Consider the following 57,671-nt stretch of genomic DNA (forward strand, 5'->3'; position numbering starts at 1 on the left):
TGTCTTCAGGCAGGAAGGCAATATGCACATCGAGTTTCCCGGCCATCGGGCTTGCCGGGAGATGAAGAGTTCTCGATTTTGCGCCGGGCTGACTTGAATCATGCGGCATGGGGATGCCTCTAAGGTTCGTTACTGATCAAGCTCGATTCACGGCTCCCTCCGGTCAGATATTGTAAGGAAACACTCTCGTCACAAGCCGGCTCCAGATTAAATAATGGTTAGGAAAGTGACGAGTGCGGTACGCCCGGTCGCGAGAAATACCCAGGATTCACAACGTGTTATCGGCGCACGGGATTGTTACACTTCACCTCACGGCCCTTGCACTTGTTGGTGAAACGAACGTGATCAGCTCCATTGATTGAGATCATATCGAACCCGCGCGAAACGGCTCATGACTTGAGCGTGCTCGATTTCTTCAAACCGACGCACCTTAGGAAACACGAACCCATGTCTGCTCAAGAGAGCCGGCAGCAGCTCCTAATGGAGATCGAGATGTTCAAGACGTTCAAACCAGCCATCATGTTCGCCCTTGTGGGAACGACCTTTGCCGCGCTTGCGGTCTCATCTGTTCCCGGCGTTGCTGCAACTACCTGCGCGACAGACCTTCGGCTCACCAGAACAGAATTGAGCGAAGCCCCCGATGGTCAGCAAAAGACCGAAGCCATAGGCCTTTATTCAGCGGCACTGAATGCGCGCCGCGATGGACAGGACGGACAATGTCTCGGAGATCTAAACAGGGCCTCCACGGTACTTGCCTACGCCTCCTTGTATCCCGTCGACGCCGGCAATGTCGGCGTCAATCCGGCCTCAACGCCCTCCACTCCGGAGCATGGTCATGGCAATGGTGACCATCACGGGCATGGCCATCACTAGACCTGCACAAGTTCGACCGGCGGAGTTTCGTCTGGAGATGTCCGTCGAGGCAGGTGGTGTGAACCAGCTTTTGAGCTAACAGGCTATGGGCTACGGCGCAGGAAGAAGAAGCCGGTACCATAAGATATTCCGGCCGCGGCGGTCACTTCGCTCCCGATCTCCCCTTGCCTGCGCCAGCCGATAAATGACACGAGATTACAGCCCATAGGGAACGCGCCATCTATCGATTGCCCTCGCCACAGGCCGAGGGCAATCCTTTGACGAAGGCACAGGCTTAGGCCTGATGAGCCTCTGTCCCCTGTATGGCGGAAAGCTTCCAGTCGGAACCCGGCTTGCGCACGAAAGTCCACAGCTCGACGGTTTCCGAGGGATTGCGATCGTCGCCATCGACGAGCTTTCCCGTCGTGCGATCGACCATGGCATCGATGCTGGAATAACGCATGGCAAGCGTCGCATATTCGGCATTGTCTTCGCGCCAGGCCTCGGCGATATCGCCCTGCAGCAGGTGGACATCGGAAACGCTGTTGCGCACGCCGTTCGTTGCGTGTTCTCCGAGCTCTTCGGCCAGATAGGACATCGCCTCGGGCGTGGTCAGCCCACGCAACATTGCATAGTCTTCCTTGCCATAGGCCGACTGGACCTCAGTCAGAAGCTGTTCGAAACGATCAAGGTCAGCTTGTTGAAGCCCGATCTCGTCATTGGCCTGCCGCGTCTTCTGCGTAGCGGCGGCTGCCGCTGCTCCGCCGATTGCCGGAATGGAGAAGGAAGAGCGCGGGGATGCGCTCGGATTGCTCATCGCGCTCGTATTATAGGACGTGGCTGCTCCGGGCGCGGCAAACTGCGTGCGCTGGCGGTTTGCAAAAAAGCGCATGGCAAGGCTGACCGCTGCAATGATCAGGCCGATCTGCAGCAACATGCCGAGGAAGCCGAAGCCGCCGCCGAAGCCCTGTCCGATCAGCATGCCGAGAAGGCCGCCGGCAATCAATCCGCCGATCATCGATCCGCCGAAACCGCCAAAGAAGCCGGGACGCTGTTGCGCGCCCAGCGGCGGCTGCGTTGCAGTTTGCTGCTGCGGCGGCCGGGTCGTCATCGTCCGATCGATCGGAGCGGCTTGCGTCGGCGCTGTCCGCGTTACGGCTGGCGCGTCAAAGGTCCGGGTTCCACGGCTGCCGAACCCGCTGGAGCCACCGCGACGTGCGTCAGCATCGGCGAAGGTAGCCAGAACGGATACGGTGGCGAGGGTGACGATAGCTGCGATCTTGGCAAAACGAGGAACTGCACTGAGCATTGGCTCTCCCTGTGACACGGCGGAAACTATTCCGCCCGTATGTGGGTACGCCAAGTTGCGATTGTAAGTTCGTGCGCTCCAAAATTTTAGACGACATCGCATCGTGCATCGCCTGCCCGAGGGATTCTGCTTCGATCGGCGATCTCCCGCGAAGGGCTAACCTTCCTCGGCACCATCGAGCAAGCCGTCATAAACCTCCATGAGCGCATTGGTGATCGCCTGCCCAAGCGCATTGCCGGCCTCACGTAGATCGTCATCCGTACCGTCGCGCGCCGCCTTGGCGAGATCGAAGCCCTCCCCGCTGACGATCTGTTTTGCCACCTCGATCGCCCAGAGACCAAAGTCGCCACGATTATCTATCTTGATCGCTTCTTCCATTACATGTCCCGTTCATTCGTGGTGGTCAGGCATCTATACGCTCATGCCGAGCAAGACCAGCAGCGATCGCACGGCAATCGAGACGACGGTTGCGAGCGCTTCGGTCTGCTTAGAATATGGCGCCCGACCGTATATTGTCCATTCGATCGGCCGGCTTTGCCGAGGTTTCCGTCTGCACTGAGAGTGCGTCCAATTTCTCGGAATCCTCTCGCAAGTGCGGTGCAAAAGCCATTTTGGCGTTAGAAATTGTGGAAATACACCCTTCTGGCACCTGAAAGAGCAACAGGCCGCGTGACAATGACGGGCGGCAATGGAAATGATTCCGCTGTAACCAATGCGGGGAAGCATCATGACCACCACAAATGAAATCGCAGACAAGATTGCCGCTGATCACAAGCTCACCAAGGCTCAGGGCAAGGCAATCGTCGAAGCTGTTTTTGCGTCCATCGCCGGAGCAGCATCTTCCGGCGCCGAGACCTCTATTCCAGGCTTCGGCAAGTTCAAGGTCAAGGCCACGCCGGAACGCGAAGCGCGCAACCCGGGAACGGGCGCGACCATCAAGGTTGCTGCAGCAAAGAAACTCACCTTCACGCCGGCCAAGGCGCTCAAGGATGCGCTCAACAAGTAATCCCGGGTTTTGAGCCGTTGGGGCTCAAGGCATCGAGCGGCCGGCCCCATGAAGTGAGGCCGGCCCGCTAGCGTGACGCGATATAGGTCTTCAACGCCGCGGGTTCATCAGTCTGGATGGCGGAGATACCTGCGTCGATCAACCGACCCCAGATCGCTTCCGGATCTCTCAGCGCGGCGGAATCGGTAAAGCCCGCAGAGGAAACCGAATCGAGCGTGTTGACCCACAGCGCGATGCCGGCCTTCTGGAAAAGCGCCTTCCGTTCGGCAACCTGTTCAAGCCTGTCGAAATAGATCTCGCACAGGAATGGGTTCAGCTGAAACAGTAGATCAAGTTGACTATCCGCATCCGAGGTTTCGAGGCGCGTCTTGGCCATGAAGAGAACGGCCTGCGACGACACGTTGGCACGAATCCAGGCGAGATCGTCAGCGGTTTTCAGATTGCCCCAAAAATCGACCTGCTGGTCGACGCCCATTGCACGCGCACAGGCAATGACATCCGGGATCAACTGCCTGTCTTTGACATCGAGATGGATGAAAATGCGATCGCGCGTCAGCTCAAAGACATCTTTCAGGCACGGCAGCTTTTCGCCCGTCATCGGGTTGGCCTCGCCGCCATCCCGGTCACGCAAATTGAGGCTGGACAATTGCTGCAAGGTCAGCGCCTCCGGCTCCTGATTGAGGCCAGCCATGCGTTCGAGCGTATCGTCATGCAGAAGGAAAAGCTCGCCGTCGCTGCTGCGCCGGACGTCGATCTCGACCACATCGTAGCCGGCAGACATCGCCCGTTCGATCGAAAGAAGGCTGTTTTCCGGTGCGGCGCGCCAGATCCCACGATGAACGACGATCGCGCAGTCGCGTGTGGGATCGGCGACGTAGTCGATATAATTCATGACGCGCCCTTCCAGCCCCAGGCGAATCATCCACCACTGGCTGCTCCGGGCAGGGTCTATCATGCGATCTTGTCAGCTTTGCAAAGCGCGGGGCCCATCGCAGGCAGCGCCGAAAACGACGATCGCAGCCAACAGGCCGCGATCGAGAGAGATTGATTGTTGTTAAATAGCAGTCGCTTAGCCTTAGAAGTTCCAGTCTTCATCCTCGGTGGCAACAGCCTTGCCGATGACATAGGAAGAGCCCGAGCCGGAGAAGAAGTCATGGTTTTCATCGGCGTTCGGCGACAGCGCCGAAAGGATCGCCGGATTGACCTTGCAGGCCTCCGCCGGAAAGAGCGCTTCATAGCCGAGGTTCATCAGCGCCTTGTTGGCGTTGTAGTGCAGGAACTTCTTCACGTCCTCGGTCAGGCCGACACCGTCATAGAGTGACTCGGTGTATTTGGCCTCATTGTCGTAAAGTTCGAGCAGCAGATCGAAGGCGAAATCCTTGATTTCCTGCTTGCGCTCTTCCGACTGCCGATCCAGCTCGCGCTGGAACTTGTAGCCGATATAATAGCCGTGCACCGCTTCGTCGCGGATGATCAGGCGAATCATGTCGGCGGTGTTGGTGAGCTTGGCACGGCTCGACCAGAACATCGGCAGATAGAAGCCCGAATAGAACAGGAAGCTCTCGAGGAAGACGCTTGCGACCTTCTTCTTCAGCGAGTCGCCGGACGCATATTGTTCCATGATCAGCGTTGACTTGCGCTGCAGGAACTCGTTCTCCTCCGACCAGCGATAGGCATCATCAACGTCAGGCGTGGAGCACAGCGTCGAGAAGATCGAGGAATAGGACCGCGCATGCACGGCCTCCATGAAGGAGATGTTCGACAGCACGGCCTCTTCATGCTGCGTGGCGGCATCGGCCATCAGCTTCACCGAACCCACACCATTCTGGATGGTGTCGAGCAGGGTCAGGCCAGTGAAGACGCGGATGGTGAGCTGCTGCTCCTCCGGCTTCAGGGTCGCCCAGGACGGGATGTCATTCGAGAGCGGCACCTTTTCCGGCAGCCAGAAATTTCCGGTCAGGCGGTTCCAGACTTCAAGATCCTTGTCGTCTTCAATGCGGTTCCAGTTGATGGCGCGGATACGGCTTACCGGCTTGAATTGCATGTTCACGGGAATGTCCTTTTTCAAACCGGAAATCAAAGGGCGCAGGAAACGCAGCCCTGCACCTCGGTGCCGGACAGCGCCATCTGGCGAAGGCGGATGTAGTAGATGGTCTTGATGCCCTTCTTCCAGGCGTAGATCTGCGCCTTGTTGATATCGCGCGTGGTCGCGGTATCGCGGAAGAACAGGGTCAGGGACAGACCCTGGTCGACATGCTGGGTTGCCGCAGCATAGGTGTCGATGATCTTTTCCGGTCCGATCTCGTAGGCATCCTGATAGTAGTCCAGGTTGTCGTTTGTCATGAAGGCGGCCGGGTAATAGACGCGGCCGATCTTGCCTTCCTTGCGGATCTCGATCTTGGAGACGATCGGATGGATGGAGGAGGTCGAGTGGTTGATGTAGGAGATCGAGCCAGTCGGCGGGACAGCCTGCAGGTTCTGATTATAGAGACCACCCTTCATCACGGCCTGCTTCAGCTCGGCCCAATCTTCCTGCGTCGGGATGGCGATGCCGGCCTTTTCGAAGATCTCGGCGACGCGCTCGGTCGCAGGCACCCATGCCTGATCGGTATATTTGTCGAAATAGTCGCCGGAGGCATATTTCGAGTTCTCGAAGCCCTTGAAGCTCTGTCCGCGTTCGACCGCGAGGAGGTTCGAGGCGCGGATGGCGTGATAGGTCACCGTGTAGAAATAGATATTGGTGAAATCGACACCCTCTTCCGAGCCGTAGAAGATGCGCTCGCGAGCGAGATAGCCGTGCAGGTTCATCTGGCCGAGGCCGATGGCGTGGCTGTCATCATTGCCCTTCTCGATCGAAGGCACCGACGAAATGTGGCTCATGTCGGAAACTGCGGTCAGCGCGCGGATCGACATCTCGATCGTCTTGCCGAAATCCGGGCTATCCATCGCGGCGGCGATATTGAGCGAGCCGAGGTTGCAGGAGATGTCCTTGCCCAGATGAGTATAGGAGAGGTCTTCGCTATATTCGCTGGCTTCGCTGACCTGCAGGATTTCCGAGCAGAGATTGCTCATTGTGATGCGGCCGGCAACGGGGTTGGCACGGTTCACCGTGTCTTCGAACATGATGTAGGGATAACCGCTCTCGAACTGGATTTCGGCGATCACCTGGAAGAAGTCGCGCGCCTTGATCTTCTTCTTGCGGATACGGCTGTCAGCCACCATCTCGCGGTACTTTTCGGTCACCGAAATTTCCGTGAACGGTACGCCATAGACCCGTTCCACATCATAAGGCGAGAACAGATACATATCGTCGTTGTTCTTCGCGAGCTCGAAGGTGATGTCGGGAATGACCACGCCGAGCGACAGCGTCTTGATGCGGATCTTCTCGTCGGCATTTTCGCGCTTGGTATCGAGGAAGCGCATGATATCGGGGTGATGGGCATTGAGGTAAACCGCACCCGCACCCTGACGCGCGCCAAGCTGGTTGGCGTAGGAGAAGGAGTCTTCAAGCAGCTTCATCACCGGAATGATGCCGGAGGACTGGTTCTCGATATGCTTGATCGGCGCACCGGCCTCGCGAATATTGGTCAGAGACAGCGCCACGCCGCCACCGCGCTTGGAAAGCTGCAGGGCGGAATTGATGGCGCGGCCGATCGACTCCATGTTGTCTTCGACACGCAGCAGGAAGCAGGAAACCAGCTCGCCGCGCTGCTTCTTGCCGGCATTGAGGAAGGTCGGCGTCGCAGGCTGGAAGCGGCCGGAGATGATTTCGTCCACCATATCGTGGGCAAGCTGCTCATTGCCGCGCGCCAGCGCCAGCGCCACCATGCAGACGCGGTCTTCATAGCGCTCCAGATAGCGCTTACCGTCGAAAGTCTTCAGCGTGTAGCTGGTGTAATATTTGAAAGCACCGAGGAACGTCGGAAAGCGGAACTTCTTGCCATAGGCATGATCGAAGAGATCGCGCACGAAGTTGAACGAATATTGGTCCAGCACTTCCTGCTCGTAGTAGCCCTCGGTCACCAGATAATCGAGCTTCTCCCGCAAGTTATGGAAGAAGACGGTGTTCTGGTTAACGTGTTGCAGGAAATATTGCTTGGCCGCCATGCGGTCCTTGTCGAGCTGGATCTGCCCCTGCTCGTCATAGAGGTTCAGCATGGCGTTGAGGGCGTGATAGTCCAGTGCCGTTTCCGTGGCCTTCGCTGGCCGGTCGAGCGTTAGTGTGTCCAAAATCGTTCCAATCCGTGTCTGACATTCACGACATCATCGTCCGTACCCAGCAGCTCGAACCGGTAGAGGTAAGGCACCTGGCATTTGGTGGAGATGATATCGCCGGCGATACCGAAGGTCGCCCCGAAGTTGCTGTTGCCCGCGGCAATGACCCCGCGGATGTTTGAACGGTTATCCGCATCATTGAGGAAGCGGATAACCTGCTTGGGCACGGCACCCTTGCCACCTTCACCACAATAGGTAGGGACAATGAGAACGTAAGGACGGGCCACTCGAAGCTCTTCTCCCGCATTGAGAGGAATGCGAGCGGCCGACAGGGCGAGCTTGGCAACGAAGCGATGGGTGTTCTCGGATCTGCTGGAGAAATAGACGATCTCGCCCACCGCCTGGCTCCTCAGGCGAGAGAGCTGATCATGTCAGGGCGGAAACCGGCCCAATGCTGCTCACCGGCGATGACAACCGGTACCTGACGATAGCCGAGACCCTGCACGAGCTCGTAGGCTTCACTATCGGTGGACACGTCAATGATGGTGTAATCGATACCCTGGCGGTCGAGAGCGCGGGTGGTCGCGGTGCACTGGACGCAGGCAGGCTTGCTGTAGACGGTAATGCTCATTGGATATCCTCGTATAGTGATAGGCGTGCAGATGCGTTCGGGCACTGGTCGATGCCCGTGTTGCAGGATGAAAATGGAGACGGATGCGGTCGAAGACTGGCCGGTTAGAGGGCCGTCACTCGCATAGCCGGTTATCGGTACTCAAAAACATGGACTTCACCCCGAAGTTATTCTTGCGGGATCTTCGCGGGAGCGAGGGTAACAGCAATCATGCCGCACAGATCCACGCTCGCCATCCGGACACCCCGCCCGTGGACGTTATGCTCGAGGCAGGTCTCCTGGCTCGCGGGTCGCAGCATTCAATCTCGCCTTCCCAAGACACAAGTGTCTCAGTGGCCATGTCGAACGAACGCTCGCCGCTCACAGTTGCGGGGGCAGCTCCGGCTTGGCAATCATCATGACCGCCGACCGAATTCCCGTCTTAGCCTCCAATCCTTGCGAATCGAAGGAACCTCGAACACTATATATAGTATATGAGGTTAAAATTGCGTCAACTGGTTCCGCGTGCCGCCACGGATTTCAATGTTGATAATATGTGGATAGCACCACCAAACCCTGCATCTGCGGGGCTGGACAACCGTGGCGTTACTTTATAACAATCACTATGTAATGTTATTACATAAAGGATCATTCATGTCCCGCTTCAATCCCGGTACTCTCCTTGCGGCCTCGTCGCTGGCCTGCGCAATGCTGTTTCCATTTCCGTCCGTCGCAGATGAAGAAAGCAAGACGGAAAGCTGGAGATTATTCATCGCCGATCACAGCCTGCCCGTCGTCCATGTCGTAGATCTCGAGAGCGGCAAGGAAATCAGCCGCTTCGATATCGACGGATATGCCGGACTTTCGCTGAGCCAATCCGGCAGGACAGTCTTTGCCGTGCAGGGCGAGAAGAATGTGGTGCACACGCTGGACACCGGCATATCGCTTTCCGACCATGGTGAGCATCGCGATATCGAACTCTCCGACCCGAAATTGCTCTCGACAGTCATCAAGGGCAATAAGCCTGGTCACGTCGTCACCCATGGCGACGATGTGGCTATCTTCTATGATCGTGGCGGCAAATTCGATCTCCTCTCGGAAACCGATCTCACCAACGGCAAGGCCGACATTCGCGCATTCGGCACAACTGCCGCTCATCACGGCGTTGCCGTCCCGATGGGCAACCATCTCCTGGTGTCCGTGCCGAATATGGCCGTCCCCGTCAAGGATGGCGAATTGCCACCGCGCCTGGGCCTGCGGGTGCTCGACCGCAAAGGCGAGCAGGTCGGACAGGTCGAAACCTGCACCGGCCTACATGGTGAGGCGACATCCGCCCGGCTGGTTGCCTTCGGTTGCGAGGAAGGCGTCCTCGTCGTTCGCCCCGGCGGTATTGACGGCCCGAAGATCGAGATGCTCGCCTATGGTTCCGAGATGCCGAAGGGCAAGGTCGCGACCTTGCTCGGCGGCACGTCCATGCAATTCTTCCTGGGCAATTATGGGGAACGGAACATCGTCCTCATCGACCCCGATAACAAGGCCGAGCCCTACAAGCTGATCGAGTTGCCGACACGGCGTATCGACTTCGTGCTCGATGCGGCCGATCCACGCCACGCCTACGTCCTCACGGAAGACGGAAACCTGCATCGCATCGATGTGGTGAAAGGCGGCATAACGAAATCTGGAAACGTGACTGAACCCTACAGCAAGGATGGTCACTGGCGCGATCCGCGACCACGCCTCGTCATGGCCGGCAATCTCATCGCCATTACCGATCCACGCCATAGCTTGGTGCGTTTGGTCGACGGCAAGACATTGAAGGAGATCCGCAGCATTCCCGTCGAAGGACAGCCCTTTGCAATCGTCGCGGCCGGCGGCTCCGGTGCAGTCCATTAAGCCCCGCACACAGGCGATATTCATTCTACGGAAGGGAGTCGGTCGCTCGGACCGGCTCGCCATCCCATTAGACAACGAGGAAATTCGAACCGATGATCGCTTCAGGCGGCCCGCATGGGAAACACCGCTTTCCAGGAGGCTTCCACGCGACGCTTCAGCTCGTATGACAAAGCACAGACTGCGAAGGTCGCAACCGCGATCGGTATGAAGGATGATGCTGACAGCAGCCCTACCCGATCCAGTTCATAGGCGATGAGCAACATGACCGTTTGGTGCAGCACATAATAGGTGAGAATTGCCTTGTTAAGATAACGGACAACGGCATTTTCAGACCGGCACCAAATTCTCGCATAGCCGAGTATCGCCACGATGGCACACCATTGGAAGATGCCGCTGAACACTCTCCCCGTGAGCACACGCCAGATTTCGGGCGTATCCGACGGCAGGGCGGGAAAGAGCGATACCAGGCCGATAGCGCATGTGACGGCCAGGATCATCGCCGGCTTTCGCATACGAACGATGGTATCCCAATAATCGTCGCGGCTTGTCATGATTGCACCTAGCAGGAAGGACAGCAGGTAAGCAGCGTGGCTATACCAATCGGTCACGATATCCAGCGTCGGCGGAAAGGCCGGTCTCAGCAAGAGCTTGAGCAGAACGAAAAGCAAGGCCGGCATTATCAGCATCCACCAACCCGATAGCCATGCTGCCAGGCGATTTCCAACCTTGGACAACAGGTCTGGCCATATGGATACGGCAAGCGTTATCAGCGCGGTATAGAGCCACAGATAGGCCAGATACCAAAGGTGCTGCATGCCAACCAGCACTGCCTGCCCGCCGCTTGGTAACGAGACCGGAGTGAAGGTCACATAGTGCCAGAGGAGATCCGCAAAGCTGATGTCGACACCCTGGCCGGCGCGCAGCCACACGTACATCTGCGGAGGAATTAGGAACAGAAGACCCAAGACAAAGGGCATCAGCAACTGCCGCGTGCGCGCACTCCGCAAAGCGTCAGGAGAATGCCGCTTCAACAGCATACCTGTCACAGCGCCTGAAATAAGGAATAGCAACGACATGCGCCAGGGATGTGTCCACAGATGGATCACGTCGAAGACCGGCGAACTGTCCGGCGCCTTTAGCAGGAAGGTCCTCGAATTATACATCAAGCTGACGTGATAGAGGATCAGCAGCATAAATGCTGCAACCCTGACGAAGTCCAGATCGTGCCTGCGTGACATCCCCAACATGATTTAGCATTCTAGATTGCAACCCTTAATGGATTGCGAAAAAGATCATTACGAAATCTGGCCGAGCAAAAGCCAAGGGAGCTGACCGTGCCGACCCACGCTTAGGCGGAGGCCGCAGTCATCATGACTTCAGGGCCTCGGCCGGCCTCTGCTCGCGCGCAACGATTATCCGATCACCACCATGCGGTGCTTGACAGCAAAATCCCAGCCACCTATTGATACGTATCACTAATACGTATAACTAACTGGATGACAATGAGCAGCCGAGCAACGCAAAAGGATGTCGCAAGAGCAGCGGGGGTCTCTCAGGCCACCGTCTCCATGGTGCTGAGCGGCGGCGGCGCGTCCATTCCGGCGGAGACGTGGGAGCGGATCACAAAGGCGGCGAAAGATCTCGGCTATGTCCCGAACCGCTTCGCGCAAGCGCTGAAAACCAGCCGTTCGATGACCATCGCCTGTATCGTGCCCGATATCACCAATCCGTTCTATCCGTCGCTGATCCGCGGCATACAATCGATCGCCGACGGGCTGAATTATGATGTGATAACGGTCAATACCGACGGCACGCCGGAACGCGAGCGGCACTTTCTCGACTGGGCGCGGCAGGGAAGAGTGGACGGCGTGATTGGCGTCTTCTTCACCTTGAAGGCGAAGGACTTCAGTCCCCTGCTCGAGGCCGGCGTCCCCGTGGTGCGCATTGAATCATCGAAAAAACGCGGCGGGGATATCCCCGTCGACGACATCTATGTCGACAGCCGCGCGGCCGCTCAGGCGGTGACGGAGTATCTGCTCGGTCTCGGGCATAAGCGCATCGCGCTTGTCGCCGGTCGCGGCGGTCCGCAGGCTCATCGGATCGAGGGGTATCGCACGGCGCTGGCCGGGTTCGGGCATCCCGATCATGTCGTCATCGACGACGAGTTTTCCGAAATGGGAGGCATTCGCGCGGCCGAGAGCATCCTTAAAGGCAAATTTCAGCCAACAGCGATCTTCGCCGCAAACGACCTGATGGCGATCGGCGTGATGCAATCCCTGCGCGAGCGCCGCATTCGAATCCCCGAGGATATCGCCGTCGTCGGCTTCGACGACATTTCCGCCGCCAAGCTCGTTACCCCGACGCTGACGACGGTCGCGCAGTTTCAATGGAAAATGGGAGAACGTGCCGCGCAGACCCTCATGGATCGCCTGCGCGGAGAGAAGACCGGCGCAGGAACCGCTGTCGAAATGCCCTTCGACCTCATCGTCAGGGGCTCGACGAACAACCAATAAAAGCAAATCGGGAGGAGAAAACCGATGCATAGACGTACAGTTCTGAAGGCCGGCCTCGGCCTTGCCGCCCTGCCACTCATGTCCCGCCTCGCATTTGCGGCGGATCAGAAACCCGTATCCTTCTGGTATGAGTCCGCGTCCCCGGAAAACCAGGATAACCTCAAGAATATCCTGGTCGATCCGTTCAACGCTGCTCATCCCGAGGACCTTTTGAGCATCGACTTCCGCGGCTCCGACCTCGACAAGCAGCTGCGCGTCGCCATGCTCGCCAGCACCGGCCCCGATGTCGTTTTCACGGCCGGTCCGAGCTACGTTGCATCCATGGCGCAGGCTGGCCAATTGTTGCCTTTGGACGATTACGCCAAGAAATACGGGTGGAACGAGCGCCTGCTGCCGCTCTTCCTCGACCTTGGTCGTTATAACGGTAAGCTCTACGCGCTTGCCAAGACCTATGAAACCCTCGGCCTCTTCTACAACAAGACATTGTTCAGCCAGAACAAATGGAACGTGCCGGTGACACTCACCGAATTCGAGGCGCTTGCCGAGGAGATGAAGGCCAAGGGTCTCGTTCCCTTCGGCGCCGGCAATGCGGATTGGCGGCCTGCCAACGAGCATTACGTCTCAATCGCTTTCAATTCGATCGCTGGCCCGGAGAATGTCTACAAGGCGCTGACGGGTGCCATCCCCTGGACCGATCCGGCCTTCGTGCATTCGATCGACAAGCTCGCCGAGTGGTGGGACAAGGGCTACTTCGGCGACAACTACTTTTCGCTGACGCTCGAGCAGGCTTTCGCCCAGGTCGCCACCGGCCAGGCCGGCATGGCTCCCACGGGCACATGGAACTTCACCAACGTCCAGACCTATTTCCCGCAGAACAATTCAGAGCCGGGCTTTGTCGGCTTCCCGAGCGAAAAGGGCGACCCCATTTTCGCACTCGGCATCGGCTCGACGCTGTCAATCAATGCCAAATCGAGCAACGCCGATGGAGCAGCCACCGTTCTCGACTACATTTACTCGGATGACTACTACAGCAAGATCAATTCCGTCTGGCAGGGCGAATGGAACCTGCCGCTGGCCGATCTTTCCAAAGTCAAATTGTCCGACAAAGTGCTGCCTCTCTACGAGGAGGCAATGAAGGAACTGTCTGCTGCCGTCGGCGACGGCAAGTACGGCTATACGACCTGGACCTTCCTTCCGCCGGCGACAGACACCTACCTGGTCAGCGGGATGGAGGAAGTCTGGCTCAAGAAGACGAAGTCTACCGACTTCCTCAAGAAGCTCGACGAGACCTTCAAGCAGGAACGCGATGCCGGCAAGGCGCCCGCGGTCCCGCCGCGCGTCTAACCAGACCGCAGCAGGGTGGCGCAAGGCGCGCCGCCCTTCCCCGGAGGATATTATGCATCGACTTTATCTCGTCCCGACGATGATCATCAACATTGCCATCGTGCTCGTTCCAGCTTTGCTGACGGTGGCGCTCGCATTCTGCAATTGGGACGGTATTTCGGCCCCCACCTTTGCGGGTCTCGACAATTTCCGCGCCCTGGCCGCCGATCGCGTCTTCTGGTCGGCGCTTGGCAACAACATTATCTGGATGCTGGTCTTCCTGACCGTGCCGATCTTCATGGGGCTGTTGGCGGCCTCGATGCTGCTGATTGTTCGGCGCGGCAGCAACTTCTTTCAGGTCGTCTATTTCCTGCCCGTCGTCATCGCGACGGCGATTACAGCCCGCATCTGGCAGGGCATGATCTATAGCCCAGTGACTGGCGTCTTCGGCCTTCTCAAGAAATACGGCCTGCCGATCCCCAATCCGCTGACCCAGCCGCCGCTCGCGCTTTTCGGTGTCGCCACCGTCGACCTCTGGCATTGGTGGGGCTTTCTCTGCGTGATCTTTTACGCGGCGCTCCGCCAGGTGCCGCAGGAGCAGATCGAGGCAGCCCGCATCGAAGGCGCCACCTATTTCCAGATGATGCGCTACGTGCTGCTTCCCGGCATCAAGCCGACCATCATGCTGCTGATGATCATGACCGTCATCTGGTCGCTGCTGGCCTTCGATTTCGTCTATATCCTCACGCAGGGCGGTCCTGCCTTTTCGAGCGAGCTGCTTTCAACGCTCGCCTACCGCAAGGCCTTCTACGATCTGAACGTCGGACAGGCGGCAGCCGCAGCGTTGGTCATCAGCCTGTTCGGACTGGTCGGCACGTTCTTCTATGTTCGCATCCAAACCAGGGAGGGCGAGCAATGAGACTTGTCGAAAGCCGCCTGACCCTCTGGGTCTGCTACATCCTTCTGGGCATCTTCGCCTTTATCGCGCTCTTCCCGATCGCCCTTCTGGTGCTCAATTCGCTGAAGCCGGCGGCGCAGATCGTCCAGAACCCGCTCGGCCTGCCGCAGCCAATCCGCTGGCAGAACTTCGCCAATGCCTGGAATCATGCGAAATTCTCGAGGACCTTCATCAATTCGCTGATCGTCTCGGGCACGACCATTGCGCTCGTCTGCTCGACCTCGTCACTAACCGCCTATGTGATCGCACGCCGCAAGATCAAAAGCTGGAAGATCTTCACCTTCTACCTTCTGGCAACGACAACGGCGCCGATCCAGCTCTACATCTTCCCGCTCTATTTCGGCTTCGCAAAACTCGGCCTGATCAACAACATCTTCGGCGTGGCGCTGATCTATACAGCCCTTTACAGCCCCTTCGCCGTGATGCTGCTCAGGACCTATTTCATCGCGGTGCCGAAGGAGCTTGAGGAGGCGGCGATTGTCGATGGCGCCACGCATTGGCAGGTCTTCTGGCGCGTGATGCTCCCCATCGTCTCACCGGGCATTCTGACCGTGGCGCTGATCATCGGGTTGAATTCCTGGAACGAATTCCTGATCGCCACCACCTTCCTGCAGAAGCAGGAGAACACGACGGCCGTCATCGCCTTCTTTCTCCTGTCCGGCCAATACAGCTCCGACTGGGGCGAGATCATGGCTGCCGCCCTCATCATCGTCGTGCCGGTCGTGGTGCTTTTTGTCTTCATGCAGAAGCGCTTCATCGAGGGCATGGCCGGCGGCTCGGTCAAGGGTTGAATCATCTTTCAAGTACATATGGAGTTAGCAATGCAGCTTCCGAACGACTATCTCGAACGCGTCTATGCCGGCGTCCTGGGCAAGCTCATCGGTGTCTATCTGGGCCGCCCTTTCGAGGGATGGACCTATCAGAAGATCATGGAGGAGCTCGGGCCGATCGAATATTACGTGCATGAGCGTCTGAACCAGCCGCTTGTTGTGACCGACGACGACGTAGCCGGCACCTTCACTTTTGTTCGCGCGCTTGAAGACTATGGCATCAAGCCCGACCTCTCGGCCGAGGAGATCGGCAAGGCATGGCTCAACTATATCGTCGAGGAACGCGCCATCCTCTGGTGGGGCGGCAATGGCAACTCCACCGAGCACACCGCCTGGCTTAATCTCAAGAAGGGCGTGCCCGCGCCGCATTCCGGCTCGATCGCCTCGAATGGTCAGGCCGTCGCCGAGCAGATCGGCGCGCAGATCTTCATCGATGGCTGGGCCATGGTGGCCCCCGCTCAGCCGGAACTGGCGGCAAGGCTCGCCGACCAGGCGGGCAAGGTCAGCCATGACGGAGAATCCGTCTATGCCGCCATGCTCTGGGCCGCGATGGAGGCCGAAGCCTTTGTCGCCTCCGATATCGACCACCTGATCGATACCGGCCTGAAGCAGATCCCAGGCGACAGCTTGATTGCACGTTTGATCGCCGACATCCGCGCGTGGCACAAGGCTCATCCGGATTGGCGCGATACACGCCAGAAGATCCAGGACAAATACGGCTACGACAAATATCCCGGCAACTGCCATGTTGTGCCCAATCATGCGCTGATGATCATGTCGGTGCTCTATGCACCGGATGACTTCCAGAAGGCGCAGATGATCGTCAACACGTCGGGCTGGGATACCGACTGCAATGCTGGCAATGTCGGCTGCCTGCTTGGCATCATGAACGGGCTCGACGGCCTCTCGGAAGGTCCCGATTTCCGCGGCCCGATCGCCGACCGCATGCTGATATCCTCAGCCGATGGCGGCAACTCCATCAACGATGCTGTCCGCCAAGCGTATTTTCTTGCCAATCTCGGCATGCAGCTGGCGGGACGCCCCTCCCTTGAGGCGCCCAAGAATGGCGCGCAATTCCATTTCTCGCTTCCCGGCAGCCAACAGGGTTTCCGGCCGCAAACCGGTCTCGATGCCACAGGCTCCGTCCGCATCGGCAATACCGAGTTTGAAGGCAGCCGCGCGCTGACTGTCGACTATGAAGCACTCGGCCCCTCACAAAGCGCCGTCGTGACGACACCGACCTTTTCGCCGCGTGAAATGCTCGACATGCGGACCTACGATCTGATGGCGACGCCGCTCCTCTATTCCGGCCAGAAACTGAAGGCGCGCGTGAAAGCCGACGAGCGCAATCGCGGCACGATCGAAACGCGGCTGCGCATCCGGGTCTATGACGAACGCGACCAGCTTCGCGATATCGACGCAGCGCCGGTTGTCGTTCAGCCTGGTGCTGAAGCTCTGCTCGAATGGACCCTTCCCGACACCGGCGGTCAGCCGATTGCCGAGATTGGCATTGCCATCACTGGCACCGGCAAACGCGCCGATGGCCGGCTGATCGTCGACTATATTCGCTGGGACGGCGCACCGAACCTCACGCTCAAGCGCCCGGCCGGCGATGGCGATTTCTGGCGCATGGCCTGGGTCAACGGCGCAAGCTTCTTCTCGAAGCGCTTCCCGGCCGCGTTCCGCATCGCGCAGAACCGCGGCGAAGGCATCATCATCCACGGCACGCGTCAATGGACCGATTATCAGGCCTCCGGCAAGGTGATGATCCATCTCGGCAATTACGGCGGCCTTGCCGTGCGCGCGCAGGGCCTGCGTCGTTACTATGGCGCCCGTGTCACGCGCGACGGCAAGATGCAGATCGTGCGGGTGCGCGACGAGGATACAAAGGTGCTGGCTGAAACCGCCTTCAACACGGAATTCGAGAAGCACATCGCGATGAAGGTCAAGGCGGAAGGCACGCGTATCACCTTCGAGGCCGACGGCGTGTCGCTGACGGCCGAAGACACCTCCCCCGATGCCTTTCGCGATGGCGGCGTTGGGCTGCTTGTCCACGAAGGCGCTCTGTCGTCCAACGAGATCCGGATCGGAGCGGCATGATGGCAACCGTCACCATAGACAAGGCACGCAAGGCTTACGGCGCCGTGGATGTCCTCCACGGTGTCTCCGCCGATATTGCAGATGGAGAATTCGTCGTTCTCGTCGGTCCTTCCGGCTGCGGAAAGTCGACCTTGCTGCGGATGATCGCTGGCCTCGAAGACATCAGTGGCGGCACGATCAGCATCGGTGGCCGCGTGGTCAACGACTTGCCGCCCAAACAGCGCGACATCTCCATGGTCTTCCAGAATTACGCGCTCTATCCGCATATGACGGTTGCCGAGAACATGGCCTTCTCGATGACTCTCGCCGGCGCACCGAAGGCCGAGAAGCAGAAGCGCGTGGCACAGGCGGCGCAAATCCTCGGCCTGACCGAGCTGCTCGGGCGCTATCCACGCCAGCTGTCCGGCGGGCAGCGGCAGCGCGTGGCCATGGGCCGCTCGATCGTCCGCAATCCGCAGGTCTTCCTGTTTGACGAACCCTTATCCAACCTCGACGCCAAGCTTCGCGTGGCCATGCGCGCCGAAATCAAGAGCCTGCATCGACGCCTTGCCACGACCACCGTCTATGTCACCCACGACCAGGTCGAGGCGATGACCATGGCAGACCGCATCGTCGTGATGAATGGTGGCCGCATCGAGCAGGTCGGCAGGCCACTGGAGCTTTACGACAATCCTCACAGCACATTCGTCGCCGAGTTCATCGGCTCTCCGGCGATGAATCTGTTGAAGGGACGCTTCGACAATGCCGGCGGCCGGGCCGTGTTCAGAACGAATGACGGCATATTGCTGCCTCTGCCCGCAGGCGCCGCCGAGATGGCGGGCACGGATGCTATCTATGGCATTCGCCCGGAATATTTCGCCATCTCGCCTGCCAATACAGGCATTCCGGCCCGCGTCGTGGTGGTCGAGCCGCTGGGTTCGGAAACGCAAGTGACAGCGAAAGTCGGCGAGCAGACAATCGTCATCGTTTTCCACGAGCGGATCAGCATGGAGCCCGATGAAATCGTCTGGCTGCAGCCGCAAGCAGAGCGCGTCTGCCTGTTCGATGCCAACGGGCGGCGCATCGCCGATGCCAACACAGGCAAAATCCTCGAACACGCCTGAACTGGGAGGCTTTGCCGCAAATCATAGAAGCACTTGCGCTGCTACCCCACGGACACCGCGCAGAGCTTTGCAAAATGCCGGCCAGATCAAGCGATCGGGCCGGCAATTCCCGTTCGCACGGACATCTCGGCCAAACTGACGTCGAGCGTCGCGGGATCGATCGACTGGCGCACCTGCAGCAGCATCTCGCCGAGATCGACCATCATCTCCCGCACGAACTTCTCGGTGCGGGCGCGGTCTCCCGACACGATGAGACGGAGCAGCGAAATATGGCTCTCGATCATCGTTTCCATCGATGCACTGGGACCGAGATAGGTATGGAATATCCAGCCGGTGCGGCGATAGAGCGTTTGAAGCGGGATGAGCGTGTTGGCGAGAAGCGGCTCCCCGGATGCCGTCAGGATTGCCTTGTTGAGCAACCGATCGGTGAAGTTGAACCGTTCAAGGCTGAGATCGGCCTTTGAAGCCTCCATATCCGCGATGAAGGTTCTGAGGATCATGTGATCCTGTGGCGTCGCCCGCTCGCTCGCCAGCCCGCAGCCGATCACTTCCATCTCCGTGCGCAGGGGCAGCAATGTCCTCTCCTGCGCCAGATTGACCGGCGCTACACGCAGACCCGAGCGCGGGCTGACGTGAATGAGCTGGTTGCTGGAAAGGCGCTTGACCGCATCGTGAACGGGCGTACGGCCGAGGCCGGATTGCTGTTGCAACTGCTGGATTGTGTAGCGCGCGCCCGGCAGCAGCTCCGTCGAAACGATCATGCTTTCAAGGCGATCATAGGCTTCCTCAGACAGGCTCCGGGATTGCTTTTCTTTCTTCGTCATCGCGCTGTCGATCTTCTCTCGCCCGGCCTGGCCGTCGCTTCTCATATCCGATCCACAGGGATCGGCATTGACTTTCGGCTGCATATATCAAATTTATTGCCTCATGTGAAATTTCAGATTACTAGCGTGATATTTCATAAGGGGAGGAATTATGACAATCGAACACACAACCACTGCCGAAGCTCTGCAGCGCCCATCCAGCAATCGCCGCTGGTGGATTGCCGGGCTGCTCGCGATCGGCGTTCTCGTCAATTATTTTGATCGGGTGAATCTCACCGTCGCCTCGCCGCTCATCCAGGATGAGTTTCACATCGGGCCGGCGGAGATGGGCATCCTGTTCAGCGCCTTCGGCTGGACCTACGGCTTCCTGCAAATCCCGGTGGGCATGCTGCTCGACCGTTTCGGTGTCCAGCGCGTGATGCGATGGAGCACTTTCTCCTGGGGCATTGCCTCGGTGATTACGGCCTTTTCGACGGGCATGTCGACGCTCTTTCTATCCCGCATGCTTCTCGGCGTGGCGGAGACCCCAGGCTTTCCGGCCAATTCCAAGGCGACGGGCTATTGGTTCCCGCGCCATGAACGCGGCCTCGCAACGGCTCTCTTCGATGCCGCCGCGAAGTTTTCCAACGTCATCGCCATCCCGCTGGTCGCCTTCCTGATGCTGCATTTCGGCTGGCGCGGCGGCTTCGTCGCCACAGCCATCATCAGCTTCGTCTTCTTCGCGATGTTCTGGCTATTCTATCGCGACCCCAGCGCCGACAAGAAGCTATCAACCGAAGAGCGGACCTATCTCAAGGCCGGCGGAGCCGCCCAGGAAGGCGAAGCTGCTGCCAATGCCGTCGGGATGCTCGGCTATCTCCTGCGCAATCGCAAGGTCTGGGGCCTTTCGATCGGCTTTGCCGCCTATGGCTACGCCTTCGCCCTCTTCATCTTCTGGCTGCCGGATTATCTGGTGAAGGAGATGCATATGGATATCCTGAAATCGGCAACCTTCACGACGATCCCGTGGATCTTCGCCACGGCCTCGGATCTGCTGATCGGCGGCTGGCTGATCGACCATCTCATCCGCAAGGGTCACGACGAATCGCAGGTTCGCAAGACGATCATCGTCTTCGGCATGCTGATGGGCCTTGCTGTTGTCGGCGCAGGGCTGACGGCCGATCCCTATTGGGCGATCTTCTGGATCACGGTTTCGCTGAGCGGGCTCGCGGCCGCCGCGCCGGCCGGCTGGTCCATCCCGTCGCTGATCGCGCCCAAGGGCGGTGCGGCCACCATCGGCGGCATCATGAACTTCCTCAACAGTGTGACCGGCATCGCCGCGCCGATCATCACCGGCTTCATCGTCGGCGCCACGCAATCCTTCAGCCGCGCCTTCCTTCTGGCCGGCGTCATGCTGGCAATCGGCATCGTCTCCTACGTCTTCGTCCTCGGCCGCATCGAGCAGATCCCCGATCCGAAGGCCTGATTTCGCCTAAAGACCAAGAAAGGTTTCCCATGAAAATCACCAATGCGAAGGTCATCGTCTGCTCGCCCGGCCGTAACTTCGTCACGCTCAAGATCGAGACGGACGAGGGCATTTACGGAATCGGCGACGCCACGGTGAACGGCCGCGAACTGGCCGTAGCCTCCTATCTCCAGGATCACCTCGTCCCCTGCCTGATCGGTCGCGACGCCTCGCAGATCGAGGACATCTGGCAGTATTTCTACAAGGGTGCCTATTGGCGCCGTGGTCCCATCACCATGGCAGCGATCGCCGCTGTCGACGTGGCGCTCTGGGACATCAAGGCCAAGGCGGCGAATATGCCGCTTTACCAGCTCCTCGGTGGCGCCAGCCGCACCCACATGCTGACCTATACCCACGCGAATGGCGAAACGATCGAAGAAACGGCCGACAAGGTTGCCGCCTTCAAGGAGGAAGGCTGGAAGGCGATCCGCGTGCAAAGCGCCGTCCCCGGCCTGCCGATCACTTACGGCGTGGAAAAAGTCGGCTCCCTGGCGCAAGCTGAGGACAAGCCGCGTGAGACGCTCTGGGACACGCCGGCCTATCTTCGTTTTCTGCCGCAGCTTCTCGACCATCTGCGTGATCGTTTCGGCTACGAACTGCATCTGCTGCATGACGTCCATCATCGCCTGACGCCGCAGGAAGCGGCGGGCCTTGCGAAGGAAGTCGAGCGTCACAAGCTCTTCTGGCTCGAAGATGCGGTTCCAGCCGAGAACCAGGAATCCTATCGTCTCATCCGCCAGCATTCGACCACGCCGCTCGCGCTCGGCGAGGTTTTCAACTCAATCCATGATTGCCGCCAGCTGATCCAGGAACAGCTGATCGACTATATCCGCACGACGCCGCTGCATGCAGGCGGCATCACCCATGTGCGGCGCATCGCCGATCTCGCCGGCCTCTACCACATCCGCACGGCCTGCCATGGTGCGGCCGACATGTCGCCGATCACCATGGGCGCGGCGCTGCATTTCGATCGCTGGGTGCCGAATTTCGGCATCCAGGAATATGCCTTCCATCCCGACGAAGCCAAGAATGTCTTTCCGCACGAATGGCACTTGAAGGATGGTTATCTCTATAGCGGCGAAAAGCCGGGACATGGCGTCGATATCGACGAGAAGGCGGCAGAGAAATACCCCTATAGACGCGCCTATCTCGATGTTGCACGGCTTTCGGACGGAACGCTCTGGAGCTGGTAATTTCCTGCGATCGGCCGGCTTTTCCAGGCCGGCCGATCGTCGTCAGTTGCCCTGACCTTCGCGGATACGATCGGCAAGATCGAGAAAATTCTGGCGCATGCGGCCCAACGTGAAATCAAGGCCGAACAGGCGGCCGGTATCGCTAAAGCTGATCGACTGGGCGGCCTCGGAATGTTGAAACACTTCGAAGGCTGCGGCAAGAGTACTATCGGCTTCGGTCAGGAGCTCTGAATCGATCTCGCCGCCGCTGCGCATAGCCTTCCCGCAAGCCTCGGCGAAGCCTGCCTGAGAGCGCAAAACCTGCGCGGCCTGCGGCCCGATGGCCTTCACCACCTCCGCCGGGAATGGCGTTTCCACCAGATGACTGACATAGGTCATGTCATTGCGGATACGCCACAGCGAGCGCGGGATGGCGTCGGATATGCCCTGCCTTGCGAGCCAAAGAGCCCGTTCGCGCTGCGCATCGGCCAGTAGCCCCTCGGCCGCCATAAGGGACTGTCGCAGCCCGATATTCGCCTCCGTCGCCGACACCGCCTCGCCCTTTTCCACGGCAGCCGCCAAAGTTCGCAGTATCTGTGCCGTCACATCGAGTGCCGATGCGAAGCGATCGAGCACGACGGTGCGTGACCGGGTCGGCAGGATGAACAGGCTGGCAAGGACGCCGACAACGCCTCCGAGCGTGATCTCGGCAATCCGGTCGATCATGAAGACCTCGACCGGAACCGCCTGGGAGTGGGTCAGCATGACGATCGCCGCGGTCAAGCCGGCATTACGCAGGCGCGGTGCGCGCATCGAGGCGAAGCTGGCGATCCCGACGACGAAAATAAGGGCGATCCCGATGGCTAGCGGCTCGTGCGGCGTCAGCAATACCGCTGCGCCGCCAAGCACTGCGCCGGCGATCGTCGCTACCAGACGGTCGACAGCCATGCCGGCCGTGGCACCGACCGATGTCTGCATGACGATCAGCACCGTGAAGACGGCCCAATAGCCCTGCTGAAGATTGAGGAACTGGGTGATGCTGTAGGTAACCGTGCAGGCAATCATCACCCGCAGCGCCTGTATCGCCGCGCGTTTAGTCTGGATCAACGAGGTTTTCGGCGGAGACGGAGGCCCGCTTTGACGAGATTCCGGCTCGGTCATCGCGCAACTTTCCGCATGGAAACGTGTTTTGACAATGGCCGCTCGGGTCTTGCCCCTCCCTGCTGCAGCGCAGACGCTATGGACAGCATCCGGCTTCCACCATGGCAGCATTTCTTGCGATGTGGAAGAAGCGCGGACTGGGACACCTGCCCCATTCCACGCCTTTGTCATGTCCGCAAATAGCGCGCTGCCGCGGTTAGTGAACAGCCGTGCTGATCAACCGGTACGGATGGGTTACCTTGAAGTGCGAGATGACTTCGCTCGCCTGCTGGAATACCTTATCAGCGTTCTCGGGATCTTCGTGGGCGAGCTCATCAGCGTTGATGCGGATCGCTTCCGCCATATTGCGTGAAAATTCCGCAAACTTCTGGTCGCCTTCGACCAGTGCCTCGCGCGCAGCACCTTCCAATGTCCGGGCGACATCGATCAGGATTTCCTCGCGCTCTTCCGCGCTCAGGGTTTCGATAGATTTCGTTCTGTCTTCCATTTTGATCACTCACTCCAATTAGACGTGACGGTGACCGAGCTCATGAAGCCTCGGTAACCTACAGCTAAGAAGGGAGAAATCCGGATACAAGATCTTGAAATTTCAACCGGCGTACCGTGCCTCCAACATATCCAGCTCCCGCACGAGCTTGGTCGCGATTTCGTTGCCGAGCTGCTTTGCCCGGAGCTTTCGAAAGATCTCGCTACGCTCGGCCCGGACTGCCGCCAGTCGTAATTCCATCTCGATGCGGGTCATACGCTTGGAGAGTTCCAGCTCTTCGCCCTCGCCGGATTGATTACGGATACGTTCGCGGTAGAGCTCCATCACTCTCGACGCCACGTCCACATAGAGGTCGGCATCGTCATGGCCCTTCGACAATGAATGCTGAAGACGCGCTATTTCTGTGATCGCCGCTCTGGCTGCATCGACCCTGGCCGCCGCCTCGTCCTCCTCATGCTTGGTATCTTTCGGAAGTTCGAGATTCCTGAGCAATGGCGGCAGGAAGAGCGCTGCCGTTATCAACGACATGATGATCACGCCCATGGCAAGGCAAATAGCGAGATCACGAGCGGGAAATGGTGAGCCATCGCTCATCGCGAGAGGCAAGGTCAGCACACCGGCAAGCGTGATGGCGCCGCGAACACCCGCAAACGAGAAGGCCGCCAGAATACGCCAGTTCGGGGATGTCTGCCGCTGCCGCCTCTGGCGGAAAAGCGTCAGATGAAGCGACAGCCAGACCCAGGTGAAGCGTAGCGCGACAAGACCGAAGGTGAGCCCGACAACATAGGCCGCGAGCCACCAGAATTCGTTATGCCCCGTCACCTGAACCGTTGCGGAGGCTCTTGCCGCGATCGAAGGAAGCTGCTCGCCGAGAAGCACGAAGATGGTGCCGTTCGCGGCGAACTGGATCATGTCCCATACCGCGCGCTGGCGAACGCGGGTTGCCGCCATCGCGCGCCCGGAATTCTCAACCACGCTCATGGTCGTCCCGGCCGAAACCGCAGCCAGAATGCCGGAGCAATGAACCTGTTCCGCGAGCAGATAGGCCGCAAAGGGTATGAGGATGCTGACCAGAATCTGCGAACCGCTCTCTTCGCCATAACGCAGCGAAACTCGCGTGCTCAGCCAGGTGATGGCCCAGGTGACGCTGACGCCGATCGCCAGGCCACCAATCGCAGTCCAGAGGAAGCTCAGCGTGGCGTCGTAGAGCGAGAAACTGCCCGTCAGCGCCGCGGCAATCGCAAATCTGAGGCAGACAAGGCCCGATGCATCATTCAGAAGGGATTCTCCCTCAAGTATGTGCATCATCCGGGGCGGGATCGGCACCCTTTGCGCGATTGCCGAAACGGCAATGGGGTCGGTCGGGGAGATGACGGCCGCCAGCGCGAAGGCAACTGGAAGCGGCATCGCAGGGATCATCCAATGAACGAGGAGGCCGGCGCCGACGACGGTAAAGATCACCAGCCCCAGGGCCAGCTCCACGACGATGTTCATGTCCTGCCGGAGTTCGTCGGCCGGAATCCGCCACCCGTCCAGGAAAAGCAGCGGCGGCAGAAACAACAGAAAAAAGATCTCGGGGTCCAGTCTCACGCTGAGATTGGCCGACAGCCCGATGACTGCTCCAAGCGCAATCTGAATAAGCGGCAGCGGCAGGACAATCGGTATTGCGCGGCAAAGTGCGCCACTAACGACAATCGCCAGGAGAAGGACGAGAGTCGTGGTGATGATTTCCATTATGTTGCCCTCTGCTCCGTATGCCCTGCAACCTTCGCCATCTGCCGCCGAATGCCCTTTGTTCCAAGCCGCCCGAAATGAGAAGGAACGTTGAAGGCGACCGGCTATTTGGTCACTGCAGTCTGCCTTTTGCGATCACAAGAGCAAGTTCAAAACGAACCGCGTTCGCCGAAACGGCAAACTTCAGGATCAGACAGATAGGATGAGCAACGTGACTGGCAATTGAGAGAGGTCTTATCAACGCCTTGGACATGGGGTTGGGCCGCCCGCAGAAGGCGACCCCACCTCAAATAGTCTCTATAGATGATCGGGCGAAGCCCTCGGAAAGTTCAGTAGTGCAGCTTCGGAGCATGGAGGAAACCTATTCGGCCGCCACTGCGACTGTGCCTTCTGCCTCCTCCAGCGCGCGCACCAGCGGAATGACCTGCTTACCGAAATACTCCACCTCTTCCTGAAAATGCAGGAAGCCGAGCAGGATCAGATCCGCACCCGCCTGCTTCAGGCGAACGATCCGTTCGGCCACCTGCTGCGGCGTACCGATGAGGTTCGAGCGGAAGCCATCATTATACTGCACCAAATCTTCAAAACTGGATTTCGCCCAATTCCCCTCGCCTTCGGGTGAGGACTTGCCGGCGTTCTTCACCTCGTGCCCGAAGGCCTTCACCGCTTCGGGATTGGCCTTCTCGATGATCTCCGCGAGAACGGCTTTCGCCTCTTCCTCGGTATCTCGTACAATGGCAAAGGCGTTGACGCCGACGCGCACATGATGACCGTTGTCTCTCGCCTTTGATTGGATATCCTCGACCTGCTTGGCGATTTCCTCCGGCGTATTGCCATTGGTGAAGTACCAATCCGACACGCGCGAGGCCATGTCGCGCGCCGCGCGCGACGAGCCGCCCTGGAAGATCTCCGGCTGCGGGTCGATCGGCTTCGGCTTCAGCGAGTAGTCGGTGAAGCGATAGAAATCGCCGCGGAAGGTGAAGCTTTCCTCTGTCCAGATACCGCGCAGCGCGCGGATGAACTCCTCGGAGCGACGATAGCGCTCATCATGATCGAGCCAGGGCTCGCCGATGGCATGGAACTCGCCGCGGAACCAGCCGCTGACGATGTTGACGGCAACGCGGCCGTTGGTGAGATGGTTGATCGTGGCAATCTGCTTGGCTGCAAGCGCGGGAGCCCACGGCCCCGGCAGGAGGGCGGCAATCACCTTCAGCCGTGTCGTCGCCTCCAGCAGCGAATGACTGAAAGCAACCGATTCATGTTGATATTCGGCGCCGTAGCCGGCGGTGAAGCGGATCTGGCTCAGCGCATAGTCGAAACCATTGGCTTCGGCGATCTGTGCAAGCTTGCGATTGTAGTCGATTGTCCAGCTCGTACGCTGCTCGATGTTCGAAATGACGAGTCCGCCGGAGACATTTGGCACCCAGTAGGCAAACTTCAAAGGCTCTCTGTTTACATCGCTCATTGACATCTCCCGGTTTGAAGGCTCTTCAGCCGAGCAGCAAGATCGAGGTCCCGCAGCTCACTCGGACATACTCTATAGATTTTATGGCATATCGAACATACTCATGCCAAGTTTCGCCCATTTCGGGAAAAAGCTGCCTCGTTAAGCCTCAACGATGTGAGCAGTGAAGTGCATGGCTGACATTTGATCTCCAGGAGACACCGACGGGAATCGCCGGGAAGGCGCTACGATCAGAATGTCGGCCCGGCTGCGCCGCCGTTCAGGGTGAAGTAAGCGTAGGCCGCTATGAAAAACGCGACAATGATAATGATCGCCAGCAAACGCTTCAGCCACGGAGGCGTTTGTCTCGGTGGCTTCGGCTTGGGACGGCGCTCAAATTTGACAACATTATCAGACATGAGCAATCGATTAGCGAAGATCAGGCGATTTGCCAATCAGGAACCGGTGTCAGCGAGGTGAGCTTTCTACAATTGACCTAATAAAACTGCTCACCTGTTTAAAGTCTTCGGAACCTGCGGCGCATCAGGGGCGGTGCCAGCAAGTTCTCCGCCAATGTTGGGATTTAGAAAAACATGCATCGAACTCGAATTGCTAGGGCAAGCGAGCGGGCATTTGAACGTATTTATCTAACCCCAAAGGTGCCTTGTTGAATATCCTGAATAAAATCCGCCCGTGGACTGCCCAGCAGCGTGCGTTGATCGTTCCTTTCCCGACAGAACAAGACCTGGCAGAACGCAAATCGAAAACGACGGCCACCGATGGTCCGATCGTTGCATTTTTCACCGAAGGCAGTTTTTACGAACAGGAAAAGGAGCGCATGTCGCGCTCCGCCGAACGGATCGGCCTCAAGGTACAAGCGACGGCATTACAGAGTGCCGGCAGCTGGGTGTTGAACGCCGGCCTGAAACCAGGTTTTCTGTTGCAGGAAAGGGAAAGGCTGCACGGCCCACTGCTCTATGTCGACGTCGATGCTGTCTTTCACCGCAATCCCTGGCCGGAACTTCACAAGCTCGATTGCGATATCGCCGCCTACTACGAAGGCAATCAACGCCTGATCAGCGCGACCATCCTCATCAACGACACGCCCGCGGCCGCGCAGCTGCTGGAACGCTGGCGGCAGGGATGCCTTGCCAATCCAGAGATGTGGGATCAGCTCGTTCTTGAGCAGATCATAGCCGAGGATGCGGCGAGCGCCCTTCCGCTGTTCCGCGTGGTGAAGCTGCCCGCATCCTTCTGCTGGATCTTCGATCGCGTCGAGAATGGAGCCGTCAGCCAGGTCTTCATCGAACAGCTCCAGGCGAGCCGGGAGGCGACAAAGCGCAAGCGCTGGTTCGGCCGCATCGGCAAGCGCCTGAAGCGCCGGCGCGACCGGGTCGAAGACATAGAGCGTATCTTGAACAACTACAGCTGAGCCGACAATCGCGGGCTCAAATCACAGCATGTCGTCCAGGCTCCAATGGTTGTTCCAGCGGGCGTCGATCTCGTCATTGACGTTCTGATAGCGGATGTCGGTGGAGAGGCGCAGACGGTGGCCCTTGTCCTGGTTTGTGGTCGAGGCATGAATCATGAAAGGCGAATGGAGCATGATGTCGCCGGCTTCATAGTCGGCGGTCAGCCAGCGGGTGTCGAAACGCTCCGCCATCTCAGGCAGGTCCTTCGATACCCATCCGCCCTCGGTCATGTTGCGATTATAGGCACTTACGCGTTCCTCGGGGCTGAGATCGCCGTTCCGCTCGTTGAACTCACGCTCCATCCTCGCGCCGATTGCGTGCGATCCCTCGAGATAGGTCAGGCCGCCCATTTCAGCAGGGATATCGCCGATGGGAATCCACGATGTCACAACCCTGCTTGTGCCGCCACGCAGATAGACGAGATCATAATGCGCCGGCGTCGCAATCGTCGTCCCGGGCCGGACATGGCGCATGATCTTGCGCTTGTGCAGATAGGAAATGCCAGCCAGGAATTCGTCCATGAAGCGGGCCATGCGGGGTTGTGTACAGAAGCCCTCATAGGCCACCGAACGCACCAGAGACATCAGATAACGATCCACGGCCCTATTGTCCGGCGCGATCGCTGAGGCGATCCCATCCCGCGGATCTGTTCCCGGTGCAATCAATCCGGTGTTGGCCAGATGACCGAACACCCAGCCACGGAATTCGATGACCTCGCGTCGCGGCAGGAAGCCCTTGAGCCAGACATAGCCATTCTCTTCATAGAGGTGGCGGATTGCCGCGACGCCGATGCCGGGATCGGTGGGAGTGAGATCACCGAGCCGATTTGGTGCCGTCGACAGGATTTTACCGTTGGCAACAAGGCTGAAGCTTTCCTCATCGCCTTGCGTCGTCTGCATGGAAATCGACATTTCACTCACCAGAAATCTGAATTGAAGACCAGTTGAATCTAGCTGTTGAAACTGATTTTCTACATGGAGGAAAATAATACTGGACTTTTCGCTCATCATGAAAACGACGAATGCGATCTATCGCTCGCCCCTCGCGACCATGGGAGGGCTGGCTGTTACCGGCAGCGGCAGGCAGCATGTCACGCATTCGGTGAAGGCACGAAAATTGCCGAACTATGCTGTCGTCCTGGTGGAGCATGGCCAAGGGTTCCTCGAAACCGAGGCCGTCGGCCGGCAGAGCGTGAAGGGGCCGGCCCTCTTCTGGCTCTTTCCAAATCGCCAACATTCATATGGGCCGGATGAGGATGGCTGGAGCGAGCGATGGGCTCTTTTCGAGGGCTCTGTGGTGCGCGACTTCCTGCGTCTGCGGCTGATCAGCGAACAATCTCCGCTCATCCCCCTCCGCAATCTCGATCGCGTGCAGCGTCTGTTCAGCGGCCTTCACGCCGATCTCCTGGAGGACACCAATCTCGCCAGAGCCTCAGCTGCATCGGCGCTGCACCAGATCGTCATTCTGTCAGCCCGCCAACCGAGCGGAACAACCCTTTCTCCGCAAGAAGGGCCTGATATCGTCGAGATCATCGAGGCCTTGCGCAGGCGAGCGACGGAGCCTCTGGACATGGCGGCCTTCGCCGCCGAATACGGCATATCGTCCGCAACGCTGCGCCGGAAGGTGGCGGCGGAAGTCGGGCTGCCGCCGAAAGGCTTCCAGCTTCGGGTGCGCATGGACCACGCCAAGGAACTGCTGGCGACGACGGATGACAAGATCGAGATCATCGCCTCCAGGATCGGGTTCGACGATGCATTCTACTTCTCGCGGCTGTTTCACGAGCGGGAAAACTGCACGCCGCGCGAGTTCCGTGCCCGCTACCGAACAAGCTGATCGACCAAAGCCGCCGTCTACGCCTCACCATCCCGGCCGGCAGGACCACGCTCCAAATTTCGCCGACGCCACGCCGCTGGCGCCTCCCCCATCCGCTTGCGGAAAAAGCGCGAAAAATAGGCCGGATCCTCGAACCCCACCTCGCGGCCGATATCCTCGACAGAGCGGATGGTGAACATCAATAGTCGCTTGGCCTCCAGCAGCCGCCGCTCGAGCAGCATCTCCTTGACGGTGAGCCCGAAAACCTCGCGACATGCCTTGTCAAGCAGATGCGGCGTCGTCGCAAGCAGCTCGACATAGCGGCCAACCGGCCAATCGCTCTTGTAATGCCGATCGATGGCGCTGCGCAGCGACAAGGCAAGGGTGACTGTGGGGGAAGCTGACGGCAAGGCGGCGCTGCCGCCGAGCCTGCTCATCAGAGACAGTACGACCCCGATCAATCCCAGCATGACTTTTTCGCTTTGTCCGCCACGCTCTCTGTATTCGAAGCTGATCATCTCCAGCAGCACACCAAGCTTCTGCCAGGAGGGATCCTCTGGCCGGCCTGTCAGAAACGTCGGCATGTCCAGGCTGAGATCCACCTGGGGCGCGAGCGCCTTCAGCGTATCGTCTGATACGGATACGACAATGGCATCCGATTGATCGTCAACCTCGAATCCGTGGATGATATTGCTCGGAATGAAACTGATGGTCGGAGCGGAAAAATTCCAAGTCCGATCCTCGATCCGGTAATGACCGCCGCCCTTGTACCAATAGGTGATCTGCCCCATCGACGGATGTTTGTGGGACGCCACATGCCCAAAATGCAGCGTTTTCCGGTCCATGACCGTTTCGACATGCAGGAATCCGACGTCGAGCGCGCGGCTTGGCTCGCCATAGACAAAGAAATTCGGGATCTCGTTTTTCTGCGACATGCCGGAAAAAGTACCAGCGAATTGCCTCCTTTGTCCATGGCCGCGGCAGCAGCGGAGACGTAGCATCGGTCAAGATCTCAAGGGAGGAATACGAGATGCGAGCTGAAGATCACCGCGGCGACAAGACCCGCCCATTTACCGGCGCCGAATATCTGGAAAGCCTGCGCGATGGCCGCGAAGTCTACATCAACGGCGAACGCATCGCCGATGTGACCACCCATCCGTCCATGCGCAATTCCGCCCGCTCGATCGCGCGCATGTACGACGCGCTGCATGACGAAAAGTCCAAGGCACGTCTGACATCGCCGACCGATACCGGATCGGGCGGCTACACGCACAAATATTTCCGCGTGGCGAAATCCTCCGCAGAACTCGTCGCCCAGCAGGGCGCTATCGCCGACTGGGCGCGCATGTCCTACGGCTGGATGGGCCGCACGGCCGACTACAAGGCAGCCCTCATGAACACGCTCGGCGCCAATGCCGACTGGTATGGGCCGTTCAAGGACAACGCGCTTTCCTGGCACAAGCGTGCTCAGGAATCCGTGCTCTTCATGAACCACGCGATCGTCAATCCGCCGATCGATCGCCACAAGCCGGCCGATGCCGTCAAGGATGTTTTCGTCCACATCACCAAGGAGACCGATGCCGGCATCTATGTCTCGGGCGCCAAGGTGGTGGCGACATCCTCGGCCCTCACCCACTATAATTTCCTCGCGCAGAGCTCGGCAACCGTGACGGAAGACCCGTCACTATCGGTCATGTTCATCGTTCCGATGAATGCGCCCGGGATCAAGATGTTCTGCCGCGTCTCGTACGAGCAAACAGCCAATACCGTGGGACATCCCTTCGACTATCCGCTGTCGTCGCGTTTCGACGAGAACGACGCGATCCTGGTGCTCGACAATGTCTTCGTGCCCTGGGAGGACGTGCTGGTGCTGCGCGACGCGGCCAAGATCCTCTCGTTCCATCCGGCCTCCGGCTTCATGCACGGCTATTGCTTCCAGGGCTGCACGCGCTTTGCCGTCAAGCTCGATTTCCTCGCCGGGCTGCTCGCGAAGGCGCTGCGCGCGACGGGTGGCGATGCCTTCCGCGGCAATCAGGCCGCACTCGGCGAAGTGATCGCGCTGCGCCACATGTTCTGGTCGTTCTCCAATGCCATGGCCTACAATCCTCAGCCCTGGGCTAACGGCGCGGTACTGCCGAACATGGAGGCCGCCCTTTCCTACCGCACCTTCATGTCGGAGGCCTATCCGCGTGTCATTGAGACCGTACGCAAGGTCGTTGCCTCCGGCCTTATCTACCTGCCCTCGTCGGCCAAGGATTTCAGCAACCCGGAGATCGATCGCTATCTCGCCCAATATGTGCGCGGCTCCGACAATATGGGCCATGTCGAGCGCATCAAGATCATGAAGCTATTGTGGGACGCCACAGGCACGGAATTCGGCGGGCGACACGCTCTTTACGAGCTCAACTATGCCGGCGCGCCGGAGGAAGTCCGGCTGCAGGTGCTGAAAGGCGCCGAGCGCGGCGGCCGGTTGAGGGAGATGGAGGCGCTCGTCGATCGCTGCATGAGCGACTACGACGAAAACGGCTGGACCGGAGATACCTGGCTTCCGCCGCTTGGGCAAACCTCCCCCATCCGCAACGCCGCCGAATGAGGGCTTTGCGATGGAGGAGCAACTCTCGAAAAGCGAATTCCGCAACGCGATGGCGCGGGTCTGCGCGCCGGTCAACGTGATCACGACAAATGGCCCTGCCGGCCGTGGCGGCTTCACCGCCACCGCCATGTGCAGTGTCACCGACGAGCCGCCGACGCTGCTCGTCTGCATGAACAGCCGTTCGGCGCAAACCGGCCTCTTCTTCGAAAACCGCCGCTTCTGCGTCAATGTCCTGACGCAGGAACACAAGGAACTGGCCGGCTATTTCGCCGGCCAGCGTGCCGAGATGGAAGAGCGTTACGCTGCCGCGAATTGGATCGATTTCCGCTCCGGCAGCCAGGCGCTATCGGATGCGATCGTCTCCTTCGATTGCCGCCTGACGGAAGCGCGGCTGGTCGGCACGCATCACATCTTCATCGGCGAGGTCATCGATATCCGCAGCCGCAAGGATGGGCATGCACTGCTCTATTTCGACCGCAACTATGTGCACGTGCCGACGCAGGCAGGGAGTTTCGGCGGCTGAGTGCAAGACTACCAAAGAACGTGAAACGAATGGGGATGCAGTGAAGCACGGCATCCCCATCACGTCTTGCAAAGTGTCACTATCTCGTCAGGCAGCAGCATCTCCAAGATAGAGACGATGAAGCTGCGCCGGATCATTGGCGAGCGTGGCGCAATCGCCGTCATAGACGATGCCACCTCTGCGCAGCACATAGGCGCGGTCGCCGATCGCAAGGGCAAGGGCCGCGAACTGCTCGACCAGAATAACCGCCATGCCGGCATCAGCCAGTTGCCGGACCGCCCGCATCAGGCGGCTGACGATGACCGGCGCCAGGCCGGACGACATTTCATCGATCATGACCACCTTCGGCCGTGTCAGCAACGATCGGGCGATGACAAGCATCTGTTGCTCGCCGCCGGACAGCATGCCGGCCTTGATATCGCGACGTTGACGCAGCTCCGGAAACAGGTCGTAAGCCTCCTGCAGATCTGCGCCGGGATCGAGCGCGACCTTGAGATTTTCTTCGGTCGTCATCTCCGGAAAGACGGCACGTCCCTGCTCGACATGGCTGATGCCGGCACGGGCACGCAGGCCCGCGCGCAATTTCAGAAACTCCGTGCCATCCAACGAGGCCGACCCCGACGCTGCCGGAATGATGCCAGAGAGGCTTTCGAGCAGCGTGGTCTTACCGGCCCCATTGGAGCCAAGGAGAACGCTGATTTCTCCGCTCGAAACGGCAAGATCCACGCCGCGAACGACAGGGATGCCGGATCGGTTGACGACGAGACCTTTGATGGAAAGCGCGGTCATTCGGCGGCCTCCTCAAGTTCGATGCCCATATAGGCTTTCTGGACGATCGGCATGGCGAGAACGCTCTGCGGCGCGCCATTGGCGATCACGCGTCCGAAATCGAACACCGTAATCACAGAGCAGGCCCGCCGCACCAGATCCATGTCATGCTCGATCAGAAGTACGGCACTGCCGAACGCCTCGGGAATGGCGGCAATCCGTTCGCCGAGCCTGACAGCATCGGCGTAGGATTGGCCGGCGGCCGGCTCGTCGAGAAGGATGACGGGCGGCCGCGATGCGACCACGCCGGCAACATCGAGCAGCCGCCGTGTACCCGCATCGACCGAAGCGATGGGTGTATCGGCCGGTGGGCAATCGAACCATTGCAGGATGGCGGAAAGCTCGTCGTCGCTAATGGCGCCGGCCGCAAGTCGCACATAGTTGCCAACGCTGAGTTCCGGCGCGATGCGCGTGGTCTGCCACGTACGGCGGATGCCCAGCCGGGCGCGGCTCGTGGCGGAAAGGCCTTCCAGAGGTTTGCCATTCAGCTTCACCGAGCCATCATAGCCAGCGAGAAATCCGGCGATAGCATCGACCATGGTCGACTTCCCAGCGCCGTTCGGGCCGACAAGGCCAACGACCGTGCCTGCCGGCACCTGCAGATTGACCTTGTCCAGCGCGACGACGGCGCCATAGCGGACCGTGAGATCGCTGACCTCAAGCGCTAGCCCTGGTTCGTGCACACCGGCAGCCGGAAGATGGCTCGATCGCCTATGCGTGCAGGCTGCAAGGCGCTTGGGAAGCAGTTTGCGCGCAAGCCGTGCCCAAGTCTCGCTGATGGTTTCGCCCGAGGAAAGGGCATGTACGGCGCCGATTGCGAAGAAGACATTGCCGACATCCTGCGGCAGGTTGAGCCTGCGCAGCAGTTCGGGAAACAACGTGATCAACATGCCGCCGATGACAGCCCCGAGGGTGAAATGTGCGCCGACCATCGTCGCGACCGCGAAGAGCGCCAGGGATTGCATCATCGAGAAGTTTTCCGAGACCAGTGTCCCGAGATAGCCGGCGAGCAAACCGCCCGACACGCCGGAAATGAAGGCGCTGATCGCAAAGGCGCTTAGCTTTGCGCGAGGAATGGAGATGCCATGTGCCGCCGCCGCCCGCTCCGAGTGTCGGACCGCGAGCCAGGAGGCGCCGAGCCGCGATCGGCTGACGAATTCGAGCGCCACGGCGATCACGCCGTAAGTCAGAAGCACGAAGATGAAGAAGCCGTAGTCGCTCTCAAAGAGCGCGGGACGGACCACCTGCGTAAACGTCGTCTGCCCCGGAAAGGTAATCGTCGCGAGCACCGTATCGAAAGCCGCGGCAAAACCGAGAGTGACGATCGCCAGGTTGATGCCGCGCAATCGGAGCGCCGGCAGGCCGATGGCGATGCCGACAGGCACGGCTGCGAGACCACCGATGACCATCCAGACGACAAGGCCGCCGGGCGCCTCGATGACGTTCAGATATCCCGTCACCCAGGCACCGACCCCTGCAAAGGACATCTGGCAAAGCGAGATCATGCCGGTGCGCCCGGCGACGAGGCCGAGGCTCTGCAGGGCAATGCCCGTTATGAAAACCGCGGTCAGCAGAAACACCCAATATTTGGGCAGCAGCAAAAGAACGAGTACGCCGATGGCGGCAAGCGACAGGGCGGTAACGGCGGCTGCGCGGAAACTAGCGTGCTTCATCCCAGCGGGCTCCTCTTTGCGACCACAGGAGGACAGCAAGAATGACGATAAACGGAACGGTGCTGCGATACTGACTGATGAAATCGACAGCGCTGACGGCGCCTTCCAATATGCCGATCGTCACGCCACCCAAAAGGGCCGCGCGAAAGCTGGCGAAGGCGCCGATCAGGGCCGCGGCCAGAGCCGGCACAACAAGCAGGCTCAACGAAGCAAAATCGGGAGAGCGCAGCGGCGCAATAATCATCAGGGCGAAGGAGGTCACAGCACCAGTCACTACCCAAACGCCGAGCGCCAAAAGCCTTACCCGAATGCCGATGAGCTCGGCCGCCATAGGCCGCTGCGACAGCGCCCGCAATTGCAGCCCGATCCGCGTGCGAGCCAGAAATTGCTCTGTCAATACGGTGAAGACGATGGCGAGAACCAAGGTCGTGACAGCGGCCCAAGTCACCTCGACGCCGGCGAGACGGAAGGCCGACCCGGAAATCAGCTCGGGGAAGTTATGCGGATGCTGGCCACCGGTCAGCCGCAGTCCGAGGGCGATGATGCCGACCAGAAGAGCGGCCGTCACCGCCGCCTTGGTGGAGGCATTGGCGTTTGCAAACCATGTGGTCATCACGAGGCCGATCAGAACGCCGGCGAATGCACCGGCGGCGATGCCCAACAACACCGCCGGCAACAGTGGCATGCCGGCCTCATGCAGCGCGACCATGATGAAGGTGCCCATGGCACCAATCGCGGCGCCTGTGAAGTTCACCACGGCCACCAGACGATAGGTGAAAATGGCGCAGACCCCCAGGATGGCATAGGCACCACCTGCGGAAAGACCAGCCACAGCGGCTGTAAATAGAGCGTTCATTGCAGAACTCCGGAAGCGGGCAAATCTTGCCTCGCCAGATCAGATCGTCGCATCGAGGCCGATGCCCGATCCTGCCCTTCGAATGCAGGATCGGGCACGAGAGCCATTACTTGGCCTTTGCCAGCGTGTACCAATCCGGCGTCTTGACGGTCCATTTGCCGTCGACGAGTTGCATGATCTTCGTCGACTTCATCGGCGAGTGCACGCGGGCGTCACCAAAGACATAGGGGCTGCCGGCCAGCGAATAATGCAGCTCCTTGCCTTCCTTCAACGCGGAGGTCACCGCGTCGCGGCTCACGTCGCCATCGATGCCGGAGATCGTGTCGATCATCACCTTGGCGGCGAGATAGCCGCCTTGGGAGAAGGCAGTCTTTGCGAGGCCGGCCTTGTCCATGGTCTTGATCCAGTCGGCATTGGCCTCGTTGCTTTCGGTATAGGGCTCCCATTCGGTGCCGACATAGATCGGCTGCTTGCTGTCGGCCAGCGCCTTGGCGACGCCTTCGGTATAGCCGGGTGCGAGGAACAGCCAGTTGATGCCGGAAATCTTCTGCGCGTCGGCGGTCTTGACCCACTGCACGACACCCGGCTCGACCTGATTGGTGAGCACCGCATCACAGCCGGCATCGCGCGCTTTGATGACATAGGGCGTTAGGTCGCCCTGCGGCGGCAGCGTCATGTCGACAAGACCGACCTTGTTGCCGGTCAGCTTCTGCCAGGCCGCGACCGCATTGCCGTAGGCCTCCTGCGTACCACCGAGGATCAGGAAGAAAGCGCAGACTTCCTTGGCCCCAAGGTTCTTCGTTGCATAGTCGAGCATGACCGTGGTCAGCGTGAAAGGACCGACGTTGACGGGAGAGATGCTCGGTGCGTTGAAGCAAAGGGGATCAACGCCGACGCCCTGAACGGCGAGCACTTCGTTGCGGTTGTAAGTGCCAGCATTGACGGCGCAATCAAGCAGGCTTGCGCCACCTGCCAGAGCAACGACGCCCTTGTTATCAATCAGGTCACGCGCCGCCTGGGCAGCCACCTGGGGATCACCCTTGTCGTCGGCCAGCGAATATTCGATCTTGCAGCCGTTGATTCCGCCCGCTTCGTTCAGCTGCTCGAAAACGGCCTTGGTCGCCTTCGGCGCATCGGAGAAATCGACCACGCCGGTCACTGTCGAGACGGCGCCGATCTTGATCGGACCATCCTTGCAGGTCGGTCCGGCCGCGAAAGCGGATGATCCCGTGAATGCCAGGCCGGCGGTAGCCAAGCCCAGGGCTATGAATGCGGATCTCAATTTCATTTTGTTCCCTTCCCTTTTTTGAATTGCGGCGTTTCCTCTTCGCCGCGCCAGCTAGCGCTGGTAGACAGGCTCACCTGCGAAATAAGTGGTGAGAACCTTGGTGTCGGCGATGCGCTCGGCAGGCACCTCGAAGACATTCTGGTCGAGCACGATAATGTCAGCCGACTTGCCGACGGCGAGCGACCCTGTCTCTGCTTCTATCCGCATCGCCTTCGCCGAATTGAGCGTGTAGATCTCGATCGCCGAGGCGAGATCGATCGCCTGCTCCGCCCAAAGCGATACGCCCGGAAAAGCGCCGGATGGATTCTGGCGCGTGACCAGTCCTTCGATGCCGTTCCATGGGTCCGGGATCGGAATGACAGGCCAGTCCGACCCGCCGGCCAGCAGCGCGCCGGTGGCTTTCAGCGCCGCGATTGGCCAGAAGCGGGTGGCACGCTCCTCGCCCATCACTTCCTTATGGCCCTCGAGGAAGGTCGTCGGATACCAGATCATCGGGCAGAGATCGGCGATGACGCCAAGCGGGCCGAAGCGGCCGACATCCTCCTCGCGAATGTAGCTCGCATGGGCGATGTGATGCTTGATATCGGTCGGGCCGTTGAAATGCCTGACGGCTTCGACCGCGTCCAGCATCTCGGTGACGGCATAATCGCCGGTGCAATGGATCTTCAGGCCCATGCCGAGCTTTTCTGATTTGTCGATGTGGCGCACCAGATCGGGATAGCTGACCAATACCTCGCCGCGATATCCCTCTGGATGCGCCGCATCCGCCACATAGGGATCGTGGAAGGCAGCGGTGCGGGCACCGGGAACGCCATCGAGAAAGATCTTCGTGAAATTCGGCTTCACATGCGCGCTGCGATATTCGTCCCGCAGCTCCAGCAATTCGTAACCAGAGAGCCCGAACATGAAGCTCGGCTCGATCAGCGGCAGCGAGGTGACAGCCCAGGCGGAAAGTTTGCCGCTGATATCAAGATGCTTCAGCGCCTTGAGGATCGGCAGCACCGAAGCGGCATCCTGAAAGGCCGTGACGCCATAGGAATTAACGATCTCGACGGCGCGGGCGACGGCTGCCTCGCCCATCTCCTCGGTAAAGGCTTCTGCGACGGTGCGCTCGACGATGCCGGCAGCGGATTCGATCAGCAGGCCGGTCAGCCGACCCGTCACCGGATCGCGACCAAAGGAGCCTTGCGGCGGATCGGGCTGGTTATTGGAGATGCCGGCAAGCCGCATCGCCTCGCTGTTGACCCAGCGGTTATGCATGGTCTCGTCGCGCAGAAGCACGGGATGCCCAAAGCTCGCTTCATCAAGCTTCCTGAGCGCGGCCTCGCTATTGAGCGCCGTAATCATATCGGCGCCCCATTGATTGGCGACGATCCACTGCCCCTTTGGCGTCGTCTCGACCTGCGCACGGACATGGGCGCAGATCGCATCCACCGAAGCGCCCGCCGCAATTTGCGTCTCGAATAGGTCGGCCTGCCCGCCCATCATGATGTGATTGTGGATATCGACAAAGCCGGGCATCGCCATCTTGCCCTGGAGATCAACCATCTTGGTCTCAGCGCCCTTCAGCGCCTCGATTTCAGCTCGATTTCCGACAGCCATGATGCGGCCGTTCTTGACGGCGAGAGCCTCCACCCACGGATGGGTCGGCTCGACAGTATAGATTCGTCCATTGGTGAGAATGAGATCGGCAGAGCCGCGCAAAGTATCCATTATCTTGTTCCCGTGTCGGTTCATTATTTGAACCAATCATTCAATTATTAGAGTGATGCAGGGTTTGATGTTTGTCAACATAGTTCACACGTTAATTATATTGACAAGATGGTTGCTGACTCCAGATTAGTGGCAAGCCGCGCGCATGCGAATTCGGTCGCTCGCGAAGCGAATACTTCGAGGACGCCGAGACCAAATTTGAGCCGGTCGTTTTTCCAGGCCTTTACGCCCTAGAGCTGAATCCATGCCGTTTTCAGATCGACATATTTGTCGAGCGCATGCAGCGATTTGTCGTGGCCGTTACCCGATTGTTTGACGCCGCCGAGCGGCACGCTGTTGTCGGCACCGCCATAGGTGTTGACATGCACGACGCCGGCGCGAATGCCGCGCACCATTCGATGCGCGCGCGACAGGTTCGAGGTCCAGACAGCCGAAGCGAGGCCGTATTCGGTAGCATTGGCAATCTGCAGGGCTTCCGCCTCGGTCTCGAACGGGATAATCGACAGGATCGGACCGAAGACCTCTTCCCGCGCCAGCGTCATCGACGGCGAAACATCGAACACCGTCGGCTGCATGTAGTAACCGCCGGTTTCCTCAAGCAGGCGCGCGCCGCCTGTACGTAGAGCCGCACCCTCGGATAATGCCTGCCCGACATAGCCGAGATCCTTCTTCAACTGGATCTCGCTGGAGATGGCGCCAGCTTCCGTCGACAATTGCAGGGGATCGCCGACCTTCATAGCGCCGGCGATCCGCGCGACCTTTTCCGAAAAAGCCTCGTGGATCGATTTCTCGACGAGCAGGCGCGAGCCGGCGACGCAGACTTGGCCGGAATTGCGAAAGATGCCGTAGGCCGACACCTTGGCCGCCTGATCCAGATCCGGCGCATCGGCAAAGACGATATTCGGGGACTTGCCGCCAAGCTCCAGATAGACGCGCTTCAGGTTGGAGCGTGCCGAATATTCCAGAAGCCGCCGTCCGACAGGGCCGGAACCGGTGAAGGCAAGCACGTCGATATCCATGTGCAGTCCGAGCGCCTCACCGCTGACAGCGCCGCGGCCGGTGACGACGTTGAACACCCCCTCGGGCAATCCAGCTTCGGCGCAAATTTCGGCAAGCCTCAGCAGCGTCAACGACGCGCCTTCGGCGGGCTTCAGCACGACGGAATTACCCGCCGCAAGTGCCGGCGCGATCTTCCAGGCGCCGATCATCATCGGGAAATTCCATGGCACGATGGCCGCGACAACGCCGATGGGCTCGCGATGGATAAGGCCGAGCACATTCTCCGCCGTCGGCGCGATCTCGCCATAGACCTTGTCGATTGCCTCGGCATAGTAGCGAAAGGTGCCGGCCGCACTGCCGGGCTCGGCCTTCAAGGCCATCGAAATTTCCGTGCCGTTATCACGCACGCCGAGCACGGCCAGTTCCAGCGCGTTCTTCTCGATCAGTTCGGCGATCTTCAGCAGCACCTTCTTGCGTTCGGCGGGCGCGGCCCTCGACCAGCCACCCTTCTCGAAAGCGCGCCGGGCAGCCCTGACGGCAAGATCGACATCCTCGGTGCCGGCATCGGCGATCGTGGTCAATCGGGTTCCATCGATCGGGGATATGACGTCCATGGAGGCGCCGCTGACCGGTGGCCGCCAGGCGCCATCGATAAACAGCGATTGCGGCGAAACGGACACTGTCCGGTGCTGATCGATCTTGTCCTGCATCTCATTCTCTCACGAAGGAAAGTGGCGGGCACAATACCCGCCACTGCTGTTAGAGGATCACATCAAGCTTCCTGTCCGGCACCAAGCCGGGCAAAACCGACGGCGTCCGATGACTTCAGGCGAATGGCGGCCAGAAATCCGATGATACCGGCGATCAGGACAAGGCCCGGCAGCAACACGGCGAGCACGCCATTGGCACCGGCGATCGCGCCGAAATTCGCCGAGATATAATAGACCAGCGCCAGAAGGATCAGCCCGGTGACAACAGGCAGAATCTTGACTGCGAGTACGTTGCTCTCAAGCCCAGGATTGCGGCTGAAGAATACGACGATCGCAAAGGCGGTAAAGGCCATCAGCAGAATGATTGCCAGCGTGGCAACATTGGTGAGCCAGGAGAACAGCGCCAGCACCGGGTCCTGACCTGTCACCGCAAAAAGTGCGATCACAAGCACGGCAATAACCGTCTGGATGATCGAGCCGACATGCGGGCTCTGGAACACCGGGTGGGTAACCCCGACCGACTTCGGCAGCAGGCCTTCACGGCCGGCGACATACATGTAGCGCGCCACGCCATTATGGAACGCAAGAATGCCGGCGAACAGGCTGGTGATGAAGAGAACGCTCATCACGACGGTGATCCAGTGGCCGACATAGCGCTCGGCAAGGCCGAACAAGAAGGTCGTGGGATCAGCAAGACCCTGCAGCGTGGGCACGAGCTTGTCAGCGCCGGCACCCGTCACCATCAACCAGGAGGTCAGCATGTAGAAGAGGCCGATGATCAGCACGGAGATATAGGTGGCGCGCGGCACGGTCTTGTGCGGTTCGCGTGCCTCTTCACTATAGATCGTCGTCGCCTCGAAACCGATGAAGGCAGCGAAGCAGAACAGGAGGCCGATGGCCGGCGTGCCGCTCCAGAAGGCAGTCGGCGTAAATGGCACGGCGGAGAGGCCGCTATCGCCCCCCTTGACGAAGATCGCGGCGTCGATGACGAGGACGACGAGATATTCCAGAATAACCAGCACCGTCAGCACCTTGGCCGAGAGATCAACACGACGATAGCCGAAAACGGCAACGAAAGCGATGCCGACAAAGCTCCAGACCCACCAGGGCAGATCAAGGCCAAGCTGCTCGGCAAAAAAGCCCTTGGTCGCGGCACCGAAAAGCCCGAGAACGCCGACCTGCATGGCATTATAGGCGAGGATGGCGATGAGAGCTGCCGCACCGCCCATCAGGCCGCCGAGACCCTGGGCCGTATAGGCATAGAAGGCGCCGGCATTGCGGATATGGCGGGCCATGGCGACATAGCCGACCGCGAATAGAAGCAGAATGCCCGTTACCAGCAGGAAGGTGAGCGGGATACCGGGCCCGTTGCCGAGCATCATCGACAGTGGCACGCCGCCGGCGACCGCCGTCAGCGGCGCTGCGGCCGAAACCACCAGGAAGGTCACGGCACCCACGCCGAGACTGTTTTTGCGCAGCTGGTTCTCAGCCGCGCCTTGCGAATTTTGTGTGCTCATTTGCGTTCGTTCCCCTTGTTGAGAGTATCCGATCATCGCTGCGATTGCGCGCAGGCGACCTCCATCAAAACCGGACTGACGAGCGGGGCTTGGGCTTTTGCTGATTTTGCCGCCGTCAGCGCTTATGGTTCATTATTTGAACCTTAGCTTCAAATATAGACTTGCAAACATTCCTGGCCTCTGTCAAGTTATTTCGCATGTTAAGTATCTTGGGTCGCTGCTATCGTGCCGCGGCGCAGGGTCTGCGGTCTGATTTGACGAAAGCTATGGCTGGACGCACAGAATCAGACCCTGACCAACCCAAGAGGAGGAACGATGAGCACGATCGGAAAGGCGCTGGCATTGCTGGACACCCTGTCACGACTGGACAAGGAAGCGGGTCTGACCGACATCGCCCGGCTGTGCGCGCTCGACAAGGCAACGGCGCGACGCTTTCTGGTGGAACTGGAGAAGCACGGCTTCGTCGAGCAGGACGCGGATACGCGCCGCTATCGCATCGGTTCCGCACCCGTTCGCCTCGCCCGTATCCGCGAAGCGCGCTTTCCCTTCCTGCGGGTCGCCATTCCCTTCATCAAGGCGCTCGCCGAATCGTCGACAGAGACAGTGCATCTTTCGGAATTTTCCGGTGGGCAGCTTTCGACCATCCACGTCGAAGACTCACCCCGCGCGCATCGCATCATCGTCGATGTCGGCAGCCTCCTGCCCTTTCACGCCACCGCATCCGGCCTTGCCTTCCTCGCCTTCTGCCCAGCGGCAGAGATCGACAAAGCACTGAAGAAGCCGTTCGAGAAATTCACTGAACATACCGTCGTCGAACCGCAATTGGTCCGAGGTCTGCTCGATGAGACCAGAGGGCGGGGCTTCTCGATCAGCCATCAGGGGCTCGAGGCCGGCGTCATCAGCACGGCCGCGCCCATCCGCACACCCAGCGGCCGCCCGATCGGCTGCGTCGCCATCGCCGCGCCGCTCTCGCGCACGACGAAAACGGCTATCAACGAATTCGGCGCGCAGGCCATCGCCGCCGCCAATGCAATCTCAGAAAAATATTACGGGTCGGAAAGGCCCGCGGGAACCATTGCAAACATCAGGAGGACAGATTGATGAGCCCTGCGGCTCCCTCACCAAGGATACTCGTCATCGGAACCGGCGACACCAAATCCGACGAACTGCAGTTCATGGCATCCGTCATTAAAGAAGCCGGCGGCCGGCCCACTATGATGGATGTCAGCATTCTCGGCGACCCGCCATACACTCCGGATTACTCCAGGCACGACATCGCCAACGCCGCTGCAACTACCATCCGGGCGATCGCCGAAAGCGGTGACGAAAACAGTGCCATGGCTGCCATGGCAAAGGGCGCGACGGCACTGACCCTCCGCCTCTACGAGGATGGTCTTGTCGATGGCATCATCGTACTCGGCGGCTCCATGGGCACGGATCTGGCGCTCGATGTCGCCGCCGTCCTGCCGCTCGGTGTCCCGAAATTCGTGGTCTCCACCATCGCCTATTCGCATCTGATCCCGCCGGAACGCATTGCGCCCGACCTGATGATGATACTGTGGGCTGGTGGTCTCTACGGCCTCAACAGCATCTGCCGTTCGGTCCTCTCGCAGGCCTGCGGCGCCGTCGTCGGAGCCGCGAAGCACGGCACCAAGCCTGATCGCACGCGACCGCTCATCGGCATGACCTCGCTCGGTTCGTCCTGCCTGAAATATATGAAGTATCTGCGGCCCGAGTTGGAAAAGCGCGGCTATGATGTCGCCGTATTTCACTCCACCGGCATGGGCGGCCGCGCCTATGAAGCCATCGCCTCCAAGGGCGACTTTGCCGCCGTCTTCGATTTCTGCATCCAGGAAGTCAGCAATCATCACTATGGCAGCGTCGTCACCTCCGGGCCGGACAGGCTTGAGAATGCCGGACGCGCCGGCATCCCGCAGATCGTCGCTCCCGGTGCGATCGATATGGTCGATATTCAGGCCTGGCAGGTGCTGCCTGAGATTTTTACCGATCGGCCCTATCATGCCCATAACCGGCTGATCGGATCCGTGACGACATCGCCGGAGGGGCGGCGTGAAGTCGCCCGGCTGATCGGACAAAAACTCGCGCGTTCAGACGCAAGGATTGCCTTCCTGCTGCCAACCGAAGGGCTACAGGAGTGGGACAAGCCGGATGAGCCGTTGCACGATCCGGAAGGTCTAGACGCCTTTCTCGACGAGATGCGCCGCGCCATTCCGCCGAGCGTCACCCTGCACGAGGTCGATACCCATATCAACGCGCCGGCCTTCTCCGCTGCGGCACTCGCCATCTTCGATCAATGGGTGGCTGAAGGCATCATTCCGGAGGGACGTCGATGAACGTCGATCGCGCCCTCATTCTCGATTTCGGCGGGGTCGTCACCCGCACCCTGTTCGAGACGCACGACGTCACTGAGCGCACGCTTGGCCTTCCAAAGGGATCGCTGACCTGGCTCGGACCATTCGATCCCAAGACGGACCCGCTCTGGGTAGCGATGCAGAATCGCGAGATCACGGAACGTGATTATTGGCTGCAGCGCACTGCCGAAGTCGGCAAGCTGATCGGCGAAGACTGGACCGACATGCAAACCTTCGTGCGCCGGGCGCGTGGTGCCGAGCCGGAGCTGGTTCTGCGACCGGAAGCGCGCGATGCCATCCTGCGCGCCAAGGAGGCCGGCCTGAAACTAGCAATCCTGTCCAACGAACTCGACCTTTTCTACGGCGTCGAATTCCGCCAGCGCTTCCCGCTGATCGAGCTTTTCGACGTCATCGTCGATGCCACCTACACGAAGATCCTCAAGCCGGATCCCCGCGCCTACGAGCTTGTTCTTGCCGAGCTCAACCTGCCGCGCGCGGCCTGCGTCTTCGTCGACGACCAGAAGAAGAACATCGAGGGCGCCGAAGCCGTGAACCTGCCTTACGTGCATTTCGACGTTACCCGCCCCGCCGAAAGCTATGCCCGCGCCCTTGCCATGCTTGGGCTCTGAAAAAAGAGGATTAGACATGCGTGAAACCAATTTCATCATCGAAAACAACGCCCGTCACCTGTGGCACCCGATGGCGCATCCCGCCGAAATGCAGGCGCATCCGCCGCGCATCATCAATTCTGGCGAAGGCGTCGAGATCGTCGATATACAGGGCAAGAAGGTATTGGACGCGGTCGGCGGCCTCTGGAACGTCAATCTCGGCTATTCCTGCGAACCGGTGAAAAAGGCGATCCGCGACCAACTCGACAATCTGCCCTACTACTCGACTTTCCGCGGCACGACCAACTCGCCGTTGATCGAGCTTTCCTATGAGCTTGCCGAATGGTTCAAGCCGGATGGCCTCAGCCGCTCATTCTTTACCTCCGGCGGCTCGGATTCGGTCGAGACCTGCCTGCGACTGGCTCGCCAATACCATAAGGTCAACGGTCAACCCGAGCGCACCAAGTTCGTCGCGTTGAAGAAGGGCTATCACGGCACGCATTTTGGCGGCGCCTCGGTCAACGGCAATCAGAATTTCCGCCGCAACTATGAGCCGTTGCTGCCGGGCGTCATCCACCTGCCCGCCCCGTTCGCCTATCGCAACCCGTTCAACACGACCGACGGCGCGGAGATCGCAGCGGCCATCGGCCGGCTCTTCGAGGACGAGATCGCCTTCCAGGGCGCCGATACCATCGCCGCTCTGATCGTCGAGCCGGTGCTGGGTGCCGGCGGCGTCATCGTCCCGCACGAGACCTTCCTGCCGCTGATGCGCGAAATCTGCGACCGGCATGGCATCCTGCTGATAGCCGACGAGGTCATCACCGCCTTCGGCCGCACTGGCGCCTGGACCGGATCGCGCCTCTGGGGCGTCAAGCCGGACATGATGTCGACCGCCAAGGCCATCACCAACGGCTATTTCCCCTTCGGCGCGGTGATGATTTCAGACAAGGTCGCCGAGGCTTTCGAGAGCAACAAGAACTCGATCGGTAATATCGGCCACGGCTACACCTATTCCGGCCACCCGGTCGGTGCTGCCGCTGCGCTTGCCACATTGAAAGAAACCAAGCGGCTCGACGTCGCCGCCAATGCCGCGGCCCGTGGCGAAGAACTCCTGGCCGGCCTGAAGAAGCTGCAGGACAAGCATGAACTGGTCGGCGACATCAGAGGCAAGGGCCTGATGTGCGCCCTCGAACTCGTCAGCGACCGTGCGAAGAAGAGCGCCGCCGCCAAGGACACCGTCCAGAAGGTCCATGACGCGACCTATGATGCCGGCGTGATGGTCCGCACCTCCGGCGCCAATGTCATCCTGTCGCCACCGCTGATCCTGACGGCCGGGGATGTGCAGACGATCCTGACGGCGCTCGATGCCGGCCTTGCCGCAGCGGGAGCCTGATCATGTCCGATAACGCAGCCCTTATCGCGCGCCGCGACCGGCTTCTCGGCCGCAACATGTCGCTCTTCTACGACGACCCGGTTCATCTGGTGCGCGGCGAAGGCGTCTGGCTCTGGGATGCCGACGGGCGCAAATATCTTGATTGCTACAACAATGTGCCGCATGTCGGCCATTGCCATCCCCGCGTGGTCGAGGCGATCACGCGGCAGGCCTCGACGCTGAACACGCATACGCGCTACCTGCACGAAGGCATTCTCGACTATGTCGAGCGGCTGACGGCAACTTTCGACCAAAGCCTGAACGCCGCGATCCTGACCTGCACGGGCAGCGAAGCCAACGACGTGGCGCTGCGCATGGCGCAGGCTGTTACGGACAAGACGGGCGTCATCGCCACCAACCACACCTATCACGGCAACACGACGGCCGTATCGCAGCTGTCGACCCGTATGCCGCCGGTCGGCGGCTTCGGCGGTCATGTCCGGCATGTGCCTGCACCGGACAGCTATCGTCCGCTCGGTGGCGAAGGCGGAGATGCCTTCGCCACGGCTTTTGCGGCCGAAGTGGAAAAGGCGATCGCCTCACTTCAGGAGAGCCCACACGGCTTTTCCGCCATCATCATCGACCCGTTCTTCGCCAATGAAGGCTTTCCGGATCTGCCGCCCGGTTTTATCGACAAGACGGTCGCAGCCGTGCGCAAGGCCGGCGGCCTCGTGATTACCGACGAAGTGCAGCCCGGTTTCGGCCGCACCGGCACGCATATGTGGGGCCACCAGCACGCCGGCATCGTCCCTGACATCGTCACGCTCGGCAAGCCGATGGCCAACGGCCATCCGGTCGGCGGTGTCATTGCCAATATCGACACGATCAATGCGTTCCGCAAGGCGTTCCGCTATTTCAACACCTTCGGCGGAAATCCAGTCTCCTGCGCGGCGGCCATGGCGGTGCTTGAGGTCATCCAGGACGAAAATCTCATCGAGAATGCCCGCAATGTCGGCGAATACACACGCAGCGCTTTCAAGCGGCTTGCCGAGAAGCATTCGATCATCGGCGATGTGCGCGGCAGCGGTCTCTTCATGGGCACGGAATTCGTGCTCGACAGGCAAACGAAGGAGCCGGCAGCCGCTCAGGCAACCCGGATCGTCAACGCCATGCGCGAACGCGGCGTACTGATGGGCAAGATCGGCATTCACCAATGCGCGACGAAGATCCGCCCGCCCATGCCGTTTACCCAAGAGAATGCCGACTACATGTTGTCGATCTTCGACGACGCGCTGTCCGGTCTGTGAGGCGGTATGGCTGATCAGTTGCCGCAGAGCATCCGCGATGCTCTCCAGAAGCGTGCGCTGGAGGCAATCGCCCATTGGCCGGTGCAGGCACATGAGCCTGTCCTGATGAAATATCGGGAGAATGCCGTCTTCCGGATTACGCTGGAGGATGGTCAGTTCGCCGCGCTCCGGCTGCATCGGCCGGGCTATCACGACGAGACGAGCCTGCGCTCGGAGCTGCATTTCATGGCGGCGCTGAAGCTCGGCGGCCTCAATGTGCCGAGCCCGGTTGCGACGAGCGGCAGGCAAAGCCTCGTCCGCTTGCCAGCCCACCGGCATTTTGCCGAACAGCATGCCGACGTGGTGAGCTGGGTCGACGGCACTCCACTCGGTCAGAGCGGCGTACCGCTCTCGATACCGGCTGAAAGGCAAGTGGAAATCTTCTTCTGTATCGGCCGGGACATGGCGACCATGCACAACCTCGCCGACGCCTGGCAACCGCCGGAGCGATTCCGCCGCCCTGCATGGGACGCCGAAGGCTTGGTCGGAGAGAAGCCGCTTTGGGGACGCTTCTGGGATTGCGCGGGGCTTTCGCGTGATGACACGGACGCACTTTCGGCATTGCGTGGGGAGTTGCGCCATGCGCTCGCGGAGGCAAGCGGGCATGGTCTAGACTACGGGCTGATCCATGCCGACCTCGTACGCGAGAACATTTTCCTGACGGAGAACGAGGACAGCGTCGCCTTCATCGATTTCGATGATGCCGGCCATGGCTTCCGCCTCTTCGATCTCGCGACGTCCCTGCTGAAAAACCGCAACGAGCCGGCCTACCCCGCTATTGAGAAGGCCCTGATCAGCGGCTATCGCAGCCGACGCGAGCTTTCCGATGCGGCGCTCGAAATCCTGCCGCTCTTCATGGTCCTGAGAAGTCTTACCTATATCGGATGGCTCGCAGAGCGGCCGGAAATACCTGGCGCCACCGAGCGCCTGGCGCGCTACGTCAACGAAAGTCTGGAGATGGCAAGAAAGCTCAACGCGGCCGCTTGACATCCTTTCCATTATTGTTAACGTGTTAAGTAAATGAGGTTCGGGAGGACTTGATGCCACATCTCGCCATCGAATATTCGGCCAATCTCGACGGCCGCGCCGATATCGGCGCGTTCTGCGAACGGCTGCTGAAGACGGTTCTGGAGACCGGCCTTTTCGAGGTCGGCGCCGTGCGGGTGCGCGCTTTTCGCGCCGAGCATTACGCAATCGCCGACAAGCTGCCCGAGAACGCCTTCGTCGATCTGAACTTCCGCATCGGCAAAGGCCGCACGGAAGAGGAAAAGAAGCGCACCGGCGAAGCAGTCTTCGCTGCGGCCATCGATGTTCTCGGGCCACTTTTTGAGACGCCGCATTTCGCCCTTTCGCTGGAAATCCGCGAGATCGATGCGGAATTGAGCTGGAAGAAAAACGCCATCCATCCGCGGCTGCGCGGCAAGTAAAACAGTCCCCTAGCGGGATGCTGCAACATCAAGGGAAGAGACGATGTCCAAATTGCAGGAAAACATCGCAAAGGCCGAAACCTATCTGGCCCAGTTCAGGGATCGCGGTGTTCTCAACCGCATCAACGGCGAGGATGTGCCGGCCGATGATGGCTCGACCTTCGAGACCATTTCGCCTGTCGATCTGAAGCCGCTTGCAACCGTTGCCCGCGGCAAGGCCGCCGATATTGACCGCGCTGCAAAGGCCGCAAAGGCTGCCTTCGCCGAATGGGCCGCCATGCCCGGCGACGCCCGCAAGAAGCTCCTGCACAAAATAGCAGACGCTATCGTTGCGCGCGCCGAAGAGATCGCCTTCGTAGAATGCATGGACACCGGGCAATCCATGAAATTCATGGCGAAAGCCGCCCTTCGCGGCGCCGAGAACTTCCGCTTCTTCGCCGACCGCGCACCGGAAGCCCGTGACGGCAAGACGCTGCGCGCCGAAGGCCAGGTGAACCTGACGACGCGCGTGCCGATCGGCCCGGTCGGCATTATCACGCCCTGGAATACGCCCTTCATGCTGTCGACCTGGAAGATCGCGCCGGCTCTCGCCGCCGGCTGCACCATCGTCCACAAGCCGGCTGAATTCTCGCCGCTGACCGCGCGTCTGCTGGTCGAGATTGCCGAAGATGCCGGCCTGCCGAAGGGCGTCTGGAATCTCGTCAACGGTTTTGGAGAGGATGCCGGCAAGGCTCTGACGGAACATCCCCTGATCAAGGCCATCGGCTTCGTCGGCGAAAGCCGCACTGGTTCGATGATTATGAAGCAGGGTGCCGACACGCTGAAGCGGGTTCACTTCGAGCTCGGCGGCAAGAACCCGGTCATTGTCTTCGCCGATGCCGATCTTGAGCGCGCGGCTGACGCCGCCGTCTTCATGATCTATTCTTTGAATGGCGAGCGCTGCACGTCCTCTTCGCGCCTGCTGGTCGAGGAAAGCGTCTACGACAAATTCACCGCCATCGTTGCCGAGAAGGCGAAACGCATCAAGGTCGGCCATCCGCTTGATCCGGAAACCGTCGTCGGCCCACTCGTTCATCCTGTGCATGAGAAGAAGGTACTGGAATACATTCAGATCGGCCGTTCGGAGGGGGCCACGCTTGCCGCCGGCGGCGAGAAGGTCAACGGCCCGGGCGGCGGTTGCTACGTCTCCCCCACGCTGTTTACCGGCGCCAACAACCAGATGCGCATCGCCCAGGAGGAAATCTTCGGGCCGGTGCTGACGGCCATCCCCTTCAAGGACGAAGCCGATGCGCTCGCCCTTGCCAACGACGTCCAGTACGGCCTGACGGGCTATCTCTGGACTTCCGACGTGACGCGCGCCTTCCGTTTCACCGATCATCTCGAAGCCGGCATGATCTGGGTAAATTCGGAAAATGTGCGCCACCTGCCGACCCCCTTCGGTGGGGTCAAGAGCTCCGGCATCGGCCGCGACGGCGGCGACTGGTCTTTCGATTTCTACATGGAAACCAAGAACGTCGCCTTCGCCACCAAGCCGCACGCCATCCAGAAACTCGGCGGCTGAGCTGCCAATACACACAATAAGTACGCATAAAGAGGAGGAACAAATGCCCCTGCCGAAACCCAATCTCTATCCGCCCTTCAACATCGTGCGCCTCAGCCATGTCGAATTCGGTGTCACCGATCTTGCCAAGTCCCGCGCCTTCTATGTCGACACGCTTGGCCTGCAGGTAACGGACGAGACGACCGATACAATCTACCTGCGGGCAATGGAGGAGCGCGGTCATCACTGCATCGTGCTCAAGAAATCCGACAAGGCCGAAGCTCGCGATCTCGGCTTCAAGGTCTTCAGCGACGAGGACCTCGACAAGGCAGCGCATTTCTTCAAGGGCAAGGACCTGCCGGTGAAATGGGTCGAGCGTCCGTATCAGGCGCGGACCTTCCGCACCCGCGACCCGCACGGCATCCCGCTTGAATTCTATTCGAAGATGGACCGCTTGCCGCCGATCCATCAGAAATACGCCCTCTACAAGGGCGTGAAGCCTCTGCGCATCGACCACTTCAACTGCTTCTCGACCAATGTCGACGAGAGCGTTGCCTTCTACAACGAGCTCGGCTTCCGCGTCACCGAATACACGGCGGACGAAGAAACCGGACGTCTCTGGGCTGCCTGGACCCACCGCAAGGGCGGCGTCCACGACATCGCCTTCACCAATGGTCGCGGCCCGCGCCTGCACCACACCGCTTTCTGGGTGCCGACACCGCTCAACATCATCGACCTGCTAGACCTGATGGCGACCACCGGCTGGGTCGCCAATATCGAGCGCGGACCGGGGCGCCACGGCATCTCCAACGCCTTCTTCCTCTATATCCTCGATCCGGACGGCCATCGCATCGAGATCTATTGCTCTGACTACCAGACGGTCGATCCAGATCTTGAGCCGATCAAGTGGGATCTGAAGGATCCCCAGCGCCAGACGCTTTGGGGCGCACCGGCTCCCAAATCCTGGTTCGAACATGGTAGCCTGTTTGCCGGTGCGGAAGTGGCAGAGCCCGATCTGAAGGCGCAGCCGATTATCGCTCCTTAAGCGTTACCCTTGAGAGCGGGTGAAAAACGCCCGCTCCTCATCAACGTTCGCAAGCGCGAGGAGGCAGTCATGAATTTGAAAGACGCAACATTGTTCCGGCAGGCGGCATTGGTCGGTGGCGATTGGATCGAAGCCGATCCTTCCAATGCGATCAAGGTCGACAATCCGGCAAATGGCGAGATCATTGGGATCGTTCCCAATCTGGGTGCTGCCGAGACCAAGAAGGCAATCGCCGCAGCCGAAGTTGCTCAAAGGGAATGGGCCGCCCGCACCGCCAAGGAGCGTTCCGGCATCCTGAAGCGCTGGTTCGAGCTGATGATGGAAAACCAGGACGATCTTGGACGCATCCTGACTGCCGAACAGGGCAAGCCGCTGCCGGAAGCCAAGGGCGAAATCGCCTATGGCGCCAGCTTCGTCGAATGGTTTGCCGAAGAAGCCCGCCGAGTCTATGGCGACATCATTCCCGGCCACCAGAAGGACAAGCGCATTCTGGTCATGAAGCAGCCGATCGGCGTCGTCGCGGCCATTACACCCTGGAACTTCCCGAATGCCATGATCACCCGCAAGGCCGGGCCTGCCTTTGCCGCCGGCTGCGCCATGGTGCTGAAGCCGGCCTCGCAGACGCCGTTCTCGGCCATTGCCATCGCCATCCTTGCCGAACGTGCCGGTCTTCCCAAGGGTCTGTTCAGCGTGATCACCGGCTCCGCCCGCCAGATCGGCGCGGAGATGACCGCAAGCCCGGTCGTGCGCAAGCTCACCTTCACCGGTTCGACCGAAGTCGGCGCCGAGCTTTACAAGCAGAGCGCGCCGACCATCAAGAAGCTTGGGCTGGAGCTCGGCGGCAACGCGCCTTTCATCGTCTTTGACGATGCCGATCTCGATGCTGCCGTCGAAGGTGCGCTGATCGCAAAATTCCGCAACAACGGCCAGACCTGCGTCTGCGCCAACCGCCTCTATGTGCAGGACGGTGTCTATGATGCCTTTACCGAGAAGCTGGCCAAGGCCGTCGGCTCGCTCAAGACCGGCAACGGCTTTGACGAGGGCATCAATCTCGGGCCGCTGATCGACGAGGCGGCCCTTGCCAAGGTCGAGGAGCATGTCACCGATGCGCTGTCCAAGGGTGGCCGTGTCATTGCCGGCGGTCATCGCCACCAGCTTGGCGGACGCTTCTATGAGGCGACCGTGCTGGCCGATGTCACGCCGGCCATGGCCGTTGCCAAGGAAGAGACTTTCGGTCCCGTCGCTCCGCTCTTCCGTTTCAAGGATGAGGCCGATGTCATCGCCCAGGCCAACGACACCGAGTTCGGTCTTGCCTCTTATTTCTACGCCAAGGACCTCGCCCGCGTCTTCCGGGTCGCCGAGGCGCTGGAATACGGCATGGTCGGCGTCAATACCGGTCTGATCTCCACGGCCGAAGCACCGTTCGGCGGCGTTAAGCTTTCCGGCCTTGGCCGCGAGGGCTCGCGCTACGGCATCGAGGAATTCACCGAAATCAAATATGTCTGCCTCGGCGGGATAGCCTGAGGTCAAAACAAGGCCATGAAAGCATGACGCATCCAAGATTCCTGTCTTTTTCCAGAAACGGCCGTCATGGCTACGGGCTTGAGGTCGACGGCGGTGTCGTCGACCTCTCGGCCCGCCATGGCGCGACATGGCCCACCCTGCGCGAGGTAATCGAGGCGGGTCGCCTCCTTCAGCTCGCAGAGGAGGGCAAGACTTTGAAGCCGGATTTCACGCTCGACGACATCCGCTTCGAGATTCCCATTCCGTCGCCGGAAAAGATCATTTGCGTCGGGGTCAATTTCCCCGACCGCAACGAGGAATACAAGGATGGGCAGGCTGCCCCCTCCAACCCCTCGCTGTTCATCCGCTTTCCGCGGTCGTTCACGGGGCACGAACAGCCCCTGATCCGGCCGCCGGAAAGCCCGCAGCTCGATTATGAAGGCGAGGTCGTCATCGTCATCGGCAAAGGCGGGCGCAGGATCGCCGAGGTGGACGCCTTCTCCCATATAGCGGCTTTGTCGCTCTGCAATGAAGGCACGATCCGCGACTGGGTGCGCCATGCGAAGTTCAACGTGACCCAGGGCAAGAACTTCGACAATACCGGCTCGATCGGTCCCTGGCTGGTCCCGTTTACCGATGCAGCCCAGCTCGAAGACATAGCGCTGACGACCCGCGTCAACGGCGAGGTGCGCCAGAGCGACCGCAGCAGCCGGATGATCTTCTCCTTCCGCAAGATCATCAACTACATCTCCACCTTCACTACGCTCGTTCCCGGCGACGTCATCGTGACCGGCACGCCGACCGGCGCCGGCGCCCGCTTCGATCCGCCGATCTGGCTGAAGCCAGGTGACGTCGTCGAAGTCGAGGCCGATGGAATCGGCATCCTGAAAAACACCATCGCCGATGAGGTGCGCTGATGCTGTCGCATGATGAAATCCAGGCAGCGGCCGAGAGCCTCGACCAGGCTGAACGGACGCGCGTCCAGACCGGGCTCCTCTCGCTCAAGCACCCGCAGATGACCATGGACGATTCCTACGCCATCCAGAGCGCCTGGGTGCAGAAGAAGATCGCCGGGGGACGCAAGCCGATCGGCTGGAAGATCGGGCTGACATCGAAGGCGATGCAATATGCCCTCAACATCAACATTCCGGATTCCGGCGTGCTTTTCGATGACATGGTCTTCGAGGATGGCGCCACCGTGCCGGCCGATCGTTTCATCCAGCCTCGCATCGAGGCCGAAATCGCCTTCGTCATGAAGGCACCGCTCAAGGGCCCGAACGTCTCGATCTTCGATGTGCTGAATGCCACCGATTACGTGACGCCGGCCCTCGAAATCCTCGATACCCGTATCCTCCGGGTCGATCCTGACACGAAAAAAGCACGCACCATCGTCGACACCATCTCCGACAATGCCGCCAATGCCGGCATCGTCACCGGCGGCCGCGCTGTGCGGCCCGACCAGATCGACATGCGCTGGATGGGAGCCGTCGTCAGCCGCAATGCCGAAGTCGAGGAAACGGGCCTTGGCGCCGGCGTGCTCAACCAGCCCGCCCGCGGCGTTGCTTGGCTCGCCAATCGCCTGTCGCAATATGGCGACGGCATCGAGGCCGGTCAGATCGTGCTCGCCGGCTCATTCATCCGGCCGATCGAGACGCGGCACGGCGACACGATCAATGCCGATTTCGGCCCCTATGGATCGGTCAGCCTCTATTTTGCATGAAGGAGTGAACCATGCCGGCGCCCAAGAACCTCTTTAAACAGGCACTGAAGGAAGGGCGGGCGCAGATCGGCCTTTGGCAGGCGCTCGCCAATCCCTACACCGTCGAAATCTGCTCCGGCGCCGGTTATGACTGGCTGCTGCTCGACGCCGAGCATGCGCCGAACGACGTGCCGCTTCTCGCCTCGCAACTGCAGGCGATGAAGGGCACGACAAGCCATGCGGTCATCCGCCCACCGATCGGCGAGACCTGGATCATCAAGCAGATGCTCGATATCGGCGCTCAGACCCTGCTGATCCCGATGGTCGACAGCAAGGAGATGGCCGAGACCATGGTCAAGGCGGTTCGCTACCCGCCGCATGGTGTGCGGGGTGTCGGCGCAGCCCTTGCCCGCGCCTCGGCTTTCAACCGCATACCCGACTATCTGCCGACGGCCAATGACGAGATCTGCCTGCTCCTGCAGGTGGAAAGCCGTGCGGGGCTTGCAGCACTCGACGCCATCGCCTCAACCGACGGCGTCGACGGCGTCTTCATCGGCCCGGCCGATCTTGCGGCCGACATGGGCTATCTCGGCAAGCCCGGTGCACCTGAGGTTCAAGCCGAAGTCGAGAAGGCGCTCGCCAAAATTCAATCTCACGGCAAGGCAGCCGGAATCCTGATCGGCGATCTCTCGCTTGCGAAACGCTATCTCGAGCTTGGCGCGACTTTCGTCGCCATCGGCAACGACGTCACCTTGCTTGCCAATGCCACGACCAAGCTGCTGGACGATTTCAAGAAGGCGGAGGCTGCCAAGCCGGCGGCAGAGACCAAAGTCTACTGATCGCTGACGCCACCCTCCCCGGCGTCGTGTGACCCTGCGTTTCGTCACGCAAATTTTCGGCATGAGGCACGCGTTGTGCACGCTCAGTCAAAACCGACTGCACAGCTGGACGCGACGCCTCTGCAAGCATCGGTCATGATGAACCCGAAAGCCAAGAGGAGGAAACATGCGTTTCAAGAACAAGACCGCCCTGATCACCGGCGGCGGTACGGGCATCGGCGCGGCGGTTGCGCGCCGCATCCGGCAGGAGGGCGGCAATGTCGCGCTCGTCGGGCGCCGTCCCGAGCCGCTGAGAAGTGTTGCCGATGAAATCGGCGCGACCATCGTCGCGGCCGATGCTGCCGATGGTGCGGCGATGAGGGCTGCTGTCGAGAAGGTGGTCGAGACCCATGGCGGCCTCGATATCCTGATTGCCAATGCCGGCGGCCATGGCGTCGGGCCGACGGTCAGCATGTCGGACGAGACCTGGGATCTCGCCGTCCGCCTCAACCTCAACACCGCCTTCGTCAGCGCCCGCGAATCCCTGCCGCATCTCATCAAGAACCAGGGCAATATCGTCGTCCTCGCCTCGATCGCCGGGCTTTTTGCCGGGCCGGATGCGGCGGGCTACGTCACCATGAAGCATGGCTGCATCGGCCTCGCGAAATCGCTCGCCCGCGACTACGGCCGCAAGGGCGTGCGCACCAATACCGTCTGCCCCGGCTGGGTCACGACTGCCATGGCCGATGAGCAGATGGAATTCATCGTCGAGAAATACAAGCTGAACAGCATCGAGGAGGCATATGCGCTCGTCACCAAGGACGTGCCGCTCGGCCGCCCGGCAACCGCCGAAGACGTCGCCAATGCCGTCTGCTTCCTCGCTTCGGGCGAGGCATCGATGATCAATGGCGCAGTGCTC

The 57,671-nt window shown here is 60.1% G+C and carries 52 protein-coding genes and 1 riboswitch (2 of these 53 running past the window's edge); of the genes, 29 read left to right on the forward strand and 23 right to left on the reverse strand.

Annotated elements, in window-relative coordinates:
* Window positions 1-46, reverse strand: the 5' portion of a protein-coding gene (locus A6U86_RS16560) for a Crp/Fnr family transcriptional regulator (RefSeq protein ID WP_244509953.1). Its footprint begins 644 nt before the window's first position; the window shows 46 of its 690 coding nt (coding positions 1-46); the start codon lies at window positions 44-46; the stop codon falls past the left edge of the window.
* Between the two features lie 308 nt (window positions 47-354).
* On the opposite strand from A6U86_RS16560, the gene A6U86_RS16565 reads away from it, so the two are divergent.
* Window positions 355-873, forward strand: coding sequence for a hypothetical protein (locus A6U86_RS16565; protein WP_244509954.1), 519 nt, complete (start codon window positions 355-357; stop codon window positions 871-873).
* Window positions 874-1,147: 274 nt separating this feature from the next.
* Here the strand turns inward: A6U86_RS16565 and A6U86_RS16570 are convergent, their stop codons facing one another.
* Complete coding sequence (locus tag A6U86_RS16570) at window positions 1,148-2,161, reverse strand: Tim44 domain-containing protein (protein ID WP_068393252.1); 1,014 nt, start codon at window positions 2,159-2,161, stop codon at window positions 1,148-1,150.
* A gap of 156 nt (window positions 2,162-2,317) precedes the next feature.
* On the reverse strand, window positions 2,318-2,539 hold the full coding sequence (locus A6U86_RS16575) for a hypothetical protein (protein WP_068393254.1): 222 nt from the start codon (window positions 2,537-2,539) through the stop codon (window positions 2,318-2,320).
* A 349-nt stretch (window positions 2,540-2,888) separates the two neighbouring features.
* On the opposite strand from A6U86_RS16575, the gene A6U86_RS16580 reads away from it, so the two are divergent.
* The gene (locus tag A6U86_RS16580) at window positions 2,889-3,167 is read left to right on the forward strand and encodes an HU family DNA-binding protein (RefSeq protein WP_068394033.1); all 279 of its coding nucleotides are present in this window, start codon (window positions 2,889-2,891) and stop codon (window positions 3,165-3,167) included.
* 67 nt (window positions 3,168-3,234) lie between these two features.
* Here the strand turns inward: A6U86_RS16580 and A6U86_RS16585 are convergent, their stop codons facing one another.
* The 5 genes from A6U86_RS16585 to nrdH all read right to left on the reverse strand — a co-directional run bounded on the left by A6U86_RS16585 (window position 3,235) and on the right by nrdH (window position 8,013).
* Window positions 3,235-4,059 carry a glycerophosphodiester phosphodiesterase family protein gene (locus A6U86_RS16585; RefSeq protein WP_068394034.1) on the reverse strand — a complete coding sequence of 275 codons (825 nt, stop codon included), beginning with the start codon at window positions 4,057-4,059 and terminating at the stop codon, window positions 3,235-3,237.
* Between the two features lie 183 nt (window positions 4,060-4,242).
* Window positions 4,243-5,217: a class 1b ribonucleoside-diphosphate reductase subunit beta gene (gene nrdF, locus A6U86_RS16590; RefSeq protein WP_068394036.1), complete on the reverse strand. Its 975-nt coding sequence runs from the start codon at window positions 5,215-5,217 to the stop codon at window positions 4,243-4,245.
* A 26-nt stretch (window positions 5,218-5,243) separates the two neighbouring features.
* Entirely contained in the window at window positions 5,244-7,397 is a 2,154-nt protein-coding gene (gene nrdE, locus A6U86_RS16595; protein WP_068393257.1) for a class 1b ribonucleoside-diphosphate reductase subunit alpha, read from the reverse strand.
* Entirely contained in the window at window positions 7,385-7,780 is a 396-nt protein-coding gene (gene nrdI / locus A6U86_RS16600) for a class Ib ribonucleoside-diphosphate reductase assembly flavoprotein NrdI (RefSeq protein WP_068393260.1), read from the reverse strand. The genes nrdE and nrdI overlap by 13 nt, the downstream gene beginning before the upstream one ends.
* An 11-nt stretch (window positions 7,781-7,791) precedes the next feature.
* The gene (gene nrdH, locus A6U86_RS16605; protein WP_034479171.1) at window positions 7,792-8,013 is read right to left on the reverse strand and encodes a glutaredoxin-like protein NrdH; all 222 of its coding nucleotides are present in this window, start codon (window positions 8,011-8,013) and stop codon (window positions 7,792-7,794) included.
* Between the two features lie 250 nt (window positions 8,014-8,263).
* Window positions 8,264-8,484: riboswitch (cobalamin riboswitch) on the reverse strand.
* 216 nt (window positions 8,485-8,700) lie between these two features.
* Here nrdH and A6U86_RS16610 point away from each other — a divergent pair.
* Complete coding sequence (locus tag A6U86_RS16610; protein WP_141683735.1) at window positions 8,701-9,885, forward strand: metallochaperone AztD; 1,185 nt, start codon at window positions 8,701-8,703, stop codon at window positions 9,883-9,885.
* 101 nt (window positions 9,886-9,986) lie between these two features.
* Here the strand turns inward: A6U86_RS16610 and A6U86_RS16615 are convergent, their stop codons facing one another.
* Window positions 9,987-11,132, reverse strand: a complete 1,146-nt coding sequence (locus A6U86_RS16615; protein ID WP_244509956.1) for an acyltransferase family protein — start codon at window positions 11,130-11,132, stop codon at window positions 9,987-9,989.
* A gap of 255 nt (window positions 11,133-11,387) precedes the next feature.
* Between A6U86_RS16615 and A6U86_RS16620 the strand changes: the two genes are divergently transcribed.
* From A6U86_RS16620 to A6U86_RS16645, 6 genes are read left to right on the forward strand one after another with little or no spacing between them, the layout of a single operon-like run.
* Entirely contained in the window at window positions 11,388-12,398 is a 1,011-nt protein-coding gene (locus tag A6U86_RS16620) for a LacI family DNA-binding transcriptional regulator (protein ID WP_068394038.1), read from the forward strand.
* Window positions 12,399-12,422: 24 nt separating this feature from the next.
* Window positions 12,423-13,742, forward strand: a complete 1,320-nt coding sequence (locus A6U86_RS16625; RefSeq protein ID WP_068393268.1) for an ABC transporter substrate-binding protein — start codon at window positions 12,423-12,425, stop codon at window positions 13,740-13,742.
* 52 nt (window positions 13,743-13,794) lie between these two features.
* Entirely contained in the window at window positions 13,795-14,640 is an 846-nt protein-coding gene (locus A6U86_RS16630; RefSeq protein WP_083196857.1) for a carbohydrate ABC transporter permease, read from the forward strand.
* Window positions 14,637-15,470, forward strand: coding sequence for a carbohydrate ABC transporter permease (locus tag A6U86_RS16635; protein ID WP_068393272.1), 834 nt, complete (start codon window positions 14,637-14,639; stop codon window positions 15,468-15,470). Before A6U86_RS16630 ends, A6U86_RS16635 begins: the two co-directional genes overlap by 4 nt.
* Before the next feature lie 30 nt (window positions 15,471-15,500).
* On the forward strand, window positions 15,501-17,609 hold the full coding sequence (locus A6U86_RS16640; protein WP_068393275.1) for an ADP-ribosylglycohydrolase family protein: 2,109 nt from the start codon (window positions 15,501-15,503) through the stop codon (window positions 17,607-17,609).
* Entirely contained in the window at window positions 17,609-18,712 is a 1,104-nt protein-coding gene (locus A6U86_RS16645; protein ID WP_068394042.1) for an ABC transporter ATP-binding protein, read from the forward strand. Before A6U86_RS16640 ends, A6U86_RS16645 begins: the two co-directional genes overlap by 1 nt.
* Before the next feature lie 86 nt (window positions 18,713-18,798).
* Here the strand turns inward: A6U86_RS16645 and A6U86_RS16650 are convergent, their stop codons facing one another.
* Window positions 18,799-19,581: a GntR family transcriptional regulator gene (locus tag A6U86_RS16650; protein ID WP_158008760.1), complete on the reverse strand. Its 783-nt coding sequence runs from the start codon at window positions 19,579-19,581 to the stop codon at window positions 18,799-18,801.
* Between the two features lie 106 nt (window positions 19,582-19,687).
* Between A6U86_RS16650 and A6U86_RS16655 the strand changes: the two genes are divergently transcribed.
* Together A6U86_RS16655 and manD are read left to right on the forward strand one after the other, a co-directional pair.
* Window positions 19,688-21,001, forward strand: a complete 1,314-nt coding sequence (locus tag A6U86_RS16655; RefSeq protein WP_068393281.1) for an MFS transporter — start codon at window positions 19,688-19,690, stop codon at window positions 20,999-21,001.
* A 29-nt stretch (window positions 21,002-21,030) separates the two neighbouring features.
* Window positions 21,031-22,233: a D-mannonate dehydratase ManD gene (gene manD / locus A6U86_RS16660; protein WP_068393284.1), complete on the forward strand. Its 1,203-nt coding sequence runs from the start codon at window positions 21,031-21,033 to the stop codon at window positions 22,231-22,233.
* 42 nt (window positions 22,234-22,275) lie between these two features.
* Here manD and A6U86_RS16665 read toward each other — a convergent pair whose 3' ends face one another.
* The 4 genes from A6U86_RS16665 to sfnG form a co-directional block, all read right to left on the reverse strand.
* Window positions 22,276-23,319, reverse strand: coding sequence for an FUSC family protein (locus A6U86_RS16665; RefSeq protein ID WP_068394044.1), 1,044 nt, complete (start codon window positions 23,317-23,319; stop codon window positions 22,276-22,278).
* Between the two features lie 250 nt (window positions 23,320-23,569).
* Complete coding sequence (locus tag A6U86_RS16670; protein ID WP_068393287.1) at window positions 23,570-23,860, reverse strand: hypothetical protein; 291 nt, start codon at window positions 23,858-23,860, stop codon at window positions 23,570-23,572.
* A gap of 102 nt (window positions 23,861-23,962) precedes the next feature.
* Window positions 23,963-25,594: a Na+/H+ antiporter gene (locus A6U86_RS16675; RefSeq protein ID WP_068393290.1), complete on the reverse strand. Its 1,632-nt coding sequence runs from the start codon at window positions 25,592-25,594 to the stop codon at window positions 23,963-23,965.
* A gap of 361 nt (window positions 25,595-25,955) precedes the next feature.
* Window positions 25,956-27,065 (reverse strand): dimethylsulfone monooxygenase SfnG, encoded by a 1,110-nt coding sequence (gene sfnG, locus A6U86_RS16680; protein WP_068393293.1) that lies wholly within the window; start codon window positions 27,063-27,065, stop codon window positions 25,956-25,958.
* 640 nt (window positions 27,066-27,705) lie between these two features.
* Here sfnG and A6U86_RS16685 point away from each other — a divergent pair.
* Window positions 27,706-28,470: a putative nucleotide-diphospho-sugar transferase gene (locus A6U86_RS16685; protein WP_068394046.1), complete on the forward strand. Its 765-nt coding sequence runs from the start codon at window positions 27,706-27,708 to the stop codon at window positions 28,468-28,470.
* Between the two features lie 21 nt (window positions 28,471-28,491).
* On the opposite strand, the gene A6U86_RS16690 is transcribed toward A6U86_RS16685, so the two are convergent.
* On the reverse strand, window positions 28,492-29,421 hold the full coding sequence (locus tag A6U86_RS16690; protein ID WP_068393296.1) for a phytanoyl-CoA dioxygenase family protein: 930 nt from the start codon (window positions 29,419-29,421) through the stop codon (window positions 28,492-28,494).
* A gap of 97 nt (window positions 29,422-29,518) precedes the next feature.
* Here A6U86_RS16690 and A6U86_RS16695 point away from each other — a divergent pair, with 97 nt between their 5' ends.
* Window positions 29,519-30,343 carry an AraC family transcriptional regulator gene (locus A6U86_RS16695; protein ID WP_068393299.1) on the forward strand — a complete coding sequence of 275 codons (825 nt, stop codon included), beginning with the start codon at window positions 29,519-29,521 and terminating at the stop codon, window positions 30,341-30,343.
* 17 nt (window positions 30,344-30,360) lie between these two features.
* On the opposite strand, the gene A6U86_RS16700 is transcribed toward A6U86_RS16695, so the two are convergent.
* Window positions 30,361-31,257: a helix-turn-helix domain-containing protein gene (locus A6U86_RS16700; RefSeq protein ID WP_068393302.1), complete on the reverse strand. Its 897-nt coding sequence runs from the start codon at window positions 31,255-31,257 to the stop codon at window positions 30,361-30,363.
* A gap of 95 nt (window positions 31,258-31,352) precedes the next feature.
* Between A6U86_RS16700 and A6U86_RS16705 the strand changes: the two genes are divergently transcribed.
* The gene (locus A6U86_RS16705; protein WP_068393305.1) at window positions 31,353-32,915 is read left to right on the forward strand and encodes a 4-hydroxyphenylacetate 3-hydroxylase N-terminal domain-containing protein; all 1,563 of its coding nucleotides are present in this window, start codon (window positions 31,353-31,355) and stop codon (window positions 32,913-32,915) included.
* 10 nt (window positions 32,916-32,925) lie between these two features.
* Window positions 32,926-33,438, forward strand: coding sequence for a flavin reductase (locus A6U86_RS16710; RefSeq protein WP_068393308.1), 513 nt, complete (start codon window positions 32,926-32,928; stop codon window positions 33,436-33,438).
* A gap of 87 nt (window positions 33,439-33,525) precedes the next feature.
* Here A6U86_RS16710 and A6U86_RS16715 read toward each other — a convergent pair whose 3' ends face one another.
* The 7 genes from A6U86_RS16715 to A6U86_RS16745 form a co-directional block, all read right to left on the reverse strand.
* A complete protein-coding gene (locus A6U86_RS16715; protein WP_068393311.1) occupies window positions 33,526-34,227 on the reverse strand; it encodes an ABC transporter ATP-binding protein in 702 nt (233 codons plus the stop codon).
* The gene (locus A6U86_RS16720) at window positions 34,224-35,939 is read right to left on the reverse strand and encodes an ATP-binding cassette domain-containing protein (RefSeq protein ID WP_068393314.1); all 1,716 of its coding nucleotides are present in this window, start codon (window positions 35,937-35,939) and stop codon (window positions 34,224-34,226) included. The genes A6U86_RS16715 and A6U86_RS16720 overlap by 4 nt, the downstream gene beginning before the upstream one ends.
* Entirely contained in the window at window positions 35,926-36,795 is an 870-nt protein-coding gene (locus A6U86_RS16725; protein WP_068393318.1) for a branched-chain amino acid ABC transporter permease, read from the reverse strand. Before A6U86_RS16725 ends, A6U86_RS16720 begins: the two co-directional genes overlap by 14 nt.
* A 106-nt stretch (window positions 36,796-36,901) precedes the next feature.
* On the reverse strand, window positions 36,902-38,083 hold the full coding sequence (locus A6U86_RS16730) for an ABC transporter substrate-binding protein (RefSeq protein WP_068393321.1): 1,182 nt from the start codon (window positions 38,081-38,083) through the stop codon (window positions 36,902-36,904).
* 51 nt (window positions 38,084-38,134) lie between these two features.
* Window positions 38,135-39,796, reverse strand: coding sequence for an amidohydrolase (locus A6U86_RS16735; protein ID WP_141683718.1), 1,662 nt, complete (start codon window positions 39,794-39,796; stop codon window positions 38,135-38,137).
* A gap of 230 nt (window positions 39,797-40,026) precedes the next feature.
* The gene (locus A6U86_RS16740; RefSeq protein ID WP_068393328.1) at window positions 40,027-41,505 is read right to left on the reverse strand and encodes an aldehyde dehydrogenase; all 1,479 of its coding nucleotides are present in this window, start codon (window positions 41,503-41,505) and stop codon (window positions 40,027-40,029) included.
* Between the two features lie 62 nt (window positions 41,506-41,567).
* Window positions 41,568-43,022, reverse strand: a complete 1,455-nt coding sequence (locus tag A6U86_RS16745; RefSeq protein ID WP_068393331.1) for an APC family permease — start codon at window positions 43,020-43,022, stop codon at window positions 41,568-41,570.
* Between the two features lie 315 nt (window positions 43,023-43,337).
* Between A6U86_RS16745 and A6U86_RS16750 the strand changes: the two genes are divergently transcribed.
* The 14 genes from A6U86_RS16750 to A6U86_RS16815 all read left to right on the forward strand — a co-directional run.
* Window positions 43,338-44,123: an IclR family transcriptional regulator gene (locus A6U86_RS16750; protein ID WP_068393334.1), complete on the forward strand. Its 786-nt coding sequence runs from the start codon at window positions 43,338-43,340 to the stop codon at window positions 44,121-44,123.
* On the forward strand, window positions 44,123-45,376 hold the full coding sequence (locus tag A6U86_RS16755) for a Tm-1-like ATP-binding domain-containing protein (protein ID WP_068393337.1): 1,254 nt from the start codon (window positions 44,123-44,125) through the stop codon (window positions 45,374-45,376). The genes A6U86_RS16750 and A6U86_RS16755 overlap by 1 nt, the downstream gene beginning before the upstream one ends.
* Window positions 45,373-46,023, forward strand: a complete 651-nt coding sequence (locus tag A6U86_RS16760; protein ID WP_068393340.1) for an HAD family hydrolase — start codon at window positions 45,373-45,375, stop codon at window positions 46,021-46,023. The genes A6U86_RS16755 and A6U86_RS16760 overlap by 4 nt, the downstream gene beginning before the upstream one ends.
* A gap of 16 nt (window positions 46,024-46,039) precedes the next feature.
* The gene (locus tag A6U86_RS16765) at window positions 46,040-47,395 is read left to right on the forward strand and encodes an aspartate aminotransferase family protein (RefSeq protein WP_068393343.1); all 1,356 of its coding nucleotides are present in this window, start codon (window positions 46,040-46,042) and stop codon (window positions 47,393-47,395) included.
* A gap of 2 nt (window positions 47,396-47,397) precedes the next feature.
* Window positions 47,398-48,681, forward strand: a complete 1,284-nt coding sequence (locus A6U86_RS16770; RefSeq protein WP_068393346.1) for an aspartate aminotransferase family protein — start codon at window positions 47,398-47,400, stop codon at window positions 48,679-48,681.
* 6 nt (window positions 48,682-48,687) lie between these two features.
* Entirely contained in the window at window positions 48,688-49,707 is a 1,020-nt protein-coding gene (locus A6U86_RS16775; protein ID WP_068393350.1) for a homoserine kinase, read from the forward strand.
* A 53-nt stretch (window positions 49,708-49,760) separates the two neighbouring features.
* Entirely contained in the window at window positions 49,761-50,147 is a 387-nt protein-coding gene (locus tag A6U86_RS16780; RefSeq protein WP_068393352.1) for a 5-carboxymethyl-2-hydroxymuconate Delta-isomerase, read from the forward strand.
* 43 nt (window positions 50,148-50,190) lie between these two features.
* Window positions 50,191-51,708 (forward strand): 5-carboxymethyl-2-hydroxymuconate semialdehyde dehydrogenase, encoded by a 1,518-nt coding sequence (hpaE, locus tag A6U86_RS16785; RefSeq protein WP_068393355.1) that lies wholly within the window; start codon window positions 50,191-50,193, stop codon window positions 51,706-51,708.
* Between the two features lie 43 nt (window positions 51,709-51,751).
* Window positions 51,752-52,732 (forward strand): 3,4-dihydroxyphenylacetate 2,3-dioxygenase, encoded by a 981-nt coding sequence (gene hpaD, locus A6U86_RS16790; RefSeq protein ID WP_068393358.1) that lies wholly within the window; start codon window positions 51,752-51,754, stop codon window positions 52,730-52,732.
* 69 nt (window positions 52,733-52,801) lie between these two features.
* Entirely contained in the window at window positions 52,802-54,256 is a 1,455-nt protein-coding gene (gene gabD, locus A6U86_RS16795; RefSeq protein ID WP_068394048.1) for an NADP-dependent succinate-semialdehyde dehydrogenase, read from the forward strand.
* Window positions 54,257-54,279: 23 nt separating this feature from the next.
* On the forward strand, window positions 54,280-55,152 hold the full coding sequence (locus A6U86_RS16800; protein WP_068393361.1) for a fumarylacetoacetate hydrolase family protein: 873 nt from the start codon (window positions 54,280-54,282) through the stop codon (window positions 55,150-55,152).
* Window positions 55,152-55,955, forward strand: coding sequence for a 2-oxo-hept-4-ene-1,7-dioate hydratase (gene hpaH, locus A6U86_RS16805; protein WP_068393365.1), 804 nt, complete (start codon window positions 55,152-55,154; stop codon window positions 55,953-55,955). Before A6U86_RS16800 ends, hpaH begins: the two co-directional genes overlap by 1 nt.
* 11 nt (window positions 55,956-55,966) lie before the next feature.
* Window positions 55,967-56,773 carry a 4-hydroxy-2-oxoheptanedioate aldolase gene (gene hpaI, locus A6U86_RS16810; RefSeq protein ID WP_068393368.1) on the forward strand — a complete coding sequence of 269 codons (807 nt, stop codon included), beginning with the start codon at window positions 55,967-55,969 and terminating at the stop codon, window positions 56,771-56,773.
* 166 nt (window positions 56,774-56,939) lie between these two features.
* On the forward strand, window positions 56,940-57,671 hold the 5' portion of the coding sequence (locus A6U86_RS16815) for an SDR family NAD(P)-dependent oxidoreductase (RefSeq protein WP_068393371.1). Its footprint extends 57 nt past the window's final position; only the first 732 of its 789 coding nucleotides appear in the window; it begins with the start codon at window positions 56,940-56,942; its stop codon lies off the right edge, out of view.

The sequence above is a fragment of the Rhizobium sp. AC27/96 genome, assembly GCF_001692325.1.
Classification (GTDB): Bacteria; Pseudomonadota; Alphaproteobacteria; order Rhizobiales; family Rhizobiaceae; genus Rhizobium.

Coding starts and splice junctions, on each gene's coding strand:
- A6U86_RS16710 (WP_068393308.1), top strand. CDS start 32,926: ATGGAGGAGCAACTCTCGAAAAGCGAATTCCGCAACGCGATGGCGCGG.
- A6U86_RS16700 (WP_068393302.1), bottom strand. CDS start 31,257: ATGTCGCAGAAAAACGAGATCCCGAATTTCTTTGTCTATGGCGAGCCA.
- A6U86_RS16645 (WP_068394042.1), top strand. CDS start 17,609: ATGGCAACCGTCACCATAGACAAGGCACGCAAGGCTTACGGCGCCGTG.
- A6U86_RS16705 (WP_068393305.1), top strand. CDS start 31,353: ATGCGAGCTGAAGATCACCGCGGCGACAAGACCCGCCCATTTACCGGC.
- A6U86_RS16720 (WP_068393314.1), bottom strand. CDS start 35,939: ATGAAGCACGCTAGTTTCCGCGCAGCCGCCGTTACCGCCCTGTCGCTT.
- A6U86_RS16675 (WP_068393290.1), bottom strand. CDS start 25,594: ATGGAAATCATCACCACGACTCTCGTCCTTCTCCTGGCGATTGTCGTT.
- A6U86_RS16635 (WP_068393272.1), top strand. CDS start 14,637: ATGAGACTTGTCGAAAGCCGCCTGACCCTCTGGGTCTGCTACATCCTT.
- A6U86_RS16755 (WP_068393337.1), top strand. CDS start 44,123: ATGAGCCCTGCGGCTCCCTCACCAAGGATACTCGTCATCGGAACCGGC.
- A6U86_RS16615 (WP_244509956.1), bottom strand. CDS start 11,132: ATGTTGGGGATGTCACGCAGGCACGATCTGGACTTCGTCAGGGTTGCA.
- A6U86_RS16715 (WP_068393311.1), bottom strand. CDS start 34,227: ATGACCGCGCTTTCCATCAAAGGTCTCGTCGTCAACCGATCCGGCATC.
- A6U86_RS16670 (WP_068393287.1), bottom strand. CDS start 23,860: ATGGAAGACAGAACGAAATCTATCGAAACCCTGAGCGCGGAAGAGCGC.
- A6U86_RS16585 (WP_068394034.1), bottom strand. CDS start 4,059: ATGAATTATATCGACTACGTCGCCGATCCCACACGCGACTGCGCGATC.
- A6U86_RS16655 (WP_068393281.1), top strand. CDS start 19,688: ATGACAATCGAACACACAACCACTGCCGAAGCTCTGCAGCGCCCATCC.
- A6U86_RS16760 (WP_068393340.1), top strand. CDS start 45,373: ATGAACGTCGATCGCGCCCTCATTCTCGATTTCGGCGGGGTCGTCACC.
- gabD (WP_068394048.1), top strand. CDS start 52,802: ATGAATTTGAAAGACGCAACATTGTTCCGGCAGGCGGCATTGGTCGGT.
- hpaD (WP_068393358.1), top strand. CDS start 51,752: ATGCCCCTGCCGAAACCCAATCTCTATCCGCCCTTCAACATCGTGCGC.
- A6U86_RS16750 (WP_068393334.1), top strand. CDS start 43,338: ATGAGCACGATCGGAAAGGCGCTGGCATTGCTGGACACCCTGTCACGA.
- A6U86_RS16770 (WP_068393346.1), top strand. CDS start 47,398: ATGTCCGATAACGCAGCCCTTATCGCGCGCCGCGACCGGCTTCTCGGC.
- A6U86_RS16695 (WP_068393299.1), top strand. CDS start 29,519: ATGAAAACGACGAATGCGATCTATCGCTCGCCCCTCGCGACCATGGGA.
- hpaE (WP_068393355.1), top strand. CDS start 50,191: ATGTCCAAATTGCAGGAAAACATCGCAAAGGCCGAAACCTATCTGGCC.
- A6U86_RS16775 (WP_068393350.1), top strand. CDS start 48,688: ATGGCTGATCAGTTGCCGCAGAGCATCCGCGATGCTCTCCAGAAGCGT.
- A6U86_RS16625 (WP_068393268.1), top strand. CDS start 12,423: ATGCATAGACGTACAGTTCTGAAGGCCGGCCTCGGCCTTGCCGCCCTG.
- A6U86_RS16725 (WP_068393318.1), bottom strand. CDS start 36,795: ATGAACGCTCTATTTACAGCCGCTGTGGCTGGTCTTTCCGCAGGTGGT.
- A6U86_RS16620 (WP_068394038.1), top strand. CDS start 11,388: ATGAGCAGCCGAGCAACGCAAAAGGATGTCGCAAGAGCAGCGGGGGTC.
- A6U86_RS16575 (WP_068393254.1), bottom strand. CDS start 2,539: ATGGAAGAAGCGATCAAGATAGATAATCGTGGCGACTTTGGTCTCTGG.
- A6U86_RS16690 (WP_068393296.1), bottom strand. CDS start 29,421: ATGTCGATTTCCATGCAGACGACGCAAGGCGATGAGGAAAGCTTCAGC.
- A6U86_RS16745 (WP_068393331.1), bottom strand. CDS start 43,022: ATGAGCACACAAAATTCGCAAGGCGCGGCTGAGAACCAGCTGCGCAAA.
- A6U86_RS16780 (WP_068393352.1), top strand. CDS start 49,761: ATGCCACATCTCGCCATCGAATATTCGGCCAATCTCGACGGCCGCGCC.
- manD (WP_068393284.1), top strand. CDS start 21,031: ATGAAAATCACCAATGCGAAGGTCATCGTCTGCTCGCCCGGCCGTAAC.
- nrdH (WP_034479171.1), bottom strand. CDS start 8,013: ATGAGCATTACCGTCTACAGCAAGCCTGCCTGCGTCCAGTGCACCGCG.
- A6U86_RS16570 (WP_068393252.1), bottom strand. CDS start 2,161: ATGCTCAGTGCAGTTCCTCGTTTTGCCAAGATCGCAGCTATCGTCACC.
- A6U86_RS16630 (WP_083196857.1), top strand. CDS start 13,795: ATGCATCGACTTTATCTCGTCCCGACGATGATCATCAACATTGCCATC.
- hpaI (WP_068393368.1), top strand. CDS start 55,967: ATGCCGGCGCCCAAGAACCTCTTTAAACAGGCACTGAAGGAAGGGCGG.
- A6U86_RS16610 (WP_141683735.1), top strand. CDS start 8,701: ATGCTGTTTCCATTTCCGTCCGTCGCAGATGAAGAAAGCAAGACGGAA.
- A6U86_RS16650 (WP_158008760.1), bottom strand. CDS start 19,581: ATGAGAAGCGACGGCCAGGCCGGGCGAGAGAAGATCGACAGCGCGATG.
- A6U86_RS16740 (WP_068393328.1), bottom strand. CDS start 41,505: ATGCAGGACAAGATCGATCAGCACCGGACAGTGTCCGTTTCGCCGCAA.
- A6U86_RS16800 (WP_068393361.1), top strand. CDS start 54,280: ATGACGCATCCAAGATTCCTGTCTTTTTCCAGAAACGGCCGTCATGGC.
- A6U86_RS16765 (WP_068393343.1), top strand. CDS start 46,040: ATGCGTGAAACCAATTTCATCATCGAAAACAACGCCCGTCACCTGTGG.
- A6U86_RS16730 (WP_068393321.1), bottom strand. CDS start 38,083: ATGAAATTGAGATCCGCATTCATAGCCCTGGGCTTGGCTACCGCCGGC.
- A6U86_RS16640 (WP_068393275.1), top strand. CDS start 15,501: ATGCAGCTTCCGAACGACTATCTCGAACGCGTCTATGCCGGCGTCCTG.
- A6U86_RS16580 (WP_068394033.1), top strand. CDS start 2,889: ATGACCACCACAAATGAAATCGCAGACAAGATTGCCGCTGATCACAAG.
- hpaH (WP_068393365.1), top strand. CDS start 55,152: ATGCTGTCGCATGATGAAATCCAGGCAGCGGCCGAGAGCCTCGACCAG.
- sfnG (WP_068393293.1), bottom strand. CDS start 27,065: ATGTCAATGAGCGATGTAAACAGAGAGCCTTTGAAGTTTGCCTACTGG.
- A6U86_RS16735 (WP_141683718.1), bottom strand. CDS start 39,796: ATGGATACTTTGCGCGGCTCTGCCGATCTCATTCTCACCAATGGACGA.